The following is a 56,358-nucleotide window of genomic DNA, read 5'->3' as shown; positions in this document are numbered from 1 at the left end:
GTGCGGAGGCTCTACGCGTTGTGGCGTACGGGGGCGTCTGGGCGGCCGGCGGTTTCGGAGACCGTACGGGGGTTGCGGCGGCACTGGGTCTGAGCGCTCGGTTCCTCTTTGCTCCGCAAGGAGCTTTCCCACCCACCCACCCACCCACCCGTTACCCCGCGTCCGCCCCTGAGCGCAGAGCCCGCCCGTTGCCCCGCGTCCAGCCCTTCGTCCTTGACCGGCGCGAAACCCCGGGATATCCGTGGTTCCTGGAAGTTTTCCTCGGCCCGCAGGAGCACCCGTGTCCCACCCCCACGACGACCGACTCCGCGAGCTCATCGCCGGGATGACCCTGGAGGAGAAGGTCGGCCAGCTCTTCGTGATGCACGTGTACGGGCATACCGCCACCGACCCCGACCCGGACGACATCGCCGCCAACACCGAGGAACTCGGCGTGCGCGACGCCGCCGAGCTGGTCGCCCGTTACCACCTCGGCGGTGTCATCTACTTCGGCTGGGCCCACAACGCCCGCGACCCGCACCAGATCGCCGCCCTCTCCGCCGGCATCCAGCGCGCGGCAGCGGCGGCCCTCCCGTCGGGCGTCCCCGTGCTGATCTCCGTGGACCAGGAGCACGGCATCGTCGCCCGCGTCGGCGCCCCCGCGACCCTGCTGCCCGGCGCGATGGCCCTCGGCGCCGCCGGCTCGCCCGCGCACGCCCGCGAGGCGGCCCGCATCGCCGGCACCGAGCTGCGCGCCCTCGGCATCCGCCAGGACCACGCCCCGGACGCCGACGTGAACAGCAACCCCGGCAACCCGGTCATCGGCGTACGCTCCTTCGGCGCCGACCCCGAGACGGTCGCGGGCCTCGTGGCCGCGCAGATCGAGGGCTACCGGAGCGCGGGCGTCGCCACCGCCGCCAAGCACTTCCCCGGCCACGGCGACACGACGGACGACAGCCACACCGAGCTGCCGCACATCCGCCACACCCGCGAGGAGTGGGAGCGCCACGACGCCCCGCCCTTCCGGGCGGCGATCGCCGCGGGCGTCGACTCCGTGATGACCGCCCACATCGTGGTGCCGGCGCTGGACCCGTCGGGCGACCCGGCGACCCTCTCCCGGCCGATCCTGACGGGCATCCTGCGCGAGGAACTCGGCTTCGACGGCGTGATCGTCACGGACTCGCTGGCGATGCGCGGGGTCCGCACGAAGTACGGGGACGACCGCGTGGCCGTGCTCGCGCTGAAGGCGGGCGTGGACCAGCTCCTCAACCCGCCGCGCCCCCGCGCCGCCTGGGAGGCGGTGCTTCGGGCCGTCAGGGACGGCGAGCTGACGGAGGCCCGCATCGAGGAGTCCGTCCTGCGCGTGCTGCGCATGAAGGCCGACGTGGGCCTTCTGGACGCGGAAGGGAAGCCGCCCGCCGACCTCGTGCCTTCGGCGGACACCGTGACCGCCGCCGTCGGCACCGCCGACCATCTCGCCGCCGCCGACCGCATCGCGGAGGCCACGACGACCCTGCTGCGCGACGACGCCGGCCTGCTGCCGCTCTCCCCGGACGCCCACCGCGACCTCCTGGTCGTCGGCGCCGACCCGCGTTCGCCGTCCGGTACGACGGGCCCGCCGACGTCGGTCCTCGCCGAGGCTCTGACCGGCCTCGGTTTCCGCGCCGCCGCGCTGTCGACGGGCACGGACCCCGACGCCACGGCCGTCGAGAAGGCGGTGGCGGCGGCGCGGGGCATGGCGGCGGTCCTCGTGACGACGTACAACGTCTCGACGCACGCGGCCACCGCGCGCGACCACACCCAGGCCGCCAACGCCGCCCTGGACGAGGCCGCCGCCCCCGACAAGGCGACGGCGACGGTGGCGGCGACGGCCGAGGACGGCCAACGGGCCCTGGTGGCCGCGCTCAAGGCCACCGGTGTCCCCGTCGTCACCCTCGCGATCCGCAACCCGTACGACGTCGCCCACCTGCCCCCGGTCGACGCCGCGCTCGCCACGTACTCCTGGACGGACGTCGAACTGCGCGCCGCGGCACGGGTGATCGCGGGCCGCGCCGCGCCCCGAGGGCGCCTCCCGGTGCCGGTGCGGCGGGCCGACGACCCGGCCCGGGTGCTGTACCCGATCGGCCACGGACTGACGTGGTGACACGGTGACGTACTGAGGCGTGCGCGCTCCTCGGGTGCCCGAGGAGCCGCCGTCACGGCCTCAGCGTCTGCTCCCCCCGCACGCCGCGCCGGTCCAGCTTCGCGTCGTACGCCGCCAGCGGCCTGCCCGACGCCGACGGGACCCCGGCCCAGCGCTGGATGCGCTCCGTGGCCTTCGCCTTCTCGTCCGGGACGAGCTGCGAGACGGTCGCCCCGTGGTTGGCGCGGGGCGCCGTGAAGACGTACGAGTCGTGCCCGCCGCCCCGCGCGGGGCGGAACTTCTCGGCGCCGTACGGGTCGTACTCGCCGTACACGTACATCATCCGGTGCGCGTGGTGGCGTACCCAGGTGTCGACGTCCCGCATGACGTGCGGCCGGAAGCGCATGGGGATCTCGCGCGGCACGAAGGTGCGGGGCGGCTGGTAGCCGTAGCGGCTCAGGGCGCCGAGCCAGGGCTGGCGGATGGTGGGCGCGCCCAGTTCGGTGCCCGCCTGGTAGTAGTACGGCGTGTAGGGCGCGAGTCCCTGGTCGGTGTAGGACGACCAGCCGCCCACCGAGTCCACGAAGTCGAAGAGGGCCTGGTCGCTCATGGTGGCCGCGTCGGGGACCTCGGCGCAGGCGGTGCCGGCGGGCTGGTACTGCCAAAAGCCCCACACGAGGTCCATCACGACGGCCTCGAAGGCCTTGTCGAGCGTGCCGACGGTCCGGAAGGTCTCACCGTGGTCCGCGGCGTACGCGGCGAGCATCTTCGACAGGGGCTCCCTGCGCACCAGCGCCTCGCGCTGCACGGCCTGGACGCGCTCGCGGCACTCCTTGGTGCCCACGGAGGCGAGGAACTCGTCGTACGCCGAGTCCTCCTTGTCCACGACGTCGTTGGGCGCCACGTAGGAGACGACGCCGGCCATGTCACGCGGGTAGAAGCGCTCGTAGTACGTGGCGGTCATGCCGCCCTTGGAGACGCCGGTGGCCAGCCACTTCTCGCCGTAGACCGGCTTGAGCGCGCGGTAGAGGCGGTGCTGGTCGGTGGCGGCCTGCCAGATGTCGAGCTTGGTCCAGTCGGCGGGGTCGGGGCGGGAGGGGGTGAAGAAGCGGTATTCCATGGAGATCTGGTTGCCGTCGACGATCTGCGTGGGCTCGCGGCGGCTGGGGTTCGTGGAGACGCTGTAGCCGCTGGTGTAGAAGACCGTGGGACGGGCGGTGTCCTTGTGCAGCACCGTCAGGCGCTGCTTGAAGGTGCCCTTGGCGGGGTGCCGGTGGTCCACCGGCTGCGTGTAGGCGAGGACGAAGAAGCGGTAGCCGGGATAGGGCTTCTCCTCGACGAGGCTCATGCCGGGAATGGCGAGCAGCCTGTCCTTGATGTCGGTGCCGCCGGTCCTTTTCTCCGTCCCCGCGGCGGCGGCCGTCCCGGCCGTGCTCACCGCGCCCATGAGCACCACGAGCGCCAACAGCCATCTGAGCGCCTTGCGCATGCACCCTCCCCTGCCGAACAACAGTGCTCCGGAACCTAACGGAGCAACTGGGTCCGCACCAGAGGGTGTTGCGAGCCGCCCGCGGGTCTCAGCACAGGATCCAGCCGGTGCTGACCCCGTGCCCGCCGACCTTCCCCGACACGCGCACGCAGCGGTGGCCGGCGTGCACCACGACCGGGCCGGCGCGGCGGGTGTAGCGCCCCTTGTCCCGCGCGGCGCGGCTGCCGCGCGCCTGGACGCTGACGGACATGGCCTTGCGGGCGCCGGGGCGCTTGGCGGTCGTGATCGCGCAGACGAAGCCGCGGGTCTTGAAGACGTCGACCCGGCCGGTGTGGAAGGACAGGGTGCGGACCTTGTGCCCGGCGCACGGTCCGGCGGCGGCCTGGGCGATGCCCGCGCCGGGGCCCGCGAGGGCGAGCAGCAGCGCGGCGACGAGCCCGGCGGCACCGAGCGTCAGCCGCTGTCGTATGCGACCACGGCCGCCACCCCTGCTCACGCCTGTCTCTCCCGCCTCTGTGCCCTCAGCGTACTGGTGTACGGACGCGGCTCACCGCCCACACGGTTGCGTGCGGCCCTCGGCTTTTGCGTTCCGGGCGCTCTCGTACCCCGGGCCGGTGCGGGCGATCCCCCTCGGGCTCGGCGGGCCCGGGCGGGCTCAGGCGGTCTCCACCGGCTCCCCCACGAAGGTCCGCCACAGCCGCGCGTACCGCCCCTCCCGGGCCAGCAGCTCCTCGTGCGTGCCGTCCTCGGCGACGCGCCCGTGGTCCATCACGACGACGCGGTCCGCGCGGGCGGCCGTGGTGAGGCGGTGGGCGACCACCAGCGTGGTGCGCTTGCCGGCGATGCGGTCGGTGGCCTGGTTGACCTGCGCCTCCGTGGCGAGGTCGAGGGCGGCGGTGGCCTCGTCGAGGAGCAGGATGTCGGGGTCGACCAGCTCGGCGCGGGCCAGCGCGATCAGCTGGCGCTGCCCGGCGGAGAGGTTGCGGCCCCGCTCGGTGACCTCGTGGAGGTAGCCGCCGTCGAGGGTGGCGATCATGTCGTGCGCGCCGACCGCGCGGGCGGCGGCCTCGACCTGGGCGTCCGTGGCGTCGGGGCGGCCGTAGGCGATGGCGTCCCTGACCGTGCCCGCGAAGAGGTAGGCCTCCTGCGGGACGACGCCGAGGCGGTGGCGGTAGGCGGTGAGGTCCAGGGAGCGCAGGTCGGTGCCGTCCACCGTCACCCGCCCGCTCGTCGGGTCGTAGAAGCGGGCGACGAGCTTCACGAGCGTCGACTTGCCCGCGCCGGTCTCGCCGACGAAGGCGACGGTCTGGCCGGCGGGTATCCGCAGCCGCACGTCGGTGAGGGCCGCCTCCTCGCCGTTGTAGGCGAACCGCACGTCCTCGAAGGCGATCTCGCCGCGCAGCGAGAGGACGTCCAGGGGCTCGTCGGCGGCCTGGGTGGAGGTCGGCTCCTGGAGCAGCTCCTGGATGCGGCCGAGCGAGACGGTGGCCTGCTGGTAGCCGTCGAAGACCTGGGAGAGCTGCTGCACGGGCGCGAAGAACAGGTCGATGTAGAGCAGGTAGGCGACCAGCGCGCCGGTGGTCAGGGTGCCCGCCTGGACCCGGCCCGCGCCCACGATCAGCACGGCGACGACGGCGGCGGAGGAGAGGAACTGCACGAACGGGAAGTACACGGAGATCAGCCACTGGCCGCGGATGCGGGCCTGGCGGTAGCTGTCGCTGTTGCGGGCGAACCGCTCGGCGCCCGAGCGCTCGCGCCCGAAGGCCTGCACGATGCGCAGCCCGGCGACGGACTCCTGGAGGTCGGCGTTGACGGCGGAGACGCGCTCGCGGGCCAGTTCGTAGGCCTTCACGCTGGACTTGCGGAAGAAGTACGTGCCGACGACCAGCAGCGGCAGCGTCGCGAAGACGACCAGGGCGAGCTGTACGTCGATGACGAGCAGGGCGGCCATGATGCCGAAGAAGGTGACGACGGAGACGAAGGCGGTGACCAGGCCCGTCTGGAGGAACGAGGACAGGGCGTCCACGTCCGTGGTCATCCGGGTCATGATCCGCCCGGTCAGCTCCCGCTCGTAGTAGTCGAGCCCGAGCCGCTGGAGCTGCGCGAAGATCTTCAGCCGCAGCGAGTACAGGACCCGCTCGCCGGTGCGTCCCGTCATCCGCACCTCGCCGGTCTGCGCCGCCCACTGCACGGCGACGGCGGCGAGGGCCAGCCCCGAGGCGGCCCAGACGGCGCCGAGCGCGAGCTGGTTGACGCCCTCGTCGATGCCGTGCCGGATCAGGACGGGCAGCAGCAGGCCCATGCCCGCGTCGACGGCGACGAGCAGCAGGCTCACCAGCAGCGGCAGCCCGAACCCGGCGAGCAGCCTGCGCAGGTTGTACGACTCCTCGGGGGTGACGGCCCGCGCCTCGTCGATGCCGGGCCGGTCGTCGGCCGGGGGCAGCGCGTCGACCTGGGCGAGCAGCTCGGGCGTGGACGGCATCCCGGACAGCGCGGTGTCCTTGGGCTCGCGGTCGCCGGTCCACAGGGCGGGCGTGATGCCGCGCTCCGCGTCGAACTCGGCGTCCAGCTCGGCGCGTACGGAGGTGTCCTCGGGCAGGTCGGCGGGGAGCGCGTGGCCGGGCGAGACGCCGCCCAGCTCGTCGGGGTCGGTGAGCAGGCGCCGGTAGAGGGGCGAGCGCTCCACCAGCTCCTCGTGGGTGCCGACGTCGGCGAGGCGGCCGCCGTCCAGGACCGCGATGCGGTCGGCGAGGTTCAGGGTGGAGCGGCGGTGGGCGATGAGCAGCGTCGTGCGGCCCGCCATGACGGCGCGCAGCGCCTCGTGGATCTCGTGCTCCACGCGCGCGTCCACCGCCGAGGTCGCGTCGTCCAGGACGAGCAGGCGGGGGTCGGTGAGGATGGCGCGGGCGAGCGCGATGCGCTGGCGCTGGCCGCCGGAGAGGGTGAGGCCGTGCTCGCCGACGGTGGTGTCGTAGCCGTCGGGCAGCTCGGATATGAACCCGTGGGCCTGGGCGGCGCGCGCGGCGGCCTCGATCTGCTCCTGGCCGGCCTCGGGACGGCCGTACGCGATGTTCGCGCGGACCGTGTCGGAGAAGAGGAAGGAGTCCTCGGGCACGAGGCCGATGGCGGAGCGCAGGGAGTCGAGCGTCAGCTCGCGCACGTCGTGCCCGCCGATGAGGACGGCGCCGTGCGTCACGTCGTAGAAGCGGGGCAGCAGCAGCGAGACGGTCGACTTGCCGCTGCCGGAGGAGCCGACGACGGCGAGGGTCTCGCCGGGGGCTATCTGGAAGGACAGTCCGTCCAGGACGGGGCGGTCGTCCTCGTAGGCGAAGGCGACGTCGTCGAACTCGACGGTGGCGGGGGCGTCGGCGGGCAGTTCCTTGGTGCCGTCGCTCATGCTCGGCTCGGTGTCGATCAATTCGAGCACCCGTTCGACACCGGCGCGGGCCTGCTGTCCCACGGTGAGGACCATGGCGAGCATCCGCACCGGGCCGACGAGCTGCGCGAGGTAGGTGGAGAAGGCGACGAACGTGCCCAGGGTGATCTGGCCGCGCACGGCCAGCCAGCCGCCGAGGGCCAGCATGGCGACCTGCCCCAGCATGGGGACGGCCTGGAGGGCGGGGGTGTAGCGGGAGTTGAGGCGGATGGTCCGCATCCGCCCGGCGAACAGCTTGCGCCCGACCTCGCGGAGCTTGCCGGTCTCCTGGTCCTCCTGCCCGAAGCCCTTCACCACGCGTACGCCGCTGACGGCGCCGTCCACCACACCGGCGACGGCGGCGGCCTGGGCCTGCGCGTACCAGGTCGCGGGGTGCAGCCGGGAGCGGGAGCGGCGGGCGATGAACCACAGGGCGGGGGCGACGGCGAGCGCGACGAGGGTCAGCGGCAGGGAGAGCCACGCCATGATCACCAGGGAGATCACGAAGAGCAGGATGTTGCCGATGGTCATCGGCAGCATGAAGAGCAGGCCCTGGATGAGCTGGAGGTCGCTGGTGGCGCGGCCGACGACCTGGCCGGTGGACAGCTCGTCCTGGCGCCGCCCGTCGAGCCGGGTGATCGTCCCGTACATCTCGGTGCGCAGGTCGTGCTGGACGTCCAGGGCGAGCCGGCCGCCGTAGTAGCGGCGGATGTAGGTGAAGACGTAGACGAGGACGGCCGCGCCGATCAGCGCGCCCGCCCAGGGGCCCATGGACCGGCCGCCGCCCCGCCCGTCCTCCCCGATGACGTCGTCGATGATCACCTTGGTGATCAGCGGCACGAGGGCCATCACGGCCATGCCGGCGAGCGAGGAGCCGAGCGCGAGCACGACGTCCTTCGGGTACCGCCACGCGTATCCGGTGAGCCGCTTGGCCCAGCCGGCCTGCTGCCGCCCGGACCCGCCCCGTTCGTCCGCCACCAGTTGCCTCCCGTCGACCTGACCTGCCGAGAGGCCCAACGCGGCGGGACGCGGATTTCATCCCGCCGCAACGAACCGCGCCCCCGAGGGGGCGCCGGGGCTCAGTTGCCGGGCACGGCCACGAACGCCTCACGCGGGGTGTCCGTGGGGGTGTAGCGGCCGGCCGCCGAGGCGCGGGGCGCCAGGTCCTTGTGGATGGCCTTGGCCACGCCCTGGATGGTGGCGACGCCGTAGTTCATGCTGCTGTTGCCGTGGGTGAGCACGGAGATCGTGTAGTCGTGGCCGCCGCCGTTGAAGGCGCCGATGCTGTGCACCCGCCAGCCGTGCGTCGAACGCTGGAGCCAGCCGTTCTTGACGTGGATCTCGACACCGGCGGGCGCGCCCGCGGGGGTGCCCCAGCGCTGGGAGGTGATGACCTTGCCCATCAGCTTGAGCATGTAGGCGCGCGCGTTGTCGCTCAGGACGTCGTTCTTGGCGGTGATCAGCGCGAGGAGCTTCTGCTCGTCGGCCGCGTTGATCCGGGTCAGGCCCCAGTAGCCGTCGGCGCCCGGCACGGTCTTCGTCATCTTGGCGGCCTTCAGGAAAGCGTTGATCTTTCCCGTGCCGAGCTGGCGCCAGAGGGTGCTGGTGGCCGCGTTGTCCGAGCTGGTGATCATGGCGTACGCGAGGTCCGACTCGCGCTCCGTGAGCTTCCGCTCGGTCTTCTTCGCGTCCCACAGGAGCGTCGCGAGGACGGTCGCCTTGACGACGCTGGCCGAGTCGAACGAGGTGCCCGCGCGCAGGGTGCAGGTGGTGTTCGTGGTGCGGTCGCGCAGAGCGACCGCGATGGTGCCCTTGCGGTCCTTCAGGGCCGCGGTGATGTCCTTGGTGAGCTTGGCGGCGAGGCCGGCCTGCCCGGAGGTGCAGCTGACCGTCGGCGCGGGCGCGGCGACGGCGGGCGTGGCGGTCGCGGACACGGCGAGCGGCGCGAGCACCCCGGCGGCGAGGCCCGCCGCGAGCGTGCGGGCGCGCCGGGATGTCCCGGATACCGGGTGAGTCATGGAGTCTTTCCCCCTTGGGTCCGTACAGAACCCCCCGTGGGCCCGTACAAGCGGGCACTCGGCCACGCTCGTCCCACATGACTCGCCGGAGCCCGGGATGGTTGTACGAAAAATCCCGCTGATCAGCCAAGACGGTCACCCCGCCGGGCAGTTTTCCTCCCCCTCGCCCTCCCCCTCCCCTTCCTCGGGGCCGCCGTCGTACGCGCCTACGGGCAGCCGGGCCCCGCGACTGCGGGCGACCCGGATCACGTCCCGCAGGGACTCGGTGCCCCACCGGCGTGCCCGTCCGCGACTCCAAGGCGCCGCACGGCCCCGCGTTGCTGTTCGCGGCGAATGGTCGGGCCACGTTCATCACCGCCGTCAAGGCCGGACAGCTCACCGGCTGAGTGTGGCGGGCGCCGCGTCACACTCGGCGCGCCGGTCTCAGCCCCCTGCAAGGTGCGTCGGCGCGAACATCTTCAGCACCGCCGGGAACACCACCACCGACGGTCCCGGCTCGGCCAGCGCCTTCGACAGGTCGGCGCGGAGAGTTTCCGGGGTCGTACGGACCCCGGGGACGCCGAAGGACTCCGCGAGGGCCACGAAGTCCGGGCGGGCCAGTTCCGTCGCGGTCGCCTCGCCGAAGGCGTCGGACATGTACTCGCGCAGGATGCCGTAGCCACCGTCGTCCACGATCAGCCAGGTCACCGGCAGGTCGTACTGCCGAGCCGTCGCCAGCTCGGCGATCGAGTACATCGCGCCGCCGTCGCCGGAGACCGCGAGGACCGGCTGGGACGGGTCGGCGACCGCCGCGCCCAGCGCCGCCGGGAAGCCGTAGCCGAGGCCGCCCGCGCCCTGCGCCGAGTGCATGGTGTTGGGGCGCCTGGCGTCGAACGCCGACCAGGCCCAGTACGCGAGGATCGTCATGTCCCAGAAGGACGGCGCCGCGTCCGGCAGCGCCTCGCGCACGGCGGCCAGCACCCGCTGCTCCAGCGTGCGGTCCTGGGCCGCGATCCGCTCGCGGACCCTGCCCAGGAGGGCCGCCACCCGCTCGGGGGCCCCGGGGTCCTCGCGGGGCGCGTCGATCGTCTCCAGGAGGGCCGACAGCGCGAGCCGCGCGTCCGCGTGGATGCCGAGCCCGGGGTGGTTGGACTCCAGCTTCCCGGCGTCGGCCTCGATCTGGACGACCCGGCCGCGCGGCCGGAACGTGTGGTAGTTCGAGGACAGTTCGCCGAGCCCCGAGCCGACCACGAGCAGGACGTCCGCGTCCTCCAGGAAGTCGGTGGTGTGGCGGTCCTCCAGCCACGACTGGAGGGAGAGCGGGTGCTCCCAGGGGAAGGCGCCCTTGCCGCCGAAGGTCGTGACCACGGGGGCGTTCACCAGCTCCGCCAGGGCAAGCAGCTTGCCCGAGGCGTCCGCACGTACGACGCCGCCGCCCGCGACGATCGCCGGCCGCTCCGCCCGCGCGAGCAGGTCGGCGGCGACGGCCGTCAGCTCGGGGCGCGGGACGACCTCGTCCGGGGTCGCGTCCATCGCCGTGACGACCGGCAGCGTCGTCTCGGCGAGGAGCACGTCCTGCGGGATCTCCACCCAGACCGGTCCGTGCGGCGCGGTCAGCGCGGACTGCCAGGCCGCGGCGATCGCCGAGGGGATCTGGGAGGCCGTCCGCACCGTGTGGACGGACTTCACGAGGTCGCGGAAGGACGCCTGCTGGTCGCGCAGCTCGTGCAGATAGCCGTGGCGCCCGCCGCCGAGGCCCGCCACCGGCACCTGGCCGGCGATCGCGAGGACCGGCGAGGAGGCCGCCGCCGCCTCCTGGAGCGCGGCGAGCGAGGTCAGCGCGCCGGGCCCGGCGGACAGCAGCAGCGGGGCCACCTCACCGGTGATGCGGCCGTACGCGTCCGCCGCGAACCCGGTGTTGTTCTCGACGCGCAGACCCACGTACGTCAGACAGGAGCGCCGCAGCGCGTCGAACACGCCCAGCACGTGCTGGCCCGGCAGCCCGAAGACGGTGGTCGCGCCGAGCCCGGCGAGGGTCTCGACGACCAGGTCGCCGCCGGTGCGCCCGGCGGGCGGGTTCAGGGCGGCCTCCGTCTGGCGCGGCGTGGGGCGCAGCAACAGGTCGTGGTCGTGGGTCATGCGGCGTCTTCTCCTTCTCGCCGGGGCGCGGACCCGGCGGGCGTCGGGCCGGGCACTCGGGCCGCCGGTCCGCGCGCGGCCCGGCGGGTCCCGGTGCCCGACGGCCTCACGGCCATGGTCACTTCGCCTGCTGCTCCCCGCCGTCGGCGCGGGCGGCGGCGATCTGCCTGCTCATGATCGTCGTCAGTTCGTACGCCGTGTGGGAGGCGGCGACGGCGGTGATCTCCGCGTGGTCGTAGGCCGGGGCGACCTCCACGACGTCGGCCGAGACGAGGTTGCAGGAGGACAGGCCGCGCAGGATCTCCAGCAGCTCGCGGGAGGTCATGCCGCCCGCCTCGGGCGTGCCGGTGCCGGGGGCGTGGGCCGGGTCGAGGCAGTCGATGTCGATGGAGATGTACAGCGGGCGGTCGCCGATGCGCTGGCGCAGCTGGTCGGCGACCTCGTCGGCGCCGCGGCGGTAGACGTCCGCCGAGGTGACGATGCCGAAGCCCATCTTCTCGTCGTCGGTGAGGTCCTGCTTGCCGTAGAGCGGGCCGCGCGTGCCGACGTGGGAGAGCGCCTCGGTGTCGAGGATGCCCTCCTCGACGGCCCGGCGGAACGGCGTGCCGTGCGTGTACTCGGCGCCGAAGTAGGTGTCCCAGGTGTCCAGGTGGGCGTCGAAGTGCAGCAGGGCGACCGGGCCGTGCTTCTTGGCGACGGAGCGCAGCAGCGGCAGGGCGATGGTGTGGTCGCCGCCGAGGGTCATCATGCGGGCGCCGGTGCCGAGCAGGTCGTCGGCGGCGGCCTCGATGGTCTCCACCGCCTCGTTGATGTTGAACGGGTTCGCGGCGATGTCGCCGGCGTCCGCGACCTGGGCGAGCGCGAAGGGCGAGGCGTCCTGCGCCGGGTTGTAGGGGCGCAGGAGGCGGGAGGCCTCACGGATGGCGTTGCCGCCGAAGCGGGCGCCGGGGCGGTAGGAGACGCCCGAGTCGAAGGGCACGCCGACCACGGCGACGTCCGTCTTCCCGCCGACCTCGTCCAGGCGGGGCAGGCGCGCGTACGTCGCCGGGCCCGCGTACCGGGGGATGCGGGAGGAGTCGACGGGGCCGCGGGGGGTCGTCGGGTTCTCGGCGCTGCTCATGGTCGGTGTGCCTCCTGCTGATGCGAGTACTGCGGTACAAGTGTCGCGCGCCCCACCGACAACAGGCCGCGCGCAAGCCGGACCGCCACCGAAGCGCCCGGTTCCGGCTCTCTGGCGCCGCGACCGGCGAGAGGCCCGTCGGCCATGGCGAGCTTTCCTCGCGCGCACCTCGGCGGCGTGTCGTGCCGATGGGGGGGTGCTGACCGGCCCCGGGGACATCCGCCCGTCCCCACGGCATGCGGTCGGCACGACCCTAAGTGGCCGATAAGCCGCGCTGAAGTGTACGTTTCCTCCACACCGCACGACCGATACGGATGGAACGTCCACCATGGCCGAGCCCACCGGCCCGCCGGGCCCGACGGCACCCCCCACCGAGCCCGTCCCGCTCGCCGCGCTGCTGGCCCGCGCCGACCTCGGCCTGCGGCAGATCGCGGGCCCGGACAGTGCGGACACCGCCGTCCAGTGGGTGCACACCTCGGAGATGGCCGACCCCTACCCGTACCTCCTGGGCGGCGAGCTGCTCCTGACCGCGGGCGTGCACATCACCGACCCCGCGGGCGCCGACGACCACCTCGACGCCTACGTGGCCCGCATCGTCGCGGCGGGCGGCGCGGCCCTCGGCTTCGGTGTCGCCCCCGTGCACGACACGGTGCCGCCCGCCCTGGTGGCGGCCTGCGACCGCCGCGGGCTGCCCCTCCTGGAGGTGCCGCCGCGCACCACCTTCAGCGGCGTCGCCCGCGCGGTGTGGCGGCTGATGGCCGAGGCCCGGCACCGGGAGCTGCGCCGGGTGGCCGAGGCGCAGCAGGCCCTCGCGACGGCCGCGGCACGGCCCGACCCCGTCCCCGCCGTCCTGCGCCGGCTCGCGGCGCGGCTCGGCGGCCTCGCGGCGCTCTACGGGCCCGACGGCACCGAGCTCCAGGTGGAGGGGCAGGCGCGGGTGGCGGCACGGACGGCCCTGCGGGAGCTGACGGGCGTCGTCCGGCGTGCCGCGCCCGCCGCCCCGGCCTCCGCCACCGACACGGCCGGCACCACGCATCTGGCCGCCTACGCGCTCGGCGGCGGCCGCGGCTTCGCGCTCGGCGTCGCCACGGAACGCCGCGAGAGCGGCGACCACACCATCGCGGGAGCGGCGGTCGTCCTGCTCTCCCTGCTCACCGGCGAACACCAGGGCGCCTCCGAAGCGGCCCGCTCGGCGGCGCTCGTACGGCTGCTCCTCGGGGCGCCCCCGGAAGAGACCGGGCCCCTCCTGGGGAGCGAGACGTGGAGCGTGGTCCACGCGCGCGGGGAGCGCACCCCGCTGGCCGCCGCCGCGCTCGCCGCGGCGCTCGGCACCCCCCTGGTCGACCCGCGCGAGGACGTCGTACGCCTGCTCGTCCCCGCCGATCGCGAGGTCGCCCCCGCGCACGGCTGGACCCTCGGCGTCTCCGCGGCCGCCGCCCCCGGCGACCTCGCGGCCGCGGATGCCCAGGCCGCCCGCGCCCTGCGCCGCGCGGAGGCCACCCGGCGGCCCCTGGTGCGCCACCACGCCAACGGCCTCGCCGCGCTGGTCGACCCGGAGGAGGCCGACGCCCACGCGCGCGTGCTGCTCGCCCCGCTCGCCGGGAACGAGGCGCTGACCGTGACCCTGCGGACCTGGCTGTCCCTGCACGGCAGCTGGGACCGCACGGCGGTCGCGCTCACGGTCCACCGCAACACCGTGCGCCAGCGGATCGCGCGCTGTGCCGCACTCCTGGGCAGGGACGTGGACGACCCGGACGTACGGATGGAGCTGTGGTTCGCGCTGAACCGGGAGCGGCCCGGTGTCCGTGCTCCGCAGAGCGCTCGTCCCGCACAATAGGAGCCATGCCGATATCCACCCGTGCCGCGCTCGTCGACCACCTCGTCCGCACCCGCATCGCGGGCGACGTCGCCACTCCCCGCGAGAACAACCTCAGCCACTACAGGAAGCTCGCGAACGGCGACCGTCACTACTGGCTCGGCCTGGAGCTCGGCGACCGCTGGAGCGACGAGCAGGACGTCCTCGCGGTGATGGCCGAGCGCTGCGGCGTCATCGACGACCCCGGGCACCGGCAGGGCCAGGACACCATCGACCCGGAGCTGACGGTCGACGCCCTGGAGCGCATGGCGGGCCGCCTGCGCAAGGCCGCCGCCGGCAAGGAGAGCGTCCTGTTCGCCACCGGGCACCCCGGAGGCCTGCTCGACGTGCACCGCGCGACGGCCGCCGCCCTGCGCGCGGCGGGCTGCGAGATCGTGGTGATCCCCGAGGGCCTGATGGCCGACGAGGGCATGGTCTTCCAGTTCGCGGACGTGGCGGTCCTGGAGCGCGGCGCGACCCTGTGGCACACGCACTCCCCCGAGCCGATGAACGCCGTCCTGGACGGCCTGGAGCGCGCCGGCCGCCCCCGGCCCGACCTGGTGGTCGCCGACCACGGCTGGGCCGGGCGCGCGGGCCAGCGCGGCCTGGACTCGGTGGGCTACGCGGACTGCAACGACCCGGCGCTGTTCATCGGGGAGGCGGAGGGCACGGTGCAGGTGACCGTCCCCCTGGACGACCACGTCACGAGCCCCCGCCACTACGACCCGATGACCGCCTACCTGCTGGACGCGGCAGGGCTGACCCCTCAGTCCTAGACCCCTCAGCCCTGGACCCCTCAGTCCCAGACCTCTCAGTCCTGACCCGGGCCCCCGGCCGGCTCCTCCCCCGTGCCCGGGGTCGGGTCCAGGTAGACGCGCCTGATCGAGGGGAAGCGCTCCTGGATGCGGCGCGCCATGCGGTCACAGGCCCGCTCGATGTCCGCGGCGCTCGACATGTCCCGGAAGTCGACCTTCGCGGCGACCAGCGCCTCCTTGGGGCCCTGGAGCAGCGTGGTCAGCTCCAGTACGGCCACCACGTGCGGGTCGGCGAGCAGCTCGGCCCGCACCGTGTCCCGCATCTCGCGCGGCAGCGGACGGCCGATCAGCAGCTCGGCGTTGGCGTGCCCGAGGACCCAGGCGACGTACACGAGCAGCACGCCGATGCACAGCGAGGCGACGCCGTCCCAGACACCGGAGCCGGTGAGCTGCCCGCCCAGCAGTCCGGCCGCGGCGAGCAGGAGGCCCGCGAGGGCCGCCGAGTCCTCCATGACGACGGCCTTGACCGCCGTGTCGGGGGTGTGCCGCAGATAGCGCTTGAGGCGCACCCCGTAGCGGTCGGCCTCGCCGCGTGCCTGCTTGAGGCCGGTCCGCAGCGAGTAGCCCTCCAGGAGGAAGGCGACGCCGAGCACGATGTACGAGATGAGCGGGTCGCCCGGCGCCTCGCCGTGGGTGAGGGTGTGGAGGCCGTCGTAGATCGCGAAGATGCCGCCGCCGACGAAGGTGGCGACGGAGGCGAGCAGTGCCCAGATGTACCGGGCCCCTCCGTAGCCGAGCGGGTGTTCCTCGTCGGCGGCTTTGTCGCCGGCCTTGAGGGAGACGAGCAGCATCAGCTCGGTGACGGTGTCCGCCACGGAGTGCGCCGCTTCGGAGAGCATCGCGCTGGAGCCGCTGATGACACCGGCGACGGCCTTGGCCAGGGCGATCCCGAGGTTGGCCACGGCGGCGACGACGACCGTGGCCGTGCTCTCGCCGCCGCCCTGCGACTTCTCTGACGGTTGCTCACTCATGTACCGGACGGTATGTCCGATCAGCGGGGAACGCGAACCCCGCCCCCGGGCTCAGCGCGGGACGCGCACGACGCCTTCCTGGATGACGGTCACCGCGAGGCGCCCGTCGCGCGTCCAGATCCGCGCCTGGCCGAGGCCGCGGCCGCCCGAGGCGGACGGCGACTCCTGGTCGTAGAGCAGCCACTCGTCGGCGCGGAAGGGGCGGTGGAACCACATGGCGTGGTCCAGGGAGGCCCCGACGACGTCGCCGACCGCCCAGCCGCCCCGGCCGTGCGCGAGCAGCACCGAGTCGAGCAGGGTCATGTCCGAGACGTACGTGGCGAGGCAGACGTGCAGCAGGGAGCCGCAGGCGTCGTCGGCGAGCTTGCCGTTGGTCCGGAACCACACCTGGGAGCGCGGCTCGCGGGGCTGGCCGACGGTGCCCCAGGGCGGCACGTCGACGTAGCGCAGGTCGACCGCCGCGCGCGCCTCGATCAGCCGCCGGGCGACCGGCGCGGGCAGCTGGCGGGGCAGCGTCTCGGCGGCCGTGGGCAGCGTCTCGGGGTCGGGCGCGGCCGGCATCGCCGCCTGGTGCTCCAGGCCCTCCTCGTACGTCTGGAAGGACGCGGAGAGGTGGAAGATCGGCTGCCCGTGCTGGACGGCGACGACGCGCCGCGTGGTGAAGGAGCGGCCGTCGCGGATGCGGTCGACGGTGTAGACGATCGGCGCGCCCGGATCGCCCGGCCGCAGGAAGTACGCGTGCAGGGAGTGCGCGGGCCGGTCGCCGGGGACGGTGCGCCCTGCGGCGACGAGGGCCTGCGCGGCGACCTGGCCGCCGAAGACGCGGGGCACGAGCGCCGAGCGGCTCACGCCCCGGAAGATGTCCTCCTCGATCTGCTCCAGGTCGAGCAGGTCGAGGAGGGCGTCAAGTGCCTGGTTCATGGGGGTAGTTCTACCGCGCGGTTGGGGCAGCGGCTCTCAGAGGCCCATGTTCTTCGCGATGATCATCTTCATGACCTCGCTGGTGCCGCCGTAGATGCGGTTGACGCGGTTGTCCGCGTACAGGCGGGCGATGGGGTACTCGTTCATGAAGCCGTAGCCGCCGTGCAGCTGGAGGCAGCGGTCGATGACGCGGTGCGCGACCTCGGTGCAGAACAGCTTGGCGGAGGCGGCCTCGGCGGCGGTCAGCTCGCCCGCGTCCAGGGCCTCCAGGGCGCGGTCGGCGACGGCCTCGGCGGCGTCCACCTCGGCCTGGCAGGCGGCCAGTTCGAACTTGGTGTTCTGGAAGGACGCGACCGGCTTGCCGAAGACCGTGCGGTCCTGGACGTACTCCTTGGCGAACCGGACGGCGGCCTTGGCCTGCGCGTACGCCCCGAAGGCGATGCCCCAGCGCTCGGAGGGGAGGTTGCTGCCGAGGTAGTAGAAGCCCTTGTTCTCCTCGCCGAGGAGGTCCTCCACGGGGACCTTGACGTCGACGAACGCCAGCTCGGCGGTGTCGGAGGTCTTCAGGCCGAGCTTGTCCAGCTTGCGGCCGACGGAGTAGCCCTCGGACTTGGTGTCGACGGCGAACAGGGAGATGCCGAAGCGGCGGTCCTCGGCGGTGGGCGCGGAGGTGCGGGCGCAGACGATCACGCGGTCGGCGTGCACACCGCCGGTGATGAAGGTCTTGGCGCCGTTGAGGACGTAGTGCGTGCCGTCCGCGGAGAGCTTGGCGGTGGTCTTCATGCCCGCGACGTCGGAGCCGGTGCCCGGCTCGGTCATCGCGAGGGCCCACATCTCCTCGGCGGAGACGAACTTCTCCAGGTAGCGCTTCTTCTGCTCGTCGGTGGCGAGCATCTTGATGTAGGGCAGGGCGAGCAGGACGTGCACGCCGGAGCCGCCGAAGGTGACGCCCGCGCGGGCCGTCTCCTCGTACTGGATGGCCTCGAACTTGTGCGTGTCCAGGCCGGCGCCGCCGAACTCCTCGGGGACGTTGATCCCGAACAGGCCCAGCTCGGCGAGCTTGGAGTAGAACTCGCGCGGCACCTGGCCGGCGGCGAACCACTCGTCGTACACCGGGACGACCTCGGCCTCGATGAAGGCGCGCAGGGTCTGCCGGAATGCCTCGTGGTCCTCATCGAAAACGGTACGGCGCACGGAGTACTCCCTCTGCCCACATCGACTAAGCGCTTGCTCAGAGGAAGGTTACCCGGCGGTCACCAGAGCGTCCAGAGACGCAGGTCACTCCGCGGCCGCCGCCGCGAACGCCCCGCGCGCCAGGCGGTGCAGCAGCCGCGCCATGGCCGCCCGGCTGGGCAGCGCGTCGCGGCGGCTCAGGTGCGGCGTGGAGTTCAGCAGCCCGAAGACGGCGTGCACCGACACCCGCGCCGCGTTCTCGGCGAGGCCGGGGTAGACCTCGCGCACCACCTCGACCCAGATCTCCACGTACTGCCGCTGGAGCTGGCGGACCAGCTTGCGGTCGCTGTCGCGCAGGCGGTCCAGCTCGCGGTCGTGCAGGGTGATCAGGGAGCGGTCGTCGAGGGCGAAGTCGATGTGCCCCTCGATGAGCGAGTCGAGGACCTGGTCCGGCGAGCCGTCCGTCTCGCCCACGCGCCGCTTGCCGCCCGTCAGGAGCTGCCCGCTGATGCCGACGAGCAGCTCCGCGAGCATCGCGTCCTTGCCCGCGAAGTGCCGGTACAGACCGGGGCCGCTGATGCCGACGGCGGCACCTATCTCGTCCACGCCGACGCCGTGGAAGCCGCGCTCGGCGAAGAGCCGGGCGGCCTCCTTGAGGATCTGCTCGCGGCGGGTGGGGGCGTCGGTTCTGGTGGCCATGGAATCAATTCTAGACAGTCCGGTTAGCGGTCGTTAACCTGAGGGAAACACGTTAACGCTCATTAACCGATCCGGGCGTGACGGGTGGACCGAGCAAGGGGGCTCGACTGATGCGGCAGGCACCAGTGCTGACGAGCGCGGCAGATCCCGCGTCCGAGGCATGGCGGGAGAACGAGGCGGGGCACACCGCCCTCGTGGAGGAGCTGCGGGCCAGGCTCGCCGCGGCCCGGCTCGGCGGCGGGGAGCGGGCGCGGGCCCGCCATGTGGCGCGCGGCAAGCTGCTGCCCCGGGACCGCGTGGACACGCTCCTGGACCCGGGCTCGCCCTTCTTGGAGCTGGCGCCCCTCGCGGCCGAGGGGCTGTACGGCGGGCAGGCGCCGGCGGCCGGCGTCATCGCCGGGATCGGCCGGGTCGCGGGACGCGAGTGCGTCGTCGTGGCCAACGACGCCACCGTCAAGGGCGGCACGTACTACCCCATGACGGTGAAGAAGCACCTGCGCGCCCAGGAGGTGGCCCTGGAGAACCGCCTCCCGTGCCTGTACCTGGTCGACTCGGGCGGCGCCTTCCTGCCGATGCAGGACGAGGTCTTCCCCGACCGCGAGCACTTCGGGCGGATCTTCTACAACCAGGCGCGGATGTCGGGCGCCGGCATCCCCCAGATCGCGGCGGTCCTCGGCTCCTGCACGGCCGGCGGGGCGTACGTCCCCGCGATGAGCGACGAGGCGGTGATCGTGCGGAACCAGGGCACGATCTTCCTCGGCGGCCCGCCCCTGGTGAAGGCGGCGACCGGCGAGGTCGTCACCGCCGAGGAACTGGGCGGCGGCGAGGTCCACTCGCGGATCTCCGGGGTGACCGACCACCTCGCCGAGGACGACGCGCACGCCCTGCGCATCGTGCGCACCATCGTCTCCACCCTCCCCGGGCGCACCGCCCCGCCCTGGCCCGTCCAGCCCGTGGAGGAGCCCAAGGTCGACCCCCTCGGGCTGTACGGCGCGGTGCCGACGGACTCCCGCACCCCCTATGACGTACGGGAAGTCATCGCGCGCGTGGTCGACGGCTCCCGCTTCGCCGAGTTCAAGGCGGAGTACGGCACGACGCTGGTGACGGGCTTCGCCCACCTGCACGGCCACCCGGTGGGGATCGTCGCGAACAACGGCATCCTGTTCGCCGAATCCGCCCAGAAGGGCGCCCACTTCATCGAGCTGTGCGACCAGCGCGGCATCCCCCTGGTCTTCCTGCAGAACATCTCCGGCTTCATGGTCGGGCGCGCCTACGAGGCGGGCGGCATCGCCAAGCACGGCGCGAAGATGGTCACGGCCGTGGCGTGCACGCGCGTGCCCAAGCTGACGGTCGTGGTCGGCGGTTCGTACGGCGCGGGCAACTACTCCATGTGCGGCCGGGCCTACAGCCCCCGCTTCCTGTGGATGTGGCCGAACGCCAAGATCTCCGTGATGGGCGGCGAGCAGGCCGCCTCCGTCCTCGCCACCGTCAAGCGCGACCAGGTGGAGGCGCGCGGCGAGCAGTGGGCCCCCGAGGACGAGGAGGCCTTCAAGGACCCCATCCGCGCGCAGTACGAAGAGCAGGGCAACGCCTACTACGCCACGGCCCGCCTCTGGGACGACGGCGTCATCGACCCCTTGGAGACCCGGCAGGTCCTCGGCCTCGCCCTGACCGCGTGCGCCGGGGCACCGCTGGGCGAGCCCGGCTTCGGCGTCTTCCGGATGTGAGGAACGAATGACGATGTTCGACACGGTCCTGGTCGCCAACCGGGGCGAGATCGCGGTCCGCGTCATCCGCACGCTGCGCGCGCTGGGCATCCGCTCGGTCGCGGTGTTCAGCGACGCGGACGCGGACGCCCGCCATGTGCGCGAGGCCGACACCGCCGTACGGATCGGTCCGCCGCCGGCCGCCGAGAGCTATCTGTCCGTGGAGCGGATCCTCGGGGCGGCGGCCGCCTCCGGCGCCCAGGCGGTCCACCCCGGCTACGGATTCCTCGCGGAGAACGCCGCGTTCGCGCAGGCCTGCGCCGACGCCGGCCTCGCCTTCATCGGGCCCCCCGCCCCCGCGATCGACCTGATGGGCGACAAGATCCGCGCCAAGGAGACCGTGCGGGCGGCCGGCGTCCCGGTCGTCCCCGGCTCCAGCGGAAGCGGCCTGAGCGACGCCGAACTGGCCGCCGCGGCCCGCGAGATCGGCACGCCCGTCCTCCTCAAGCCGAGCGCGGGCGGTGGCGGCAAGGGCATGCGCCTGGTGCGGGACGAGGCCCTCCTCGCCGAGGAGATCGCGGCGGCCCGGCGCGAGGCCCGCGCCTCCTTCGGTGACGACACCCTCCTCGTCGAGCGGTGGGTCGACCGCCCCCGGCACATCGAGATCCAGGTCCTCGCGGACGGCCACGGGAACGTGGTCCACCTCGGCGAGCGCGAATGCTCCCTCCAGCGCCGCCACCAGAAGCTCATCGAGGAGGCGCCCAGCGTCCTGCTGGACGAGGCCACCCGCGCCGCGATGGGCGAGGCGGCGGTCCAGGCGGCCCGCTCCTGCGGCTACACCGGCGCGGGGACGGTGGAGTTCATCGTCCCCGGCAAGGACCCCTCCTCGTACTACTTCATGGAGATGAACACCCGCCTCCAGGTGGAGCACCCCGTCACGGAGCTGGTCGTCTCCCTCGGGCAGGCCGCCTCCCGGCGCGGTCTCGACCTGGTCGAGTGGCAGCTGCGGGTGGCCGCCGGGGAGCCCCTGCCCTTCACGCAGGACGACATCACCCTGACCGGGCACGCCGTGGAGGCCCGGATCTGCGCCGAGACCGTGTCCGTCAAGGCCGGCGCGCGCGGGTTCCTGCCCTCGGGCGGCACGGTCCTCTCCCTGCGCGAGCCGCAGGGCGACGGCGTGCGCACCGACTCGGGCCTCAGCGAGGGCACGGAGGTCGGCAGCCTCTACGACCCGATGCTCTCCAAGGTCATCGCCTACGGCCCCGACCGGGCCACGGCCCTGCGCCGGCTGCGGGCCGCCCTCGCCGAGACGGTCACCCTGGGCGTGCCGACCAACGCGGGCTTCCTGCGCAGACTCCTCGCCCACCCGGCGGTGGTGGCGGGCGAGCTCGACACCGGCCTCGTGGAGCGCGAGGTGGACACCCTGGTCCCGGACGGCGTGCCCGACGAGGTGTACGAGGCGGCGGCAGCGGTGCGCGAAGCCGCCCTCGCCCCCGCGCCGGACGGCTGGACGGACCCGTTCTCCGTGCCGAGCGGCTGGCGGCTCGGCGGCACCCCGGCGCCCGTGACGCACTGGCTCCAGGCCGCGGGACTCGAACCCGTCACGCACCGGTTGCGCGGCAGCGGCCACACCGTCACCCCGGACCGGGTGCACGTCACGGTGGACGGCGTCCGGCACACCTTCCACCGCGCGGGCGACTGGCTGGGCCGCGACGGCGACGCCTGGCACGTGCGGGACCACGACCCGGTGGAGGCGAGCCTGACCGGCGCCGCGCACGCCGGGGCCGACGCGCTGACCGCCCCCATGCCGGGCACCGTCACGGTCGTGAAGGTCTCCCCCGGGGACCGGGTGAGCGCCGGTCAGAGCCTGCTCGTGGTCGAGGCGATGAAGATGGAGCACGTCATCTCCGCCCCGCACGCCGGTACGGTCACCGAGCTGGACGTCACCCCGGGCTCGACGGTCGCCATGGACCAACTGCTCGCCGTGGTGACCCCGGCCGACGAGACGACCGAGGAGGGCCGGGCATGACCACCGCGAGCGCACCCGGCGGGCTGCCCATGAGGGTGCCGGGCGAGGGCCTGCCCGCCCGCGTCCGCATCCACGAGGTCGGCGCCCGCGACGGCCTGCAGAACGAGAAGTCGGTGGTCCCCACCGAGATCAAGGCGGAGTTCGTCCACCGCCTGGCCGACGCGGGCCTGACCACCATCGAGGCGACCAGCTTCGTGCACCCCAAGTGGGTGCCCCAACTGGCCGACGCCGAGCGGCTCTTCCCGCTCCTCGGCGACCTGCGGGGCGTGTACCTGCCGGTCCTCGTGCCGAACGAGCGCGGCCTGGACCGCGCCCTGGCGCTCGGCGCCCACCGCGTCGCCGTCTTCGCCAGCGCCACCGAGTCCTTCGCCAAGGCCAACCTCAACCGCACGGTGGACGAGGCCCTCGCCATGTTCGACCCGGTGGTCTCCCGCGCGCGGGAGCAGCGGATGCACGTGCGCGGCTATCTGTCGATGTGCTTCGGGGACCCCTGGGAGGGCCCGGTGCCCGTCGACCAGGTCGTGCGCGTCTGCCGCGCCCTGCTCGACATGGGGTGCGACGAGCTGAGCCTCGGCGACACCATCGGCGTGGCCACACCCGGCCATGTGGGCGCCCTGCTCACCGCGCTGGGCGAGGCGGGCGTGCCGGTCGAGCGCGTCGGCGTGCACTTCCACGACACGTACGGCCAGGCGCTCGCCAACACCCTGGCCGCCCTCCAGCGGGGCGTGACGACGGTGGACGCCTCCGCGGGCGGCCTCGGCGGCTGCCCGTACGCCAGGAGCGCCACCGGGAACCTCGCCACCGAGGACCTCGTGTGGATGCTGCACGGCCTCGGCATCGACACCGGCGTCGACCTCGGCCGCCTCAGCGCCACCAGCGCCTGGATGGCCGGCCGCCTCGGCCGGCCCAGCCCGTCCCGCACCGTCCGCGCCCTGACCCACCAGGAGCAGTGAGAATACGATGGACCACCGTCTGAGCCCCGAGCACGAGGAACTGCGCCGCACCGTCGAGGCGTTCGCGCACGACGTCGTCGCCCCGAAGATCGGCGACTTCTACGAACGCCACGAGTTCCCCTACGAGATCGTCCGCGAGATGGGCCGCATGGGCCTGTTCGGCCTGCCCTTCCCGGAGGAGTACGGCGGGATGGGCGGCGACTACTTCGCGCTCGGCATCGCCCTGGAGGAGCTGGCCCGCGTCGACTCCTCGGTGGCGATCACCCTGGAGGCGGGCGTCTCGCTCGGCGCGATGCCGCTGCACCTGTTCGGCACCGAGGAGCAGAAGCGGCAGTGGCTGCCCCGGCTGTGCGCCGGTGAGGTGCTCGGCGCGTTCGGGCTGACCGAGCCGGACGGCGGTTCGGACGCGGGCGGCACCCGCACCACGGCGGTGCGGGACGGCGACGAGTGGGTGATCAACGGCTCGAAGTGCTTCATCACCAACTCCGGTACGGACATCACCGGTCTGGTCACGGTCACCGCCGTCACCGGTCGCAAGCCGGACGGACGGCCGCTGATCTCCTCGATCATCGTGCCCTCGGGCACCCCGGGCTTCACGGTCGCGGCCCCGTACTCGAAGGTCGGCTGGAACGCCTCGGACACCCGTGAGCTGTCCTTCTCCGACGTCCGCGTGCCGCTCGCCAACCTCCTGGGCGAGGAGGGCCGCGGCTACGCGCAGTTCCTGCGCATCCTGGACGAGGGCCGGGTGGCGATCTCCGCGCTGGCCACCGGGCTCGCCCAGGGCTGCGTGGACGAGTCGGTGAAGTACGCCAAGGAGCGGCACGCGTTCGGCAGGCCGATCGGGGCGAACCAGGCCATCCAGTTCAAGCTCGCCGACATGGAGACGCGGGCGCACATGGCCCGGGTCGGCTGGCGGGACGCGGCCTCGCGCCTTGTGGCCGGGGAGCCGTTCAAGAAGGAGGCGGCCATCGCCAAGCTGTACTCCTCCACGGTCGCCGTGGACAACGCCCGCGAGGCCACCCAGATCCACGGCGGGTACGGCTTCATGAACGAGTACCCGGTGGCCCGCATGTGGCGGGACTCCAAGATCCTGGAGATCGGCGAGGGCACCAGCGAGGTGCAGCGCATGCTCATCGCGCGGGAGCTGGGGTTCGCGGGCTGACCACCGGCGAGGCAAACAGGGCGCCCGGCCTCTTCGGGCGGTGCGGCGGGGAGGGACCCCCGGACTCGAAGTGAGCTTAGGCTAGCCTAAGCTCTACTTCCGGCCAGTGGCCCCGAGCCGCCGCACCGTCACGAAAGCAGAGAACCCACATGTCCCAGCCCCGTCCGACCCAGCTCTCCCGCCGCGGCATCCTCGCCGCCGGCGGCGCCCTCGGCCTCACCGCCGTCCTGGCGGCCTGCGGCAACGACAAAAAGGACGGGGACACCAAGGCCGACGGCGGCGCGGCCAAGTCCGGCCCCTGGAGCTTCAAGGACGACCGCGGCAAGACCGCCGAGCGCGACAAGACGCCGAAGAACATCGTCGCCTTCACCGGCGTCGCCGCCGCCCTCTTCGACTACGGCATCGAGTGCAAGGGCGTCTTCGGCCCGACGAAGACCGGGGACGGCAAGCCCGACGTCCAGGCCGGCGACATGGACATCAGCAAGCTGACGATCATCGGCAACGAATGGGGCCAGTTCAGCGTCGAGAAGTACGCCTCCCTCGCGCCCGATGTGCTGATCTCCACGATGTTCGACGCCAAGGGCACCCTCTGGTACGTGCCGGAGGAGAACGCGGGCAAGGTCGACAAGCTCGCCCCCAGCGTCGGCATCAGCGTCTACGACCGCCAGATGACCCAGCCCCTCCAGCGCATCCTCGCGCTCGCGGAGTCGCTCGGCGCGGACGTGAAGGCGGACAAGGTCGCCAAGGCGAAGAAGCGCTTCGAGGACGCCTCCGAGCGGCTGCGCAAGGTGGCCAAGGCCCACAAGGACATCAAGGTGCTCGTGGGCTCCGCGAGCCAGGAGCTGTTCTACGTCTCCGGTTCGGACCTCTCGGCGGACCTGGAGTACTTCAAGGCGCTCGGCGTGAACCTCGTCGAGCCGCCGGAGAAGGCCAAGAAGGCCTCCGGCGGCTGGTTCGAGAACCTGAGCTGGGAGAACGTCGACCAGTACCACGCGGACATCATCATGATGGACAACCGCACCTCCGCCCTCCAGCCGGACGTCCTGGACAAGTCCAAGCCGACCTGGAAGAAGCTGCCCGCCGTCAAGGCCGGACAGGTCATCCCGCGCGTCACGGAGCCGATCTTCTCGTACGACAAGTGCGCCCCGATCCTGGAGGACCTCGCGGACGCGATCGAGAAGGCGAAGAAGCTCAAGAAGACCGCCTGAGCCGGCCGGGCGCCCGTCCCGACCCCCGCGTCATCAGCCGCCCCTTCCGCCTTCGGAGGGGGCGGCTCCGCTTTTGTGACACATGGGGACCCCTGGGGTTCAAGGGGTAACCAACTTAGGTTAGGCTACCCTTAGTTCCACGCCGGGTCCCCGCTCCCCACGCTCCTGTCCCCGAGGGCCCGGCCAAGTCCCCTCACCTGGAGGACAGTTCATGCGCTCGCACCTGCTCAACGACACCACCGCGGAGCGGTACCGCAGCTCCGTGACCGAAGGGGTCGAGCGGGTGGCGGCCCGACTCGCCACCACCTCCCGTCCGTTCAGCGGCATCTCCGTCGACGAGCTCGCCCCCCGCGTGGCGGCCGTCGACCTGGACGAGCCCCTGCACGACACCATCGCCGCGCTCGACGAACTCGACGAGCTGTACCTGCGCGACGCGGTCTACTTCCACCACCCGCGCTATCTCGCCCACCTCAACTGCCCGGTCGTCATCCCCGCCCTCCTGGGCGAGGCGGTGCTCTCCGCCGTCAACTCCTCGCTCGACACCTGGGACCAGTCCGCGGGCGGCACCCTCATCGAGCGCCGCCTGATCGACTGGACCTGCGAGCGCATCGGCCTCGGCCCGGCCGCCGACGGGGTGTTCACCAGCGGCGGCACCCAGTCCAACCTCCACGCCCTGCTGCTCGCCCGCGAGGAGACCAAGGAGCGGGACCCCGCCCGCGTACGCATCCTCGCCTCCGAGGTCGGCCACTTCAGCGTCCAGAAGGCGGCCCGGCTGCTCGGCCTCGGCGAGGACGCCGTCGTGGTGATCCCCACCGACCGGACCAAGCGCATGCGGACCGTGGCGCTCGCCCGCGAGCTGGAGCGCTGCCGGCGCGAGGGCCTCTCCCCCATGGCCGTCGTCGCCACCGCGGGCACCACCGACTTCGGCTCCATCGACCCGCTGCCCGAGATCGCCGAGCTGTGCGCCCAGTACGGCACCTGGCTGCACGTGGACGCGGCGTACGGCTGCGGACTGCTCGCCTCCCGCAAGAACCGGCACCTCCTCGACGGCATCGAGCACGCCGACTCCGTCACCGTGGACTACCACAAGTCCTTCTTCCAGCCGGTGAGTTCCTCGGCGGTGCTGGTGCGCGACCGGGCGACGCTGTCCCACGCGACGTACCACGCGGAGTACCTCAACCCGCGCCGCATGGTGCAGGAGCGCATCCCCAACCAGGTCGACAAGTCCCTCCAGACGACCCGCCGCTTCGACGCCCTGAAGCTGTGGATGACGCTGCGCGTGATGGGCGCCGACGGCATCGGCGACCTCTTCGACGAGGTCTGCGACCTGGCCACCGAGGGCTGGAAGCTGCTCGCCGCCGACCCCCGCTTCGACGTCGTGGTCGAGCCGCAGCTCTCCACGCTCGTCTTCCGCTACATCCCCGCCGCGATCTGCGACCCCTCCGCGATCGACCGCGCCAACCTCTACGCCCGCAAGGCGCTGTTCGCCTCCGGCGACGCGGTCGTCGCGGGCACCAAGGTGGGCGACCGCCAGTACCTGAAGTTCACCCTGCTCAACCCCGAGACCACCACCGCCGACATCACGGCTGTCCTCGATCTCATCGCCGGCCACGCCGAGCAGTACCTGGGAGAGAACCTTGACCGCGCCTGCTGACCCCCACCAGCCGCCCGCGACGCACGACTTCATCGGCATCGGCCTCGGCCCCTTCAACCTCGGCCTCGCCTGCCTGACCGAACCGCTGGACGAGCTGAACGGCCTGTTCCTGGAGTCCAAGCCGGACTTCGAGTGGCACTCCGGGATGTTCCTGGAGGGCGCCCACCTCCAGACGCCGTTCATGTCGGACCTGGTCACCCTGGCCGACCCGACATCGCCGTACTCCTTCCTCAACTACCTGAAGGAATCGGGGCGGCTGTACTCCTTCTACATCCGCGAGAACTTCTACCCGCTGCGCACCGAGTACAACGACTACTGCCGCTGGGCCGCGGCCCGGCTCTCCTCGATCCGCTTCAGCACGACGGTCGAGGAGGTCACCCACGAGGACGGCCTGTACGTCGTGCAGACCACGGCCGGTGACCTGTTCCGCGCCCGCCGCCTCGTCCTCGGCACCGGCACACCGCCGCACCTGCCCGAGGCCTGCGACGGCCTGGGCGGCGACGCCATCCACAACTCGCGCTACCTCCAGAGCAGGGCGCAGCTCCAGAAGAAGGAGTCGATCACGCTCGTCGGCAGCGGCCAGTCCGCCGCCGAGATCTACTACGACCTGCTGAGCGAGATCGACGTCCACGGCTACCGGCTGAACTGGGTCACCCGCTCGCCCCGCTTCTTCCCCCTCGAATACACCAAGCTGACGCTGGAGATGACCTCTCCGGAGTACATCGACTACTTCCACGCGCTGCCCGAGGCGACCCGCTACCGCCTGGAGACCCAGCACAAGGGCCTGTTCAAGGGCATCGACGGCGAGCTGATCAACGCCATCTTCGACCTGCTCTACCAGAAGAGCCTCACCGGGCCCGTCCCGACCCGGCTGCTGACCAACACCGCGCTGACAGAAGCGAGTTACGACAGCACGGACCGCACGTACACGCTGGGGCTGCGCCAGGAGGAGCAGGGCAAGGAGTTCCGGCTGCGCACCCAGGGCCTGATCCTCGCCACCGGCTACCGCTACCAGGTGCCCGACTTCCTCGCGCCGGTCCACGACCGCATCCGCTGGGACGGCCGAGGCCGCTACGACGTGGCGCGCAACTACAGCATCGACACCACCGGGCACGGCATCTTCGTGCAGAACGCCTCCGTCCACACCCACTCGATCACCAGCCCCGACCTCGGCATGGGCGCGTACCGCAACGCGTCCATCATCCGCGAGCTGACCGGCCGCGAGGTGTACCCGGTCGAGAAGTCCATCGCGTTCCAGGAGTTCGCGGCACCCGAGGGAGTCCTGATATGACCGCCGACCGCCACGCGAGCGGCGACTTCACGTTCCGCCCGCTCGACCCCCTGTCCGACGCCGAGCTGCTGCACGGCTGGGTCACGCACCCCAAGGCCTCGTTCTGGATGATGCAGGACGCGTCCCTGCCCGACGTCGAGCGCGAGTACATGGCCATCGCCGCCGCCGAGCACCACGACGCCTTCCTCGGCCTGCACAAGGGGGTGCCGTCGTTCCTGATGGAGCGTTACGACCCCCGGTACGTCGAACTCGTCGGCCTCTACGAGCCGCTGCCCGGTGACGTCGGCATGCACTTCCTCACCGCGCCCTCCGCCGTCCGCATCCCCGGCTTCACCCGCGGTGTGATCACCGCCGTGATGCGGGAGCTGTTCGCCGACCCGGCGACGCGGCGGGTCGTGGTCGAACCGGACGTGCGCAACACGGCCGTGCACGCCCTCAACGAAACCGTCGGGTTCCGGCCCGAGGCGGTCATCCAAAAGCCGGAGAAGGAAGCCCTGCTGAGCTTCTGCACCCGCGAGCAGTTCGAAGCAGCAGTACGTGAAAGGGAACTGGCGATATGACCCTGTCCGACGCCGTGGCGCACCTGACCCCGGAGCGCTGGGCCACAGCCAACCGTCTGCTCGTGCGCAAGGCGCTCGCCGAGTTCGCCCACGAACGCCTGCTCACCCCCGAGCCGCTGGGCGAGGGCGCGTACGTGGTCCGCTCCGACGACGGCCTGACCCGCTACCGCTTCACCGCCCGGGTGCTGCGCCTGGACCACTGGCAGATCGACGCCGAGTCGATCACCCGCCACCGCGACGGCACCGAACTCCCGCTGGACATGCTGGAGTTCTGCACCGAGCTGCGCGGCGCGCTGGGTCTGAGCGACGCCATCCTGCCGGTGTACCTGGAGGAGATCTCCTCCACCCTCTCCGGCACCTGCTACAAGCTCACCAAGCCCGCCCTGTCCGCCGCCGAGTTGTCCCGCGCCGGCTTCCAGGAGATCGAGACGGGCATGACCGAGGGCCACCCCTGCTTCGTCGCGAACAACGGACGGCTCGGCTTCGGTGTGCACGAGTACCTCTCGTACGCTCCCGAGACCGCGAGCCCCGTACGCCTGATCTGGCTGGCGGCGCGCAAGGACCGGGCGGCGTTCACGGCGGGCGCCGGCCTCGACCACGAGTCGTTCTTCCGCGCCGAGCTGGGCGAGGAGACCCTGGCCCGCTTCGGGCGCGTCCTCACCGACCAGGGGCTCGACCCCGAGGAGTACCTGCTCATCCCCGTCCACCCCTGGCAGTGGTGGAACAAGCTGTCGGTGACCTTCGCCGCCGAGGTCGCCCGGCAGCGCCTCGTCTGCCTCGGCGAGGGCGACGACGAGTACCTCGCACAGCAGTCGATCCGCACCTTCTTCAACCGGACCTCCCCCGAGAAGCACTACGTGAAGACGGCCCTGTCCGTCATCAACATGGGCTTCATGCGCGGCCTCTCGGCGGCGTACATGGAGGCGACCCCGGCGATCAACGACTGGCTGGCGCAGCTCGTCGAGACCGACGAGACGCTGCGCGGGACGGGCCTGACGATCATCCGCGAGCGCGCCGCCGTCGGCTACCGCCACCTGGAGTACGAGGCCGCCACCGACCGCTACTCCCCCTACCGCAAGATGCTCGCCGCGCTGTGGCGCGAGAGCCCGGTGGCGTCCCTCGGCGAGGGCGAGCAGCTGGCCACGATGGCCTCGCTGCTGCACGTCGACCGCGACGGCGCGAGCTTCGCGGGGGCGCTCGTCGCACGCTCGGGCCTTACCCCGACCGAGTGGCTGCGCCGCTATCTGCACGCGTACCTCACGCCGCTGCTGCACAGCTTCTACGCCTACGACCTGGTCTTCATGCCGCACGGCGAGAACGTGATCCTCGTCCTGAAGGACGGCGTCGTCCAGCGCGCGATCTTCAAGGACATCGCCGAGGAGATCGCGGTGATGGACCCGGACGCGGTCCTTCCGCCGGTCGTGGAGCGCATCCGCGTGGAGGTCCCCGAGGACAAGAAGCTCCTGTCGATCTTCACGGACGTCTTCGACTGCTTCTTCCGCTTCCTGTCGGCGAACCTCGTCACCGAGGGCCTCATCGACGAGGACGCGTTCTGGACAGCCGTCGCGGAGTGCGTCACCGCCTACCAGGAGGCGACGCCGCACCTGGCGGACAAGTTCCGGCGGTACGACCTGTTCGCCCCGGAGTTCGCGCTGTCCTGCCTGAACCGCCTCCAGCTGCGCGACAACGAGCAGATGGTGGACCTCGCGGACCCCTCGGGCGCCCTCCAGCTGATCGGGACGCTGAAGAACCCGATCGCCTGACCCGGACGGGGTCGCCGGGACGGTCCCCGGCGACCCCGTCCGCTCTCCTAGCGGGCGGGCCAGGGCACCTGCGGCGACCGGTGGTAGCCGATGCCGAGCGCGTCCCAGCGCGGGGCCTGCGCGGCGAGTCGCGTCCGGTACGCCTCCCAGTCGTGCGTGGCCGCGGGCGACCAGCCGAGTTCGGCGATCCCGGGCAGGCGCGGGAACGCCATGTGCTCCAGGTGCGCGGAGGTCGAGAGGGTCTCCGTCCACAGCGGCGCCTCGACGCCCATGACCGCGTCGGCGGGCACGCCCGGCAGGTAGGTCGCCGGGTCCCAGTCGTAGGAGCGGCGCACCTCCACGAACCCCGCCCAGTCCAGGCCGAGCGGGGTGTCCTTGGTGTACTTCATGTCGAGGTAGGAGCGGTCGGCGGGCGACAGGACCAGCCGGGTGCCGTTCTTCGCGGCGTTCACGACCCGCTCGCGCTCGGCGGCGCCCGTCCGGTCGTAGCCCCAGTACTGCGCGACGGCGCCCTCGGCGGGTTTCGCGCCCGTGAGCTGGTGCCAGCCCAGCACCGTCTTGCCGTACTCGGCGACCAGCGGCTGCACCCTGGCCATGAAGGCCGTGAAGTCCTCGTGGCTGGTGGAGTGCGCCTCGTCGCCGCCGATGTGGAGGTACTCACCGGGCGTCATCGCGGCCAGCTCGCGGATCACGTCGTCCACGAAGTCGTACGTGACGTCCTTCTTCACGCACAGCGAGCTGAAGCCGACGGCGGTGCCGGTGTAGAGCGGCGGGGCGACGCCGTCGCAGTTCAGCTCCGCGTACGAGGCGAGGGCCGCGTTGGTGTGCCCCGGCATGTCGATCTCGGGGACGACCTCCATGTGCCGCGCGGCGGCGTACGCGACGATCTCCTTGTACTGCGCCTTCGTGTAGTGGCCGCCCGCGCCACCGCCGACCTGCGTGGAGCCGCCGTACGTGGCCAGGCGCGGCCAGGAGTCGACGGCGATGCGCCAGCCCTGGTCGTCGCTCAGATGCAGGTGCAGCTTGTTCATCTTGTACAGCGCGGCCTGGTCGATGTAGCGCTTGACCTGGTCGACGGTGAAGAAGTGCCGGGCGACGTCGAGCATCGTGGAGCGGTAGCCGTAGCGCGGCATGTCGGTGATGGTGCCGCCCGCGATCCGCCACGGGCCGCGCTGCCCCGTCCTCTTCTCGACGGCGGCGGGCAGCTGCTGGCGCACCGTCTGCACGCCGTGGAAGAGCCCGGCGCCCGTCCAGGAGGTGATCGTGAGGGAGCCGCGCGTGGACAGGACCCGGTAGCCCTCGGCGCCGAGGGCCTTGTTCCGCGGTTCGGCGCTGATGCGCAGCCGGATGCCGTCGCCGCCCGCCCGGTCGGTGAGCGGCAGCCGGTAGCCGGTGGAGGGGCGCAGCACCTTCGCCAGGTACTCGCCGGCGCGCCGCTCCTCGGGGGTGGCGGCGCGGATGCGGGTCCGGGCGGTGATCTCGTACCCCTCGCCGCCCGCCTCGACCCGCATCGGCGCGGGGACGATCCGGCCGAGCGGGGTGAGAGGCGGCTCCGCCCGGCCCGAGGGGGCGGGGGCCGCGGCGAAGGAGGAGACGCCGGCGGCCGCCACCAGCAGCAGCGAGCCGAGCAGGCGCGAGGTCCGGGTCGTTCCGGGATGCGTTCTCACGAGCGGGTCCCTTCGACGGGGGCGCAGCTGTGGTCCATACCATTCGAACGGTTCCCATTGGTAACCCCGCCCCCACAAGGGGTCAAGGGGAGGGGAGGAGCTGTTCCGGGAGTCCGTGTCCGCCGGGATAGTCCACCCGGACCCCATTCCGGCGCGCCTCTGCCCGATTCCGGGCAGGATTCTTGCGAAAGCGGCGAAGATCCCCCAGGATCATCGAATGCACGACGACCTGGTGGACCACCTCACCCGCAGCACCCCGCTCCAGCGGGGCGAAGCGCTGCGGGTCGTCCAGGACGTGCTCGCCTACTTCGACGAGACGACCGAGCAGTTCGTCCGTCGCCGCCACCGCGAGCTGCAGGGTCAGGGCCTGCTGAACGCGGCGATCTTCGAACAGATCTCGGCGGATCTCGCATACCGCGCGGTCGCGCCACCGGAGCTGAGCCTCCGGCAGCTGCGCCGCATCATCTACGGCTAGGACACCCTCCATGTGCGGAATCGTCGGTTACATCGGCAAGCGTGACGTCGCCCCCCTGCTCCTCGAAGGCCTCCAGCGCCTGGAGTACCGCGGCTACGACTCGGCGGGCATCGCCGTCACCGGCCCCAAGGCCACCGGCCTGAAGACGGTCAAGGCCAAGGGGCGCGTACGCGACCTCGAGGCCAAGGTGCCCGCCCGCTTCAAGGGCACCACCGGCATCGCCCACACCCGCTGGGCCACCCACGGCGCCCCCTCCGACGAGAACGCCCACCCCCACCTCTCGCAGGACGAGAAGGTCGCCGTCGTCCACAACGGCATCATCGACAACGCCTCGGAGCTGCGCGCCAAGCTCACCGCCGACGGCGTCGAGTTCCTCTCCGAGACGGACACCGAGGTCCTCACCCACCTCATCGCCCGCTCCCAGGCGGACACCCTGGAGGAGAAGGTCCGCGAGGCCCTGCGCCACATCGAGGGCACGTACGGCATCGCCGTCCTGCACGCCGACTTCAACGACCGCATCGTCGTCGCCCGCAACGGCTCCCCGGTGGTCCTCGGCATCGGCGAGAAGGAGATGTTCGTCGCCTCGGACGTCGCCGCGCTCGTCTCGCACACCCGCCAGGTCGTCACCCTGGACGACGGCGAGATGGCCACCATCAAGGCCGACGACTACCGCACCTACACCACCGAGGGCTCCCGCACCACCGCCTCGCCGACCACCGTGGAGTGGGAGGCCGAGTCGTACGACATGGGCGGCCACGACACGTACATGCACAAGGAGATCTTCGAGCAGCCCGACGCGGTCGACCGCGTCCTGCGCGGCCGCATCGACGACCGCTTCTCCACCGTGCACCTCGGCGGCCTCAACCTCGACGCGCACGACGCCCGCAAGGTGCGCCGCGTCAAGATCCTCGGCTGCGGCACCTCGTACCACGCGGGCATGATCGGCGCCCAGATGATCGAGGAGCTGGCCCGCATCCCCGCCGACGCGGAGCCGGCGTCCGAGTTCCGCTACCGCAACCCGGTCGTGGACCCCGACACCCTCTACATCGCGGTCTCCCAGTCCGGCGAGACGTACGACGTGCTCGCCGCCGTCCAGGAGCTCAAGCGCAAGGGCGCCCGCGTCCTCGGCGTGGTCAACGTCGTCGGCTCGGCGATCGCCCGGGAGGCCGACGCGGGCGTGTACGTCCACGCGGGCCCCGAGGTCTGCGTCGTCTCCACCAAGTGCTTCACGAACACCACGGTGGCCTTCGCCCTGCTCGCCCTGCACCTGGGCCGCATCCGCGACCTGTCGGTCTCCGACGGCAAGCGGATCATCGAGGGCCTGCGCAAGCTGCCCGGCCAGATCTCGGAGATCCTCAAGCAGGAGGACGAGATCAAGAAGATCGCCAAGAGCTACGCGGACGCCCGCTCGATGCTCTTCATCGGCCGCGTCCGGGGCTACCCCGTCGCCCGCGAGGCCTCCCTCAAGCTCAAGGAGGTCTCCTACATCCACGCCGAGGCCTACCCCGCCTCCGAGCTGAAGCACGGCCCGCTCGCCCTCATCGAGCCCGCGCTCCCCACGGTCGCGATCGTCCCGGACGACGACCTCCTGGAGAAGAACCGCGCCGCCCTGGAGGAGATCAAGGCCCGCAGCGGCAAGATCCTCGCCGTCGCGCACCAGGAGCAGGAGAAGGCCGACCAGACGATCCTCGTCCCGAAGAACGAGAACGAGCTGGACCCGATCCTGATGGGCATCCCGCTGCAACTCCTCGCCTACCACACGGCGTTGGCGCTCGGCCGGGACATCGACAAGCCGCGCAACCTGGCGAAGTCCGTGACCGTCGAATAGCCGGACCGGCGGGTCGAGCGGTCCGCCCCGGCAGGAGAAGTGAAGCGGCTCCCCGCGGGTGCCACCGGCGCCCGGGGAGCCGCTCCCTCAAGGGCCGCGGCCGCCGCCCGGTTGACGAAGCGTCACGGAATGACGATGACGGGCCGCTGCGCCCGGCGCGCCAACCGCCCGGCGACGGAGCCGAAGATGCGCCCGACGATGCCGTGCGTGGAGCCGACGACGATCGCGTCCGCGCTGTACTCGCGACCGACCTCCTCCAGCTCGTGGCAGATGTCGCCGCCGCGCTCGACGAGGATCCAGGGCACCTCGGCGAGATAGTCCGCGCAGGCCAGTTCGAGGCCGAGCACCTCGGTGCGGTGGTCCGGGACGTCGACGAAGACCGGCGGCTCGCACCCCGCCCACACCGTGGTGGGCAGCCGGTTGGCGACATGCACGATGATCAGGCCCGAGCCCGAGCGGTGGGCCATGCCGATGGCATAGGCGAGGGCGCGCTCACTGGAGGTCGAGCCGTCGAAGCCGACGACGACACCGTGCCGGAAGGCCGGATCGCAGGCATGACGTGGTTCTTCCGCCGCTCGGGGGGTCGCTGTCGGATCGGCGACCTGCCGCTTGCGGTCCGCGGGTTCGAAGAATTCGTGACCGGCCATGGGTGTCTCGGCGAAGGAGTCCTCTGTGGGAGGGTCGGCTGTTCGGATGCTGCGGCAGTGCAAGGACGCGGTGCAAGGACCTGGAAGGTAGTCCGGGAATCACCTTCCCAACTCCATACCCCCAAGGGTACGGCGCCACTCCCCTCCTGCCCAGAGCCCGCGTAGAGCCCGCACGGGCTCGCGCCGGACCGCGCACAGGGCCTCCCGGCGTTCACCGGAGCATGCATGAGCCGCGCCCGGATGGCAATGGTTGCTGCCACGTACAGGCGGTTTGCGCACCCGTCCGGAGCCCGGTGCGCGCCGCACCAGTGACCGCCCGCCCGGCCGTGCGTTGAACCCCGTACGCCACCGCCGAGGGAGCACGCCGTGCCTGGAACCTCCACCACGTCCCCGCCCGCCCCCAAGGACCGCCCCGATCCCGCCCCGCGCCCCGGAAAGCCGCGGCGCGGCCCGGGAGCGGACCCGGCGGGCGACGTCGTCCGCTGGGCGGCCTTCAGCTGCGTACTGGTTCCCGTCGTCCTGGTGGGATACGGGATCTCGCTGGCCGGAGCCGGCGGGGCGGCCCTCGGTCTGGCGGCCGTCACCGGGGTCTGCCGGGTGCTGCTGCGGCAGTCCGAGCGGGGCGCCGCGCGGCAGCTGGCGGAGCAGCGCTGCGGGCACCGCGGACGGCACGGCAGAACGGGTACGGGAGGACACCGCGGAACCCGGCACAGCCCGGGCGGTGCGCCGGTCGACTGACCGATTCGCACACACGATCCCGTAGCTTTTCAGCCAACTTCCCCGGACGCCGATCTCCCCGGCCGAACGGGCCCTCCAGCCTCGTCCGGCCTGGGCTGAAAGGGGCCCGGAGGGCAAGCGCACCCTACGGGGACCGGCCACGGAGCGAAGGCGCACTTCCCTGTGCGGCCCACGAGTGCAACGCTTCGTGATCGAATGCTTCACGCCAAGTTGCCATGTCGACAATCTGCCGGGTGCTGAACTGGTCACCCCGGCAGCACGGGACACAGTAGATTCGATCTTGACTGTATTACGGCGGGGGACTGGTGGAGGACCGAGGGGAAACGTGCAGGAGCGACAAGCCAGGCAAGCGCGTCAAGCACGTCGAGCAGGTCAGGAACAGGGAGCCGCTACGACCGAGGGGGGTTTAGCGCCATGACTCACGACTCCATCGCAGCGCCGGAGACCACGGCCCGGAAGCTCTCCGGGCGCCGACGCCGGGAGATCGTATCGGTGCTGCTCTTCAGCGGTGGTCCCATTTTCGAGAGTTCCATACCGCTCTCCGTGTTCGGCATCGACCGGCAGGACGCGGGAGTGCCCCGTTACCGGCTGCTCGTGTGCGCCGGCGAAGAGGGCCCGCTGCGGACCACCGGCGGACTGGAACTCACCGCACCACACGGCCTGGAGGCCATCGGCAGGGCGGGCACGGTCGTCGTACCGGCCTGGCGGTCGATCACGTCTCCGCCGCCGCCGGAGGCACTCGACGCGCTGCGCCGCGCGCACGAGGAGGGTGCCCGCATCGTCGGGCTCTGCACCGGCGCGTTCGTGCTCGCCGCCGCCGGCCTGCTCGACGGCCGGCCCGCGACCACCCACTGGATGTACGCGCCGACGCTCGCGAAGCGCTACCCGTCCGTGCACGTGGACCCGCGCGAGCTGTTCGTCGACGACGGGGACGTCCTGACGAGCGCCGGCACCGCGGCCGGAATCGATCTCTGTCTGCACATCGTGCGCACGGACCACGGCAACGAGGCGGCGGGCGCGCTCGCCCGCAGGCTCGTGGTGCCGCCGCGCCGGGCCGGCGGCCAGGAGCGCTACCTCGACAGGTCTTTACCCGAGGAGATCGGCGCCGACCCGCTCGCCGAGGTCGTCGCCTGGGCCCTGGAGCACCTCCACGAGCAGTTCGACGTGGAGACGCTGGCCGCGCGCGCCTACATGAGCAGGCGGACCTTCGACCGCAGGTTCCGCTCGCTCACCGGGAGCGCTCCCCTGCAGTGGCTGATCACCCAGCGGGTGCTCCAGGCGCAGCGGCTCCTGGAGACCTCCGACTACTCCGTCGACGAGGTCGCGGGCCGCTGCGGCTTCCGCTCGCCGGTCGCCCTGCGAGGCCACTTCCGGCGCCAGCTGGGCTCCTCCCCCGCCGCCTACCGGGCCGCCTACCGCGCCCGCAGGCCGCAGGGCGAGCGCGCGCTGGAGTCCGTCCCCACGGGCTCGCAGGCCATGCCCGCGCTGGTGGAAGCGGGTCCGGTGCCGACCCAGACCCGGCGCACCGCGGCCGCGAGCGCGCTCGGGGCGACGGCCTCGGTGCCCGCCGAGCCCGGCAAACCGCACGCGGACGCGTACGCGTCGGGCCGCACTGCCCTGCCCGGCCAGAGGAGTGCGCCGTAGGGTAAGACGCATGAACGATCGCATGGTGTGGATCGACTGCGAGATGACCGGGCTCTCGTTGACGGATGACGCACTTATCGAGGTGGCCGCACTGGTCACCGACTCGGAACTGAACGTGCTCGGCGAAGGTGTGGACATCGTGATCCGCCCGCCGGACGCGGCGCTGGAGACCATGCCCGAGGTGGTGCGCGCGATGCACACCGCCTCGGGGCTCCTCGACGAGCTGGCCGGCGGCACCACGCTGGCGGACGCCGAGGAGCAGGTCCTGGCGTACGTACGTGAGCACGTCAAGGAGCCGCGGAAGGCTCCGCTGTGCGGAAACTCGGTCGGCACCGACCGCGGTTTCCTGCTGCGGGACATGGCGACGCTGGAGGAGTACCTCCACTACCGGATCGTCGACGTCTCCTCCATCAAGGAGCTGGCCCGGCGCTGGTACCCCCGGGCGTACTTCAACAGCCCGGACAAGAGCGGCAACCACCGGGCGCTCGCCGACATCCGCGAGTCCATCGCCGAGCTGCGCTACTACCGCGAGGCGATCTTCGTCCCGCAGCCCGGCCCGGACTCGGACACCGCGAAGACGATCGCGGCCAAGCACGTCCTGCCCTCGCCCTGACCCCGCGAGGCCCCCCTGTACGGGGTCCGGAAAAAGGCGTGCGCGAGCACCCCTTCGGACCCTGTACACTTTTTCTCGGCCGGTCGGAAGGAAACGAAGACCGGACATGGTGGGTGTAGCTCAGTTGGTAGAGCACCTGGTTGTGGTCCAGGTGGCCGCGGGTTCAAGTCCCGTCACTCACCCTGAAGGATCAAGGGCTGACCTGTGAAAACGGGTCAGCCCTTGATCGCGTTCCAGGCCATGGCCAAACCGTGGCCAACCCGTACCCCCGAAACCGCCCCCTCCGGTCATGGCAACGATCAGGAAGCGCGAGTTCAAGGACGGACCCGCGACGACCTACCAAGTCCGGTGGCTCCAAGGCGGCCGCGGCGAGCCCGGTCAAGCCCGGCGCGAACGGGGAGAACGGCGTGGCCAGGGACGACAGCGCTGCTGGTCATCGGCGCCGCTGTGCGACGGCTTCCGTGTACGTCTCGCGCGTCAAGTCGCCCTCGTTGATGCCCAGGTCCGCCAAGACACCGCGGATACTGTCCAAGGCCGCATCGACTTCGCCCTCGCCGACAAGCGTCTCTACTTCCAAGAACGTCCCGTCGATCTCGGGGACACGCACGAGCGTCGCAAGCATCGTCCGGCCACTCGCCTCGAAGTCGTAGTTTCGGCATCGCTTCTCGAACGCGATGACCTCGGCATACCCGAGCCCTCGCAGAATGGCATGCGTCGCCTCCGCGTCATCGACGGCTGTCTCGTGCTCCGGCTTGGATCCGGACGCGGGATCAACCACAGCCCCCTTGAAGGTGAGCACAGTGCGGGTGCTGCCCTCGCCGTGAATAGTCCGCACGCGCAGCTCTTCGTCTGCTGCGGCAAGGGAGCCCACTGGACGGTCGTAGTACGTGTCCTGGTACACCTCGCTCCGCGCCCGAGCGCGCTCGTCCAGCTGCGCCATCACCTGCTCCGGCTCCTGCACCCGCGCCTTCAGCTCGGCCTCGATCACCTGTCGCTCCCCTCACACCGTCTGCTGCGCCTCTGCCAAGGTCGCCTCGAACATCCGCCGGAAACCGCGAAAGAGCGGACCGTGCGGTGTCGCCATCACTTTGTACGTGGCCGACTCGTGCCCTTCCCAGCCTGCGTCGAATGCCCCCACAAAGAGCGTGTGGTCGGCCCGAATCAAACGCCAGGTCGGGAGCATCCTGTACCGGAAAACAGCCACATCGCACCCTTCCACCCGCAACTCCCGGAGCCGAGCCTCCGTCAGCCGTACTCCGCCGGCCAGAGAGTCAGCGGACTCGCCGATCTCGGCCGCACGCTGCTTCAAGGTTTCGCCGTCAGGGTCGAGCAGTGCAACACGCACGCGAAGCCCTGGACCGCCATGCCCCCTCGGCATGCAAGCGGAACGCAGCAGGCTGTCGTTCAGGCCGATCAGGCCCAGGCCGCGCACGGCGAGGATGTCTAGTTCTTCGGCACAACGCGCGTTTTCCTGGATTTCCTCAGCCGCAGATGCCTGCGCCTCGTACACGCGCACCACTTCGGGGAATGCCGCCAGGTCGAACGCCGCGCCACCGCGGCTCCGCTCACGGCTGGCGGCCAGTCCGAGCAAATGGCGCGCATCGTCTGGCATGAGCAGTCCTTCGGCGATGCGCTCGTACACCGACAGGCGCGTCACTTCGCGGCGGCCGTTGATGACTTCATTGACGCGAGCCTGAGTCATGCCGGTCGCTGTGGCGATACGGGCCTGGCTGGCCCCGGAGTACTGCTGTACGTGCCGGAACACGGCGCCCATATCCCGTGCGCGGAGCGCTTCACGGACCTCTGCCCTCTCCCATGCCCAATCAGGCAGATCGACAGGGCCTCTTGCAGTCGACATAGCGCAGCCCCCGGTATCCAGAACTGGTTGGGAAGTCATCTCACCGTGAGATTACCGTCAGGGGATCGCAGCGACACCGGCTGTTACCGGACGCTGTCCAGGTGACCCCGGCGACCGCGCGAACGGCCCCGGGGCGTGGCCGACCAGCGAGGAATCGACATGAGCGAGAGTACGGACAAAGAGCCCGGCACGGGAAGCGGCACATTCCCCACACCGGTCAGCGCCGCCGTCGAATGGCTGGCGCACGCCCAGCAGGAGCCGCGCCAAGCGCACCGCGAATGGGCGGACACCGGCGTTGCCCTGCTGCCGCTCGGCCGGCACTTCGAGGCCGCGCGCCTGCCCGCGCGGCTCGTCCTCGCAGCGGTGGACACGTACGACCCGCCTGAGATCACCGAACGCCTCACTCGGTTCCTCAACGGTCCCGCCTTCTTCGACGGCCGGGCGATGGGCGGCACCTTCGACATCCTGATGCGGACCCATCGGACCGGGCACGTCTGGAAGTACCAGGACGTCGCCCCCCGACTGGGGGTGGGCAACTATCTCGCCGTACCGAGGATGGACCGCACGAAACCGCCGGGCGCCCACTGGGTGGTGCCCCCACGGTTCCCGGGCGACCTGTGCGAGCCCGCCACCGTCGAGGCCCTCATCGGCTTCGGGCTCAGCATCACCCTGGAGACAGACCAGTGACACCGCAGGCCAGAGTCCCGGAGTTGAGCCCGGTGGAGATCGGCCAGGCAGTGGTCAAGCACACCTACGACTGCCCCACGTGCAAGTCCATCGGCCGCATCTGCGCGAAGGGCCGCCGCCTGCGCCGCACCCTGAAAGCCGGCGGCGAGCCCGCCATGCGACGCGTGAACGGCGGCCCGGGATGAGTGAGGGCATCCGGTACTGCATGCCCGCAGGCGCCCAGCGGTAAGGGCCGTCTGCACTCACTCGCACATCTGCATGGGCGATCTTGGCCGGGGGAGTGTTCCCACGGGAACACTGCGCGGGTTTTGGTGACGCTTGGTGGTTCGCACTGGCATCGAAATTGCCTGGTTCGGCGCGGTTTTCAACATCGCCACAGTTCACAGATGGGTCAAGAATCAGGTTCAAGTCCCGTCACTCACCCTGAAGGATCAAGGGCGGTCAGCCCTTCTCCCCCATGGCGGCACGCAGCCACTCCAAGGGAGACTGTCTGAGCAGTTCATCGGCCAACCGCTGCCCGGACTCCGTAACGATGCGCGCTCGGCTGTTGTCGATCCACCGTTGAGCGCCGGCATACCCCTGGGACCTGTACTCCAGACCCTGAAGCATGCACTCCAGCTTGTCGGCGTCCCGGGCGCAGATGGCCTCGGGCGATTCCTTGGCCTCGTACTCGGCGACCAGGGCACGTACGGCGGTGCGCAGCACCTCGGGCATGCCGGCCGTCTGGTCGGCGGTCACCGCCTCGGGGTCACCGGGCGCGGCGTACTTCTTGCCCAGGTGATTGACGTCGCCCGTGCGCGTCTCCTGGGAGTCGTGCCACACCGCCAGGTGCGCGGCGCGAGCGGCGTCGGCGCCCTCCAGCGTGGCGATGACCGAGGCGATCACCGACGTGCGCCATGCGTGCTCCGCCACGCTCTCCGGGTCTCGGACTCCCGCCATCCACCAACCGGTTCGGCGCGCGGCCTTCAGTGTGCCCGCCTCCCACAGGAAGTGGGCCACCTCTGTGAGTTCCTGATCAGCCACGGTGTCCCCTTTCACGCCTCGGCGAGGCGGATTGCGTACCGAATGCCCTCCAGCTCCCGCCTGGCCTGCGCGGAGAGCTCCACGTCATCCAACATCACGGGGAGCCGGGTGCGTAGGGCCGTACTCGCGGGGGAGGCGGTGTGGAGCAACTTGGGGCGCGCGACCAGCAGGGCCCACAGGGTGTGGACGTTGAGATCGAAGAATCCATGCTGGGGCGTGAGCCCCCGGACGAGGTGGTCCAGCAAGCGGCCGCCGTACCAGGCGCCTGGCACGGGCGAGGCGATGAAGTCGTCCGACAGCTGAATGTGGGGTGTCTCGCCGAGCCAGTACGCCCAGTAGTTGAGGTTGGCGGCCTCGGCCGCGTCGTCGTCACCAAGTGTGCGCGTGATGAAGTGCGCCATCCGGTCCCGGTCACCTTGCCGCGCTGCGACAGCGGCGGCCGAACGGGAGTTGAGCCAGCGAGTGAGCCAGTCATCAGGGCGCACGAGCCTCTGCTGGTGGGCCAGCCAGTCGGACGTGTCGCTCTCCTTGTCGAACCCTGCCAGATACAGGGCTTGACGCCGCAGCAGGAAGTTGCCGTCGCCCCGGGCCTGTTCCGCCGTTTCCCGCATCCGCGTGAAGAACCGCGCGCGGTCGGTGGCGGGAAGATCGGGCGCCGTGGGCACGGGGCCGCGTCGCGGTCGCGGCGGTGGGGAGAGATTCCTGACCGGTGTCGGAGCCATCTTGGTCAGGGGCCAGGTCAGAACTTCGACGAGGTCGCGCCGCAAGACCCAGGCTCCGAGCGGGCTGGTGTCGGCGGGCGCGGCCTCGTCGAGGGCGCTCGCGAGCAGGACATCGGCTTCCACTGCCCGCTCCAAAACAGCCAGGAGTTCGGGGCCGCTTCCCAGGCGCATGAGACGGTGGCGGTGGACGAGCATCTGCCCGGCTGGCACCGATGTGAGTGGTCGACGGCCCGACTCCCAGCCGGAGATGGTGTCCGGCGAGACGCCGAAGGCCTCGGCGAAGCCGTCCTGGGTGTGGCCCAGCTGCTCGCGGATCACACGGAAAACGTACCCCGAGATGATGCCCGCTCGGGTGCGCTCAGTCGTTCCCTGACCGCCGGTCAGGGTTGAACGCGCGCGGTGCTCCATCTCGCCCCCTGGCTCGCACTTTGGGCAGGCTCATACCCGTACCTGCGGTCACTTCTGGCGACGATCACCCCTACCTACTGTCAAGGGGTGATGACCGGCTACACAGCGTAGTAGGAGTGGTGCCGCCGTGGACCCCGTACAACGAACCGTCGCCCCGCAAGAGGGAAGAACGCCGCAAGGCCTGCACGCGCAAAAGGAAGCCCGAGCAGTCGCGGACTGGCTCGCGCGAGCGCAGCAGGCCCCCGAGCAGGCCTGGCGGGAATGGGCGGACAGAGGCGTCGCGCTGCTCCCGCTCGGCGGGCGGTTCGAGGCGGTCCGCATCCCTGAGCGCCTCGTGCTCGCGGCAGTGTGCACGACCGACCCGCAGCAGATCGCCCTCCTGCTCGGCCGCGCCCTCAACGGCCCCGTCATCCACGACAACCGGGCCATGGGCGGCACCTACTACGCCCTTACGCGGCTCCGCGCCGGGCGCGCCTGGGCACACGAGGCCATCGCCCCGTGCCTGGGGGCAGGCACCTACCTCGGCGTACCGCGCCTCGACCGCAGGGAGCCACCCGGCACGCACTGGACGGTCCCGCCGAGGTTCGCGGGCGATCGGTGCGAACTCAGCACGGTGGCGGCCCTCATCACCTACGGACTCAGCGTCAGCCGGAGGCAGAGCTATGACCTCGAAGGCCAGGACGGCCCCGGCGCTGACCCAGTTGGAGATCGGCCAGGCGGTGGTCAAGCACACCTACGACTGCCCCACGTGCAAGTCCATCGGCCGCATCTGCGCGAAGGGCCGCCGCCTGCGCCGAACCCTGAAGGCCGGCGGCGAGCCCGCCATGCGACGCGTGAACGGCGGCCCGGGATGAGCGAGGGCATCCGGTACTGCTGGCGCTGCGACGCGCCGATCACTCAGGAGCATCCCGGCACGTCCGCCGTGAAGGTGTCCATCTCGGCCGGCGGCGCCACCATCTGGCTCCACACCAAGTGCCCGCGACCACCCGCCTTCGTGCGGCGCACGCAGCAGTAGATACCCGGGCCACGACCCCACCCACTACGACCCACCGATCCTCGACCGGACCCGCGAGACCATCGCGGCACTCCACTGGGAAGCGGACCTCGGCGTACCCCGGCTCGGCCGCACGCAGGCACCCGGCACGCACTGGACGGTCCCGCCGAGGTTCGCGGGCGGTCCCGGCGCTGAAGGCGGCTCGGGTGGAGAACCATGGCCTGTCGGCGCCCCTAAACTGACCGAGCCGCCATGAGAGAAATGATCACAAATGTACCCCGCTGCCTTACAGGACTTCGCCGCTGACCTGCTGAAAAATGCCCCCGACGTCCAGCGCGTACAGCCCCTGTCCGAAGCCGGAGACACCAAGCACCCCTACGGCCTGGCCGTCACCGTCGCCGGACGCGAGACCCGGTGGCAGATGATCGGCCAGCTCGCGGAGGGCGCCAAGCACGACACCCCCACGGCCGCTGTCCACGGCGCGCCGGCACCCTTCACGGCAGCCCCGGCCACGGGAGCCCAGGACGCGTGGCTCGCCGCCGTCATCGGCGCGGCCGAGTCGCCTGAGATCGCGTCCCTGGAGGTCTGGTCGGCCCGCGAGGGCGGCGGCGACGACCAGCAGGGCGTGACGATCGTCTGGCACAACGGCGAGAAGACGTTCATCCGCAAGATCTGACTCCTCCTCGCAGGCCTGTCCGCCCCAGCGGCGGAGTGCACCACACCGGTCAGCGCCCTCCCCCGACCACAGGGAGAACTGATCATGTGTGAACACCAGCGGGGAGCGGCACGCCCGCCCAGTAGGGGCACCCCCCGCCCCTCAGGACGACGCCCGCGGGACCAGTTCCGTCGGTAGGACCAGCTGGCGGCGTTCCAGGCGGCGGGATGTGGCGGGGCGGGGGTCCGCGATTTCTGCGAGCAGCAGGTCGATCATCGCGCGGCCCATCTCCTCTATCGGCTGGCGCACGCTGGTGAGCGGGGGATCCATGTGCCGGGCGATAGCCGAGTCGTCGAAACCGACCAGCGCCACGTCGTCCGGTATGCGCCGCCCCGCCTCCCGCAGCGCCTGCCGGGCGCCCGCCGCCATCACGTCGGAGCCCGCGAACACCGCGTCGACCCCGGGGCAGGCCGCCAGCAGCTCCCGCATCGCCCGGTGGCCGCCCTCCTCCGTGAAGTCGCCCTGCGCGATCAGCCGCTCCTCGACCGGCCGGCCCGCGTCCCGCAGCGCGGCGCGGTAGCCGTCCAGGCGGCGCTGGGCCCCGTACACGTCGAGGCGGCCCGTGATGGTGGCTATGGCCGTGCGGCCGCGCGCCAGGAGGTGGTCGACGGCCGAGCAGGCCCCGGCGAAGTTGTCGGAGTCGACCGAGGGCAGCGCCTCGTCGGCGGAGCGGCGGCCGCTGATCACCGCGGGGATCTCCAGCTGGGTCAGCAGGTCGGGCAGCGGGTCGTCGGCGTGCACCGAGACGAGCAGGACGCCGTCGACGCGGTGGGCCGCGAGGTACTGGGCCAGGCGCTGGCGCCGCTGGTCGCTGCCCGCGAAGATCAGCAGCAGCTGCAGCTCGGTCTCGCTCAGCTGGGCGCCCACGCCGCGCAGCACGTCGGAGAAGTACGGCTCGGCGAAGAAGCGGGTCTCGGGCTCGGGCACCACGAGGGCGATCGCGTCGGTGCGGTTGGCGGCCAGGGCGCGGGCCGCCGTGTTGGGGACGTAGCCCAGTTCCGCCACGGCGGCCTCGACGGCGGAGCGGGTCGCCGCGCTCACCCGCGGCGAGCCGTTGATCACGCGGGAGACCGTGCCCCGCCCCACGCCCGCGCGTGCGGCGACCTCCTCCAGGGTGGGTCGTCCGCCGCTGCGGCCGCGTGCCCCGTGAGCTGCCATTGTCCGCCTCCCGTCACACTGCCCCGGCGAGGAATGTAACAGCCGGATCTTCGGCGGGCCGAGGGGTCGAGGGGCGGGTGGCCCGTAACAGCCCGATAACCGAAGCCGTAACTCCCTGTCCGGTCCCTTGACACCCCCGCCGTCAGCAACCAGTCTTCAAGCAATCACCTGTGGGAGCGCTCCCACGCTACCTGAACCGTACACATCCCGCACGTTCCCCGCCCGAGCCGCAGAGTGAACCAACGGGCCCAGTAGAGCAGTTGGCCGGGGGGTCGGCACGTCAGGCAACAGGAGGACGTCATGCACACGAGTTCCCGCCGGACCCGCCGGTTGGTGACCTACGCGGCCGTGACCGCGTTGGCCACGAGCCTGCTGGCCGCTTGTTCGAGCGACGACGACAGCGACTCGGGGGGCGACGGCAAGATCACGCTCAATGTGGGCACCTTCGGTGTGCTGGGCCTCAAGCAGGCAGGTCTCTACGACGAGTACGAGAAGGCCCACCCGAACATCAGGATCAAAGAGAACGTCATCGAGCGCAACGACGCCTATTACCCGAAGCTGCTCACCCAGCTGCAGTCCGGCGCCGGGGTCAACGACGTGGCGGCCATCGAGGTCAGCAACATCACGGAGATCGTGCAGACCCAGGGTGCCAAGTTCGAGGACCTGGGCAAGGCCGAGGGCGTGGACAAGTCGGCCTACCTCGACTGGAAGTGGAAGCAGGCGACCACCGAGGACGGCAAGACGGTCGGCCTCGGCCTCGACATCGGCCCGACCGCCCTGTGCTACCGCAAGGACCTCTTCGAGAAGGCCGGGCTGCCCACCGACCGCGAGAAGCTGGCCGAGGCCTGGGCGGGCGACTGGGACAAGTACGTCGCGCTCGGCGAGAAGTACATGAAGAAGGCGCCCAAGGGCACCAGGTTCGTCGACTCCGCCTCCAGCGTGTACAACGCCGTCTTCGCCGGTGCCACCGAGCGGTACTACGACAAGAGCGGCAAGGAGATCTACGACGAGAGCCAGGGCCGCAAGGACGCCTGGGACACGGCGATGAAGGTCGCGAAGGGCGACATGTCCGCCAAGCTCAAGCAGTTCGACCCGACCTGGGACCAGGGCTTCGCCAACGGCAAGTTCGCCACCGTGGCCTGCCCCGCCTGGATGGCCGGCTACATCCAGGAGAAGACGGGCCCGGACGGCAAGGGCAAGTGGGACATGGCCAAGGCGCCCACGGACGGCAACTGGGGCGGCGCGTTCCTCGGCGTGCCGAGCGCCGGCAAGCACAAGAAGGAGGCCACCGAGCTGGCCGTCTGGCTCTCCAAGCCGGAGCAGCTCGCGAAGATCTTCGCCAAGCAGGCCAGCTTCCCCTCCACCCCGGCGGTCTACGACAAGCTGAAGCCCTCGGCGGCGACCAAGGCCTACTTCAGCGACGCGCCCATCACGCGGATCTACGCCGACATCGCGAAGAACATCCCCACGGCCGTCTACGGCCTCAAGGACGCCCAGATCGGCCAGTCCATCACCGACATCGGGGTGCTCCAGGTGGAGCAGCAGGGCAAGTCTCCCGAGGAGGGCTGGGAGGCGGCCCAGAAGGAGATCAAGGATGTTCTGGGACAGTGACGGACATGTCCGAGACCGCTGAGTACGCCGAGACCGCGTCCCCCGGCAAGGGGGACGCGGCCCCGGCCGCGTCGGAGGGCCGCGCCCCCTCCCCCGTGGCGCCCGCCTGGCGGCGCCGCCTGTACCGCTGGGACACCAAGGCGTCGCCGTACGTCTTCGTCGCGCCGTTCTTCCTCTTCTTCGGCGCCTTCGGCCTCTTCCCGCTGCTCTACACCGGCTGGGCGTCGCTGCACCGCCTGGAGCTGACCAACCTCGACGACAGCACCTGGCTCGGCCTGGAGAACTACACCAACCTGCTGGGCAGCGACTACTTCTGGAACGCCCTCGGCAACACGTTCACCATCGGGGTCATCTCCACCGTCCCCCAGCTCGCCATCGCGCTCGGCATCGCCCATCTGCTCAACTACAAACTGCGCGGGTCCACGCTGTGGCGGGTCGCGATGCTCGCCCCGTACGCCACCTCGGTGGCCAGCGCCTCGCTGGTGTTCACGCTGCTGTTCGCGTGGGACGGCGGCATGGTCAACTGGCTGATCGGGTCGGTCGGCTTCGACCCGGTCAACTGGCGGGAGTCCTCCTGGGGTTCGCAGTTCGCGGTGTCGTCGATCGTGATCTGGCGATGGACCGGCTACAACGCGCTGATCTATCTGGCCGCCATGCAGGCCGTGCCGCACGACCTGTACGAGTCGGCCTCGCTGGACGGCGCCTCGCGCTGGCAGCAGTTCCGGCACGTGACCATCCCGATGCTGCGGCCGACGATCCTGTTCACGGTGGTCGTCTCCACCATCGGGGCGACCCAGCTCTTCGGCGAGCCGCTGCTGTTCGGCGGCACGGCCGGGTCCAAGGGCGGCGCCGACCACCAGTTCCAGACGCTCGGCCTGTACCTGTACGACCAGGGGTGGATCAACGGCCACCTGGGCCGGGCCTCGGCCGTCGCCTGGCTGATGCTGCTGATCCTGCTGCTGATCGCCGCGGTCAACCTGCTGATCGCCCGACGCCTGAGGAGGGACCGATGAAGTCCCCCACCCCGGTCCGGACGTCCCCGGCCCCGGTCCCGACGTCCGGCCCCACCGGCCGGTCCCGGACCCTGGGCCAGAAGGCCGGCCGCACCATGCACGCGGGGCCGCTCACCTACGCCGTCCTCGCCCTGTTCACGGCGGTCTCGCTGGCGCCGCTGATCTGGACGGCGATCGCGGCCTCGCGCACGAGCGGGCGGCTCGCCCAGACGCCGCCGCCGCTGTGGTTCGGCGGGAACCTCTTCAAGAACCTCGAACGGGCCTGGACCGAGGCGAGCCTCGGCGACGCGATGCTCAACACCACCATCGTCGCGGGCAGCATCACCATCGGCACCGTCCTGTTCTCCACCATCGCCGGATTCGCCTTCGCCAAGCTGAGGTTCAGGTTCAGCGGGGCGCTGCTGATGCTGACCATCGGCACGATGATGGTGCCGCCGCAGCTGAGCGTCGTACCGCTGTACCTGTGGATCGCCGACCTCCAGTGGACCAACCAGCTCCAGGCGGTGATCCTGCCGACGTTCGTGAGCGCCTTCGGGGTCTTCTTCATGCGGCAGTACCTGCTCCAGGCCCTGCCGGGCGAGCTGATCGAGGCGGCGCGGATGGACGGGGCGAGCAGTCTGCGCATCATCTGGCACGTGGTGTTCCCGGCGGCGCGGCCCGCGATGGCCGTCCTCGGCCTGCTGACGTTCGTCATGGCCTGGAACGACTTCCTGTGGCCGATCATCGCCCTCAACCAGTCGAACCCCACCGTGCAGGTGGCGCTCAACTCGCTGGGCACGGGATACATCCCGGACCGAGCGGTGATCATGGCGGGCGCGCTGCTCGGCACGTTGCCGCTGCTGCTCGCGTTCGTGCTGTTCGGCAAGCAGATCGTGAGCGGCATCATGCAGGGCGCGGTCAAGGGCTGAGCCTCCGGGGGTCGAGCGCCCCCGGACCTCCCCGCGCCTCCCCGCACACCCGTTCTCCCGTTTCCCCTCTCCTCTCTCCCCTCTCCTCTCCGTACCCTTCCCCCTTCCATGGGAGCGCTTCCATGCCTGAATCCCTGACCTTTCCGGCCGGTTTCCTCTGGGGCGCCGCCACCTCCGCGTACCAGATCGAGGGTGCCGTGCGCGAGGACGGCCGCACCCCCTCCATCTGGGACACCTTCAGTCACACGCCGGGCCGCACGGTCGGCGGCGACACCGGCGACGTCGCCGTCGAGCACTACCACCGCTACCGCGACGACGTGGCGCTCATGGCGGACCTCGGCCTGAACGCCTACCGGTTCTCCGTCTCCTGGTCGCGGGTGCAGCCCACCGGGCGCGGTCCCGCCGTCCAGCGCGGCCTGGACTTCTACCGGCGCCTGGTCGACGAGCTGCTCGCCCGGGGCATCGAGCCCACCCTGACCCTCTACCACTGGGATCTGCCGCAGGAGCTGGAGGACGCGGGCGGCTGGCCGGCGCGCGAGACCGCGTACCGCTTCGCCGAGTACGCGGGGCTCGTCGCCGAGGCGCTGGGCGACCGCGTCCACTCCTGGATCACGCTCAACGAGCCGTGGTGCAGCGCCTTCCTGGGCTACGGCTCCGGCGTGCACGCCCCCGGCCGCACCGATCCGGCGGCCGCCCTGCGGGCCGCGCACCACCTCAACCTCGCGCACGGCCTCGGCACCCAGGCGCTGCGCGCGGCGCTGCCGGCCCGCGCCCGCGTCGCGGTGAGCCTCAACTCCGCGGTGGTGCGCCCGCTCTCGTCCTCCCCCCGGGACATGGACGCCCGGCGGCGCATCGACAACCTCGCCAACGGGATCTTCCACGGGCCGATGCTGGACGGCGCCTACCCGGCGGACCTGTTGACGGACACCGCCGCCGTCACCGACTGGTCCTTCGTCCACGACGGTGACCTGGCCGCCGTCCACCAGCCACTGGACGCGCTCGGCCTCAACTACTACACGCCCACGCTGGTCTCGGCCGCCCCGCGGGGCACCGAGGCGGCGCGCGCGGACGGGCACGGCGCCAGTGAGCACTCCCCCTGGCCCGGCTCCGAGGACGTCGCCTTCCACCAGACGCCGGGCGAGCGCACGGAGATGGGCTGGACCATCGACCCGACGGGGCTGCACGAGCTGATCATGCGGTACTCCCGCCAGGCCCCGGGGCTGGCGCTGTACATCACGGAGAACGGCGCGGCCTGCGACGACAAGCCCGACGCGGAGGGCCGCGTCCACGACCCGCAGCGCATCGCCTACCTCCAGGGCCATCTGGCCGCCGTCCGCCGCGCCCTCGCCGAGGGTGCCGACGTCCGCGGCTACTACCTCTGGTCGCTCCTGGACAACTTCGAATGGGCGTACGGCTACAGCAAGCGCTTCGGCGCGGTGTACGTGGACTACGAGACGCAGGCCCGCATCCCGAAGTCCAGTGCGCACTGGTACGCGGCCGTCGCCAGGGCGGGGGAGCTGGTCGTCGACTGACCCCGCGGGCGGCGGGGGCCGGCGGCGCGCGAGGTCAGCGGAACACCGAGGGCGGTGGCGGCGGCGAGGCGACCGCCCGGGCGTCCGTGACGGCACTCGCGCCGCCGCTGAAGTCCCGCAGCCCGCGCCCGTGTTCGACGCGGGCGGGGTGGGGGTCGCTCGCGCTGCGCCGGGTCAGCTCGGCGACGGGCAGGGCGTGGTGGCCGGCGAGCAGGACGGCGTTGCCGAAGCGCTTGCCGCGCAGCACGGCGGGGTCGGCGACGAGCGCCAGTTCGGGGAAGAGGGCGGCGGCGGTGGCGAGCTGGCCGCGCAGATGTGCGAGCGGCGGCCCGTCGGCGAGGTTGGCGGCGTAGCACCCGCCGGGCGCCAGGACCCTGGCCACGTCGGTCAGGAATTCCGTGCTGGTGAGGTGGGCGGGCGTGCGGGCCCCGCTGAAGACGTCGGCGATGACGAGGTCCGCCCAGCCGTCGGCGATCTTCGCGAGGCCCTCGCGGGCGTCGGCGGCGCGCACCCGGACGCGGGCCTGCGGGTCCAGTGGCAGCGCGCGGCGGACGAGTCGGATGAGCGCGCTGTCGCGCTCCACTATCTGCTGGGTGGAGCGGGGGCGGGTCGCCGCTATGTAGCGGGCGAGGGTGAAGGCGCCGCCGCCGAGGTGCACGGCGCGTATCGGCTTCCCGGCGGGCGCGAGGAGGTCGGCGATGTGACCGATCCTGCGCTGGTACTCGAAGTCGAGGTACGTGGGGTCGTCGAGGTCCACATGGGACTGCGGGGCGCCGTCCAGGAGCAGCGTCCAGGCGCGCGGCCGGTCCCGGTCCGGCAGCAGCTCGGCGAGCCCGCCGTCCACCTGCTCGACGACGGCTTCGGACGCCGCTTCCCGGGATCGCCTGTTCCTTGCCATCGGACCATTATCGGCGTCCGTGGCGGGCGCGGCCCGGCGGCGGTGCCCGGAGCGGTCAGCGGCAGTTGTCGGCGGCCTCGATGGTGCGGGCCGCCTGGCCGAGCGCGGCCCGCAGCACGTCGGGGTCCGTGACGGGGTCGGTCTCACGGCCGGGCGGCAGCAGCCAGCCGGTGCCCTCGACCGGCGGCTCGGGGACGCGGGGGTGCGGGGCCGGCTCCCCGGACAGGCGCAGGCCGCGCCCGGAGGTCTGCGTACAGGCGCTGCCCGGCAGGTCCCAGCCGTCGGCGGTGCCGGGCGGCACGAGGAAGCCGAGGGTGTCGCAGCTCCCGTCGTGCAGGACGGGCCCGATGGTGTCGCCCGCGCCGCGCCGCAGGATGTCGACGGCCTCGAAGCCCTGCCGCGCCGGGACGGTGACCAGATCGCAGGACTCGTCGTCGCAAGGTGCCGCGCCGCCGGGTGGAGCGCTGCCGTTCGGACCGGAGTCGCTGTTCTGCATGCCGAGCTCCAACAAGGGACCCTCCTCGCGAGTGCGGGAGCTGTTTCCGGGCTCCCGCTCCGCATGGTTCAACGCGAACCGGCGTCAACAGGCACTGCGGCACGCCGCCGCAAAGGATGGCAGTTCATGGCAGATCGTGGGTGAGATATCCGGTTTGTAGCCAAACACCGTGTGTCGGACCCGTCACAGCGGGTACGTTCGTGCTCCGCCGGAACAGGGGCCGCCCCGCGAGATCCCGTGCGCGGGCGCGGCGTCCAGTGCGCCAGCGTGTGCGCGCTCCGGCACGCTCCGCACGAGAGGGTCCGGCCATGGCGTCCTCACCGATGACATCGTCCACTCAGTCCCCGCGACCGAACCTCGCCTTCCGGCAGTTGCGCGGGCAGCGCTCGCCGGGCGAGTTCGCCGCCGCCGTCCGCCGGGCCGCCCGCGAGATCGGCGAGCGGGTCAGCTGCGACGCCCGCTACGTCGGGCGCGTGGAGGCCGGGGAGATCCGCTGCCCCAACTACGCCTACGAGCGGGTGTTCCTGCACATGTTCCCCGGCCGGACGCTGGCCGACCTGGGATTCGCACCGCGCGCGCAGGTGCGGGGCAGGGCGGCCCGCCCGGAGCCCGAGGCACCCTCCGCCCCCGCCGTGATCCGCCCCCGCGGAACCCGGCGGGCCGCCACCACGAACCACCCGCACACCACGATCCAGCTGTACGAGTCCCATCCGTCCGGGTCCGACCCCCGCGCCTGCGATCCGTACGCGATCCAGACTCCCGAGGAGAGCGACGTGCAACGTCGCGCATTCATGACCGGCTCCACCGCCACCGTGGTCACCGCGTCCCTGGCACCCATCGGGCTCGCCCCGGCCGCCCGCGCCGAGGCGCCGGCCCGGCCCGGGCACCGGGCGGGCGAGGCCGAGGCCTGCGCGGTCGAGGAGGCCGTGCGCCGGATCAGACTGCTCGACGACCGGCACGGCGCCGACGGCCTCTACCGGCGCGCGGCCGCTCCCCTGCGCACCGCCTACGCCCTGCTCGACGCGGGCACCACCCGGCAGTCCGTCTCGGACCGGTTGTACGCGGGCGCCGGGGAGCTCGCCATCTCGGTCGGCTGGCTCGCGCACGACTCGGGCCGCTTCGACGACGCCCGCTCCTACTACGCCGAGGCCCTCGCGACGGCCCGGGTCGCCGACGACCCGGACCTGGAGGCGCACGCCTTCTGCAACACCGCCTTCCTCGCGCGCGACGCCGGGCGCCCCCGGGAAGCGGTGCGGGCCGCGCAGGCGGCCGGCCGGGCGGCCCGGCACCGCGGCTCCCACCGGCTGCTCTCCCTCATCGCGCTGCGCGAGGCCGGGGGCTGGGCGGGGCTCGGCGACCGCGCCGGCTGCGAGCAGTCCCTCACCCGGGCGCACGCCCTCTTCGAGCGCGGCGGCTCCGAGGCCGACCCGGAGTGGATGAGCTTCTACGGCCGGGCCGAACTGGAGGGCCTGGAGGCGCAGTGCTGGTCCGCCCTCGGCGACTGGGCGCGGGCGGCCCGGCACGCGCGGCACGCGGCGGCCACCGCCACCGCGCAGACCCCGCACTTCACCCGGAACATCGCGCTCTACACCGCCGAGCTGGCCGACGACCTGGCCCGCGCCGGACGCCCCGACGAGGCGGCGACGGCGGGCCTGCGCGTGCTCGGCCTCCTGGACGAGGTGCAGTCCTCCCGCATCCAGTCGATGCTCGCCACGACGGCCCGGGTGCTGCTGCCGCACCGCGGGGCCCACGGGGTGGGCGGCTTCCTGGAGCGCCACGCCGCGCTGCCCCGGGCCGTGTAGACGTACGTACGTACGTACGGGCGAGGGGGCCGGGGGGTCAGGCCAGGTGGCCCGTCTCGTTCCACGACTCGATGGCGGGCTCCCCGTAGGCCCAGCCGAGGACCGAGAGGGACGTCGGGTTGAGGCGGATGCGGGACGCGAAGGCGATGTCCAGGCCCAGCCAGCGGGCGCCGATGACCCGCAGGATGTGGCCGTGCGCGAAGATCAGCACATCGCGCTCGGCGCCGCGCGCCCACGCCACGACCTCGTCCGCGCGGGCGGAGACCTCCGCGAGCGTCTCACCGCCCGGGACGCCGTCCCGCCAGATGAGCCAGCCCGGGCGGGCCGCCTGGATGTCGGCCGGGGTCAGACCGTCGTAGTCGCCGTAGTCGAACTCCATGAGCGCGTCCCACGGACGGGCGCGCTCCCCGAACCCGGCGATCTCACAGGTCTCCCTCGCGCGGGAGAGCGGGCTGGTGCGCACCTCGACGTCCGGCAGACCGTCGTAGGGCGCGCGGTGCAGCCGCTCCCCCAGGAGCTTCGCGCCGCGGCGGCCCTCGTCCAGGAGCGGGACGTCCGTCCTGCCGGTGTGCTTCCCGGACAGTGACCATGCGGTCTGTCCATGCCGGGCCAGCAGGATGCGGGGTGCCATGCGGGGACCTCTCCACGTGCTTTTCGCTGCTCATTCACTGCTTCGCGCGGGCAGCGCGTGCCCGCCCCTCCATCATCACCCACCCCGGATCGGACGCTCACCCGGCATCGCAACCCCCCGGCCGATCTCTGCGTCCCCTACCACCGGGAGCGTCCGGGGGCGCCACGGCGGTGTGCGCGCACGCCGTAAAGTGACCCGGCGGCCTGCACCGCGTGAACACAGATGATGGGGGACCGACCGGATGCCGAAGACCTACGCACCGGGCACCGGCCGCATACCCGAGCACCGGCTCCGCTGGTGGACGGAGCTGCCGTTGCTCGTGCTCGTGTACGCCGCGTACTCGGCGGGACGGCTGCTCGCCCGGGGCGATGTCGCCGGCGCCGTCGACCACGGCATCGGGATCCTCAGAGCGGAGCAGTTCCTGCGGCTGGACGCGGAGAGCCCCTTGAACCGGCTGTTCACCGCGCACGCCTGGATCGGCGTGCCCGCGGACTTCTGGTACGCCTCGCTGCACTACCTGGTGACGCCCGCCGTCCTGATCTGGCTCTTCCGCAGCCACGCCGTGCGCTACCGCGCGGCACGCGCGTGGCTGATGCTCTCCACCATGATCGGCCTGATCGGCTTCACGCTCCTGCCGACCTGCCCGCCGCGGCTGCTCAGCGCGGGCCACGGCTTCGTCGACACCATGGCGCAGTACAGCGACTACGGCTGGTGGGGCGCCCAGGCGAGCGCGCCGCGCGGGCTGGGCGGCATGACCAACCAGTACGCGGCGATGCCCAGCCTGCACGTGGGCTGGGCGCTGTGGTGCGGCGTGATGCTGTGGCGGCACGGGCGCTCCCCGCTGACGCGGGTCGCCGCGGTCGCCTACCCGCTCATCACCACCCTCGTCGTGATGGGCACCGCCAACCACTACTTCTTCGACGCGCTCGCGGGCGCCGGCGTGATGGGCGTCGGGCTGCTGCTCGTACGCCCCTTCCAGCGGCTCACGGACCCCGTGACGGCCCGGCTGCGGGAGCGTTTCACGCGGGGCCCGGGCGTCTCGTCCGCCACGGAGTCCTCGATTGTCGGTGGCGAGTGCCAGACTTCGACGCGTGAGCGACTTCCCCGACAGCGCACGCACAGTGCCCTCCCAGGCGTCGAGCCGAGCGTCCAGCCCGCCGAAGCGGGGGACGGCGCTGCGGCAGCGGCTCGCTGAGCTGCGCGGCACCGACGTCCCCGCGCAACCGCTGGACGCCCGGGCGCTGGCCGCCCTGGCGGCCAACCCCGGTT

Annotated in this window: 50 protein-coding genes, 1 tRNA gene and 1 pseudogene (2 of these 52 cut by a window edge); 32 read left to right on the top strand and 20 right to left on the bottom strand. The window is 71.9% G+C overall.

Annotated features, from left to right (window positions below; genetic code table 11):
- Positions 1 to 93, top strand: the end of a protein-coding gene (locus ABZ385_RS10450; RefSeq protein WP_358910839.1) for a LysR family transcriptional regulator. The gene continues 801 nt to the left of window position 1, outside the view; 93 of the gene's 894 nt are visible here — the last part of the coding sequence; the start codon falls outside the window, past its left edge; it ends in the stop codon at positions 91 to 93.
- A 232-nt stretch (positions 94 to 325) separates the two neighbouring features.
- Positions 326 to 2,122 (top strand): glycoside hydrolase family 3 N-terminal domain-containing protein, encoded by a 1,797-nt coding sequence (locus tag ABZ385_RS10445; RefSeq protein WP_358585288.1) that lies wholly within the window; start codon positions 326 to 328, stop codon positions 2,120 to 2,122.
- Between the two features lie 52 nt (positions 2,123 to 2,174).
- On the opposite strand, the gene ABZ385_RS10440 is transcribed toward ABZ385_RS10445, so the two are convergent.
- The 4 genes from ABZ385_RS10440 to ABZ385_RS10425 form a co-directional block, all read right to left on the bottom strand.
- Complete coding sequence (locus ABZ385_RS10440; RefSeq protein WP_358910838.1) at positions 2,175 to 3,590, bottom strand: aminopeptidase; 1,416 nt, start codon at positions 3,588 to 3,590, stop codon at positions 2,175 to 2,177.
- Between the two features lie 88 nt (positions 3,591 to 3,678).
- Positions 3,679 to 4,086, bottom strand: a complete 408-nt coding sequence (locus ABZ385_RS10435) for a hypothetical protein (RefSeq protein WP_358585276.1) — start codon at positions 4,084 to 4,086, stop codon at positions 3,679 to 3,681.
- A gap of 159 nt (positions 4,087 to 4,245) precedes the next feature.
- Positions 4,246 to 7,983: an ABC transporter ATP-binding protein gene (locus tag ABZ385_RS10430; protein ID WP_358910836.1), complete on the bottom strand. Its 3,738-nt coding sequence runs from the start codon at positions 7,981 to 7,983 to the stop codon at positions 4,246 to 4,248.
- Positions 7,984 to 8,084: 101 nt separating this feature from the next.
- Positions 8,085 to 9,023 (bottom strand): serine hydrolase, encoded by a 939-nt coding sequence (locus ABZ385_RS10425; protein ID WP_358698712.1) that lies wholly within the window; start codon positions 9,021 to 9,023, stop codon positions 8,085 to 8,087.
- Positions 9,024 to 9,301: 278 nt separating this feature from the next.
- Here ABZ385_RS10425 and ABZ385_RS10420 point away from each other — a divergent pair.
- Positions 9,302 to 9,409: pseudogene (locus ABZ385_RS10420) on the top strand (DUF397 domain-containing protein); the annotation flags it as partial.
- 37 nt (positions 9,410 to 9,446) lie between these two features.
- Here the strand turns inward: ABZ385_RS10420 and ABZ385_RS10415 are convergent.
- Together ABZ385_RS10415 and speB are read right to left on the bottom strand one after the other, a co-directional pair.
- The gene (locus tag ABZ385_RS10415; protein WP_358910835.1) at positions 9,447 to 11,141 is read right to left on the bottom strand and encodes a thiamine pyrophosphate-binding protein; all 1,695 of its coding nucleotides are present in this window, start codon (positions 11,139 to 11,141) and stop codon (positions 9,447 to 9,449) included.
- 118 nt (positions 11,142 to 11,259) lie between these two features.
- Positions 11,260 to 12,261 (bottom strand): agmatinase, encoded by a 1,002-nt coding sequence (gene speB / locus ABZ385_RS10410; RefSeq protein WP_358585284.1) that lies wholly within the window; start codon positions 12,259 to 12,261, stop codon positions 11,260 to 11,262.
- Positions 12,262 to 12,589: 328 nt separating this feature from the next.
- Between speB and ABZ385_RS10405 the strand changes: the two genes are divergently transcribed.
- Positions 12,590 to 14,098 (top strand): PucR family transcriptional regulator, encoded by a 1,509-nt coding sequence (locus ABZ385_RS10405; protein ID WP_358910833.1) that lies wholly within the window; start codon positions 12,590 to 12,592, stop codon positions 14,096 to 14,098.
- A gap of 5 nt (positions 14,099 to 14,103) precedes the next feature.
- Positions 14,104 to 14,892 (top strand): phosphatase, encoded by a 789-nt coding sequence (locus ABZ385_RS10400; protein WP_358910831.1) that lies wholly within the window; start codon positions 14,104 to 14,106, stop codon positions 14,890 to 14,892.
- 35 nt (positions 14,893 to 14,927) lie between these two features.
- Here ABZ385_RS10400 and ABZ385_RS10395 read toward each other — a convergent pair whose 3' ends face one another.
- From ABZ385_RS10395 to ABZ385_RS10380, 4 genes are all read right to left on the bottom strand, one after another.
- Entirely contained in the window at positions 14,928 to 15,902 is a 975-nt protein-coding gene (locus ABZ385_RS10395) for a cation diffusion facilitator family transporter (RefSeq protein ID WP_358910830.1), read from the bottom strand.
- A 51-nt stretch (positions 15,903 to 15,953) separates the two neighbouring features.
- Entirely contained in the window at positions 15,954 to 16,823 is an 870-nt protein-coding gene (locus tag ABZ385_RS10390) for an acyl-CoA thioesterase II (protein ID WP_358587814.1), read from the bottom strand.
- 36 nt (positions 16,824 to 16,859) lie between these two features.
- Positions 16,860 to 18,017: an acyl-CoA dehydrogenase family protein gene (locus ABZ385_RS10385; protein ID WP_358587817.1), complete on the bottom strand. Its 1,158-nt coding sequence runs from the start codon at positions 18,015 to 18,017 to the stop codon at positions 16,860 to 16,862.
- An 84-nt stretch (positions 18,018 to 18,101) separates the two neighbouring features.
- A complete protein-coding gene (locus tag ABZ385_RS10380) occupies positions 18,102 to 18,695 on the bottom strand; it encodes a TetR/AcrR family transcriptional regulator (RefSeq protein WP_358587819.1) in 594 nt (197 codons plus the stop codon).
- A gap of 110 nt (positions 18,696 to 18,805) precedes the next feature.
- Here ABZ385_RS10380 and ABZ385_RS10375 point away from each other — a divergent pair, with 110 nt between their 5' ends.
- The 9 genes from ABZ385_RS10375 (at position 18,806) to ABZ385_RS10335 (ending at position 31,021) form a co-directional block, all read left to right on the top strand.
- Positions 18,806 to 20,422, top strand: a complete 1,617-nt coding sequence (locus ABZ385_RS10375) for a carboxyl transferase domain-containing protein (protein ID WP_358587821.1) — start codon at positions 18,806 to 18,808, stop codon at positions 20,420 to 20,422.
- Positions 20,423 to 20,435: 13 nt separating this feature from the next.
- The gene (locus ABZ385_RS10370) at positions 20,436 to 22,430 is read left to right on the top strand and encodes a biotin carboxylase N-terminal domain-containing protein (protein WP_358910886.1); all 1,995 of its coding nucleotides are present in this window, start codon (positions 20,436 to 20,438) and stop codon (positions 22,428 to 22,430) included.
- On the top strand, positions 22,427 to 23,383 hold the full coding sequence (locus ABZ385_RS10365) for a hydroxymethylglutaryl-CoA lyase (RefSeq protein WP_358910828.1): 957 nt from the start codon (positions 22,427 to 22,429) through the stop codon (positions 23,381 to 23,383). The genes ABZ385_RS10370 and ABZ385_RS10365 overlap by 4 nt, the downstream gene beginning before the upstream one ends.
- Positions 23,384 to 23,390: 7 nt before the next feature.
- A complete protein-coding gene (locus ABZ385_RS10360) occupies positions 23,391 to 24,545 on the top strand; it encodes an acyl-CoA dehydrogenase family protein (protein WP_358587827.1) in 1,155 nt (384 codons plus the stop codon).
- A gap of 149 nt (positions 24,546 to 24,694) precedes the next feature.
- Complete coding sequence (locus ABZ385_RS10355) at positions 24,695 to 25,753, top strand: ABC transporter substrate-binding protein (protein WP_358587829.1); 1,059 nt, start codon at positions 24,695 to 24,697, stop codon at positions 25,751 to 25,753.
- Positions 25,754 to 25,964: 211 nt separating this feature from the next.
- Positions 25,965 to 27,407, top strand: coding sequence for an aspartate aminotransferase family protein (locus ABZ385_RS10350; RefSeq protein WP_358587830.1), 1,443 nt, complete (start codon positions 25,965 to 25,967; stop codon positions 27,405 to 27,407).
- Positions 27,391 to 28,698: a lysine N(6)-hydroxylase/L-ornithine N(5)-oxygenase family protein gene (locus tag ABZ385_RS10345; protein WP_358587832.1), complete on the top strand. Its 1,308-nt coding sequence runs from the start codon at positions 27,391 to 27,393 to the stop codon at positions 28,696 to 28,698. Before ABZ385_RS10350 ends, ABZ385_RS10345 begins: the two co-directional genes overlap by 17 nt.
- On the top strand, positions 28,695 to 29,258 hold the full coding sequence (locus tag ABZ385_RS10340; RefSeq protein WP_358910826.1) for a GNAT family N-acetyltransferase: 564 nt from the start codon (positions 28,695 to 28,697) through the stop codon (positions 29,256 to 29,258). Before ABZ385_RS10345 ends, ABZ385_RS10340 begins: the two co-directional genes overlap by 4 nt.
- Entirely contained in the window at positions 29,255 to 31,021 is a 1,767-nt protein-coding gene (locus tag ABZ385_RS10335; protein WP_358910824.1) for an IucA/IucC family siderophore biosynthesis protein, read from the top strand. Before ABZ385_RS10340 ends, ABZ385_RS10335 begins: the two co-directional genes overlap by 4 nt.
- Positions 31,022 to 31,068: 47 nt before the next feature.
- On the opposite strand, the gene ABZ385_RS10330 is transcribed toward ABZ385_RS10335, so the two are convergent.
- Positions 31,069 to 32,688, bottom strand: coding sequence for a beta-N-acetylhexosaminidase (locus ABZ385_RS10330; protein WP_358910823.1), 1,620 nt, complete (start codon positions 32,686 to 32,688; stop codon positions 31,069 to 31,071).
- Between the two features lie 217 nt (positions 32,689 to 32,905).
- On the opposite strand from ABZ385_RS10330, the gene ABZ385_RS10325 reads away from it, so the two are divergent.
- Positions 32,906 to 33,163 carry a hypothetical protein gene (locus tag ABZ385_RS10325; protein WP_358586805.1) on the top strand — a complete coding sequence of 86 codons (258 nt, stop codon included), beginning with the start codon at positions 32,906 to 32,908 and terminating at the stop codon, positions 33,161 to 33,163.
- Between the two features lie 10 nt (positions 33,164 to 33,173).
- The gene (gene glmS / locus ABZ385_RS10320) at positions 33,174 to 34,991 is read left to right on the top strand and encodes a glutamine--fructose-6-phosphate transaminase (isomerizing) (protein ID WP_358696695.1); all 1,818 of its coding nucleotides are present in this window, start codon (positions 33,174 to 33,176) and stop codon (positions 34,989 to 34,991) included.
- 122 nt (positions 34,992 to 35,113) lie between these two features.
- On the opposite strand, the gene ABZ385_RS10315 is transcribed toward glmS, so the two are convergent.
- Positions 35,114 to 35,638, bottom strand: a complete 525-nt coding sequence (locus ABZ385_RS10315) for a universal stress protein (RefSeq protein ID WP_358586801.1) — start codon at positions 35,636 to 35,638, stop codon at positions 35,114 to 35,116.
- Between the two features lie 366 nt (positions 35,639 to 36,004).
- On the opposite strand from ABZ385_RS10315, the gene ABZ385_RS10310 reads away from it, so the two are divergent.
- The 4 genes from ABZ385_RS10310 (at position 36,005) to ABZ385_RS10295 (ending at position 38,815) form a co-directional block, all read left to right on the top strand.
- Positions 36,005 to 36,376, top strand: a complete 372-nt coding sequence (locus ABZ385_RS10310) for a hypothetical protein (RefSeq protein ID WP_358586799.1) — start codon at positions 36,005 to 36,007, stop codon at positions 36,374 to 36,376.
- 414 nt (positions 36,377 to 36,790) lie between these two features.
- A complete protein-coding gene (locus ABZ385_RS10305; RefSeq protein ID WP_358586797.1) occupies positions 36,791 to 38,020 on the top strand; it encodes a helix-turn-helix domain-containing protein in 1,230 nt (409 codons plus the stop codon).
- A gap of 10 nt (positions 38,021 to 38,030) precedes the next feature.
- Positions 38,031 to 38,633, top strand: coding sequence for an oligoribonuclease (orn, locus tag ABZ385_RS10300; RefSeq protein WP_358586795.1), 603 nt, complete (start codon positions 38,031 to 38,033; stop codon positions 38,631 to 38,633).
- A 109-nt stretch (positions 38,634 to 38,742) separates the two neighbouring features.
- Positions 38,743 to 38,815, top strand: a tRNA-His gene (locus tag ABZ385_RS10295).
- A 251-nt stretch (positions 38,816 to 39,066) separates the two neighbouring features.
- On the opposite strand, the gene cyaB is transcribed toward ABZ385_RS10295, so the two are convergent.
- Positions 39,067 to 39,621: a class IV adenylate cyclase gene (cyaB, locus tag ABZ385_RS10290; protein WP_358910821.1), complete on the bottom strand. Its 555-nt coding sequence runs from the start codon at positions 39,619 to 39,621 to the stop codon at positions 39,067 to 39,069.
- 12 nt (positions 39,622 to 39,633) lie between these two features.
- Complete coding sequence (locus ABZ385_RS10285; RefSeq protein ID WP_358910819.1) at positions 39,634 to 40,491, bottom strand: helix-turn-helix domain-containing protein; 858 nt, start codon at positions 40,489 to 40,491, stop codon at positions 39,634 to 39,636.
- Between the two features lie 159 nt (positions 40,492 to 40,650).
- Here ABZ385_RS10285 and ABZ385_RS10280 point away from each other — a divergent pair, with 159 nt between their 5' ends.
- Positions 40,651 to 41,178: a hypothetical protein gene (locus ABZ385_RS10280; protein ID WP_358910817.1), complete on the top strand. Its 528-nt coding sequence runs from the start codon at positions 40,651 to 40,653 to the stop codon at positions 41,176 to 41,178.
- 23 nt (positions 41,179 to 41,201) lie between these two features.
- Positions 41,202 to 41,363 (top strand): hypothetical protein, encoded by a 162-nt coding sequence (locus ABZ385_RS10275; RefSeq protein ID WP_358910815.1) that lies wholly within the window; start codon positions 41,202 to 41,204, stop codon positions 41,361 to 41,363.
- A 256-nt stretch (positions 41,364 to 41,619) separates the two neighbouring features.
- Here ABZ385_RS10275 and ABZ385_RS10270 read toward each other — a convergent pair whose 3' ends face one another.
- Together ABZ385_RS10270 and ABZ385_RS10265 are read right to left on the bottom strand one after the other, a co-directional pair.
- Positions 41,620 to 42,201 (bottom strand): HD domain-containing protein, encoded by a 582-nt coding sequence (locus tag ABZ385_RS10270; protein WP_358910813.1) that lies wholly within the window; start codon positions 42,199 to 42,201, stop codon positions 41,620 to 41,622.
- Between the two features lie 11 nt (positions 42,202 to 42,212).
- Positions 42,213 to 43,331, bottom strand: a complete 1,119-nt coding sequence (locus ABZ385_RS10265; RefSeq protein WP_358910811.1) for a helix-turn-helix domain-containing protein — start codon at positions 43,329 to 43,331, stop codon at positions 42,213 to 42,215.
- 662 nt (positions 43,332 to 43,993) lie between these two features.
- Between ABZ385_RS10265 and ABZ385_RS10260 the strand changes: the two genes are divergently transcribed.
- The 3 genes from ABZ385_RS10260 (at position 43,994) to ABZ385_RS10250 (ending at position 45,001) form a co-directional block, all read left to right on the top strand.
- Positions 43,994 to 44,185, top strand: a complete 192-nt coding sequence (locus tag ABZ385_RS10260) for a hypothetical protein (protein WP_358910809.1) — start codon at positions 43,994 to 43,996, stop codon at positions 44,183 to 44,185.
- A complete protein-coding gene (locus ABZ385_RS10255) occupies positions 44,182 to 44,346 on the top strand; it encodes a hypothetical protein (protein WP_358910807.1) in 165 nt (54 codons plus the stop codon). Before ABZ385_RS10260 ends, ABZ385_RS10255 begins: the two co-directional genes overlap by 4 nt.
- 250 nt (positions 44,347 to 44,596) lie before the next feature.
- A complete protein-coding gene (locus tag ABZ385_RS10250; RefSeq protein ID WP_358910806.1) occupies positions 44,597 to 45,001 on the top strand; it encodes a hypothetical protein in 405 nt (134 codons plus the stop codon).
- A 141-nt stretch (positions 45,002 to 45,142) separates the two neighbouring features.
- Here the strand turns inward: ABZ385_RS10250 and ABZ385_RS10245 are convergent, their stop codons facing one another.
- Positions 45,143 to 46,198, bottom strand: coding sequence for a LacI family DNA-binding transcriptional regulator (locus ABZ385_RS10245; RefSeq protein ID WP_358586791.1), 1,056 nt, complete (start codon positions 46,196 to 46,198; stop codon positions 45,143 to 45,145).
- 300 nt (positions 46,199 to 46,498) lie between these two features.
- Here ABZ385_RS10245 and ABZ385_RS10240 point away from each other — a divergent pair, with 300 nt between their 5' ends.
- The 4 genes from ABZ385_RS10240 to ABZ385_RS10225 all read left to right on the top strand — a co-directional run bounded on the left by ABZ385_RS10240 (position 46,499) and on the right by ABZ385_RS10225 (position 51,262).
- Positions 46,499 to 47,809: an extracellular solute-binding protein gene (locus ABZ385_RS10240; protein ID WP_358586789.1), complete on the top strand. Its 1,311-nt coding sequence runs from the start codon at positions 46,499 to 46,501 to the stop codon at positions 47,807 to 47,809.
- A gap of 5 nt (positions 47,810 to 47,814) precedes the next feature.
- Positions 47,815 to 48,822 carry a sugar ABC transporter permease gene (locus ABZ385_RS10235; protein ID WP_358586787.1) on the top strand — a complete coding sequence of 336 codons (1,008 nt, stop codon included), beginning with the start codon at positions 47,815 to 47,817 and terminating at the stop codon, positions 48,820 to 48,822.
- Positions 48,823 to 48,917: 95 nt separating this feature from the next.
- On the top strand, positions 48,918 to 49,730 hold the full coding sequence (locus ABZ385_RS10230; RefSeq protein WP_358586813.1) for a carbohydrate ABC transporter permease: 813 nt from the start codon (positions 48,918 to 48,920) through the stop codon (positions 49,728 to 49,730).
- 122 nt (positions 49,731 to 49,852) lie between these two features.
- Complete coding sequence (locus ABZ385_RS10225; protein ID WP_358910804.1) at positions 49,853 to 51,262, top strand: GH1 family beta-glucosidase; 1,410 nt, start codon at positions 49,853 to 49,855, stop codon at positions 51,260 to 51,262.
- Between the two features lie 34 nt (positions 51,263 to 51,296).
- On the opposite strand, the gene ABZ385_RS10220 is transcribed toward ABZ385_RS10225, so the two are convergent.
- Both ABZ385_RS10220 and ABZ385_RS10215 read right to left on the bottom strand, forming a co-directional pair.
- Positions 51,297 to 52,160 (bottom strand): fused MFS/spermidine synthase, encoded by an 864-nt coding sequence (locus ABZ385_RS10220; RefSeq protein WP_358910802.1) that lies wholly within the window; start codon positions 52,158 to 52,160, stop codon positions 51,297 to 51,299.
- 55 nt (positions 52,161 to 52,215) lie between these two features.
- On the bottom strand, positions 52,216 to 52,656 hold the full coding sequence (locus ABZ385_RS10215; protein ID WP_358910884.1) for a hypothetical protein: 441 nt from the start codon (positions 52,654 to 52,656) through the stop codon (positions 52,216 to 52,218).
- Between the two features lie 308 nt (positions 52,657 to 52,964).
- Between ABZ385_RS10215 and ABZ385_RS10210 the strand changes: the two genes are divergently transcribed.
- Positions 52,965 to 54,458: a tetratricopeptide repeat protein gene (locus ABZ385_RS10210; protein ID WP_358910800.1), complete on the top strand. Its 1,494-nt coding sequence runs from the start codon at positions 52,965 to 52,967 to the stop codon at positions 54,456 to 54,458.
- Between the two features lie 37 nt (positions 54,459 to 54,495).
- On the opposite strand, the gene ABZ385_RS10205 is transcribed toward ABZ385_RS10210, so the two are convergent.
- Positions 54,496 to 55,089, bottom strand: a complete 594-nt coding sequence (locus tag ABZ385_RS10205) for a histidine phosphatase family protein (protein WP_358586779.1) — start codon at positions 55,087 to 55,089, stop codon at positions 54,496 to 54,498.
- A gap of 241 nt (positions 55,090 to 55,330) precedes the next feature.
- On the opposite strand from ABZ385_RS10205, the gene ABZ385_RS10200 reads away from it, so the two are divergent.
- Positions 55,331 to 56,284, top strand: coding sequence for a phosphatase PAP2 family protein (locus tag ABZ385_RS10200; protein WP_358910798.1), 954 nt, complete (start codon positions 55,331 to 55,333; stop codon positions 56,282 to 56,284).
- Positions 56,211 to 56,358, top strand: partial view of a hypothetical protein gene (locus ABZ385_RS10195; RefSeq protein ID WP_358910882.1) — the beginning only. 1,001 nt of this gene lie beyond the right edge of the window; the window shows 148 of its 1,149 coding nt (coding positions 1–148); the start codon lies at positions 56,211 to 56,213; the stop codon falls past the right edge of the window. Before ABZ385_RS10200 ends, ABZ385_RS10195 begins: the two co-directional genes overlap by 74 nt.

The sequence above is a fragment of the Streptomyces sp. NPDC005898 genome (assembly GCF_040629635.1).
Lineage (GTDB): Bacteria > Actinomycetota > Actinomycetes > Streptomycetales > Streptomycetaceae > Streptomyces.
This window is presented reverse-complemented; position numbering and strand designations above follow the sequence as displayed.

Bases quoted from the DNA above. Each gene is read 5' to 3' on its own strand.
- ABZ385_RS10230 (WP_358586813.1), top strand. From the start codon at position 48,918: ATGCACGCGGGGCCGCTCACCTACGCCGTCCTCGCCCTGTTCACGGCG.
- ABZ385_RS10255 (WP_358910807.1), top strand. From the start codon at position 44,182: ATGAGCGAGGGCATCCGGTACTGCTGGCGCTGCGACGCGCCGATCACT.
- ABZ385_RS10325 (WP_358586805.1), top strand. From the start codon at position 32,906: ATGCACGACGACCTGGTGGACCACCTCACCCGCAGCACCCCGCTCCAG.
- ABZ385_RS10305 (WP_358586797.1), top strand. From the start codon at position 36,791: ATGACTCACGACTCCATCGCAGCGCCGGAGACCACGGCCCGGAAGCTC.
- glmS (WP_358696695.1), top strand. From the start codon at position 33,174: ATGTGCGGAATCGTCGGTTACATCGGCAAGCGTGACGTCGCCCCCCTG.
- ABZ385_RS10355 (WP_358587829.1), top strand. From the start codon at position 24,695: ATGTCCCAGCCCCGTCCGACCCAGCTCTCCCGCCGCGGCATCCTCGCC.
- ABZ385_RS10215 (WP_358910884.1), bottom strand. From the start codon at position 52,656: ATGCAGAACAGCGACTCCGGTCCGAACGGCAGCGCTCCACCCGGCGGC.
- ABZ385_RS10240 (WP_358586789.1), top strand. From the start codon at position 46,499: ATGCACACGAGTTCCCGCCGGACCCGCCGGTTGGTGACCTACGCGGCC.
- ABZ385_RS10340 (WP_358910826.1), top strand. From the start codon at position 28,695: ATGACCGCCGACCGCCACGCGAGCGGCGACTTCACGTTCCGCCCGCTC.
- ABZ385_RS10235 (WP_358586787.1), top strand. From the start codon at position 47,815: ATGTCCGAGACCGCTGAGTACGCCGAGACCGCGTCCCCCGGCAAGGGG.
- ABZ385_RS10250 (WP_358910806.1), top strand. From the start codon at position 44,597: ATGTACCCCGCTGCCTTACAGGACTTCGCCGCTGACCTGCTGAAAAAT.
- ABZ385_RS10225 (WP_358910804.1), top strand. From the start codon at position 49,853: ATGCCTGAATCCCTGACCTTTCCGGCCGGTTTCCTCTGGGGCGCCGCC.
- ABZ385_RS10405 (WP_358910833.1), top strand. From the start codon at position 12,590: ATGGCCGAGCCCACCGGCCCGCCGGGCCCGACGGCACCCCCCACCGAG.
- orn (WP_358586795.1), top strand. From the start codon at position 38,031: ATGAACGATCGCATGGTGTGGATCGACTGCGAGATGACCGGGCTCTCG.
- ABZ385_RS10400 (WP_358910831.1), top strand. From the start codon at position 14,104: ATGCCGATATCCACCCGTGCCGCGCTCGTCGACCACCTCGTCCGCACC.
- ABZ385_RS10380 (WP_358587819.1), bottom strand. From the start codon at position 18,695: ATGGCCACCAGAACCGACGCCCCCACCCGCCGCGAGCAGATCCTCAAG.
- ABZ385_RS10245 (WP_358586791.1), bottom strand. From the start codon at position 46,198: ATGGCAGCTCACGGGGCACGCGGCCGCAGCGGCGGACGACCCACCCTG.
- ABZ385_RS10200 (WP_358910798.1), top strand. From the start codon at position 55,331: ATGCCGAAGACCTACGCACCGGGCACCGGCCGCATACCCGAGCACCGG.
- ABZ385_RS10370 (WP_358910886.1), top strand. From the start codon at position 20,436: ATGTTCGACACGGTCCTGGTCGCCAACCGGGGCGAGATCGCGGTCCGC.
- ABZ385_RS10375 (WP_358587821.1), top strand. From the start codon at position 18,806: ATGCGGCAGGCACCAGTGCTGACGAGCGCGGCAGATCCCGCGTCCGAG.
- speB (WP_358585284.1), bottom strand. From the start codon at position 12,261: ATGAGCAGCGCCGAGAACCCGACGACCCCCCGCGGCCCCGTCGACTCC.
- ABZ385_RS10390 (WP_358587814.1), bottom strand. From the start codon at position 16,823: ATGAACCAGGCACTTGACGCCCTCCTCGACCTGCTCGACCTGGAGCAG.
- ABZ385_RS10315 (WP_358586801.1), bottom strand. From the start codon at position 35,638: ATGGCCGGTCACGAATTCTTCGAACCCGCGGACCGCAAGCGGCAGGTC.
- ABZ385_RS10395 (WP_358910830.1), bottom strand. From the start codon at position 15,902: ATGAGTGAGCAACCGTCAGAGAAGTCGCAGGGCGGCGGCGAGAGCACG.
- ABZ385_RS10350 (WP_358587830.1), top strand. From the start codon at position 25,965: ATGCGCTCGCACCTGCTCAACGACACCACCGCGGAGCGGTACCGCAGC.
- ABZ385_RS10415 (WP_358910835.1), bottom strand. From the start codon at position 11,141: ATGACCCACGACCACGACCTGTTGCTGCGCCCCACGCCGCGCCAGACG.
- ABZ385_RS10285 (WP_358910819.1), bottom strand. From the start codon at position 40,491: ATGTCGACTGCAAGAGGCCCTGTCGATCTGCCTGATTGGGCATGGGAG.
- ABZ385_RS10265 (WP_358910811.1), bottom strand. From the start codon at position 43,331: ATGGAGCACCGCGCGCGTTCAACCCTGACCGGCGGTCAGGGAACGACT.
- ABZ385_RS10425 (WP_358698712.1), bottom strand. From the start codon at position 9,023: ATGACTCACCCGGTATCCGGGACATCCCGGCGCGCCCGCACGCTCGCG.
- ABZ385_RS10440 (WP_358910838.1), bottom strand. From the start codon at position 3,590: ATGCGCAAGGCGCTCAGATGGCTGTTGGCGCTCGTGGTGCTCATGGGC.
- ABZ385_RS10205 (WP_358586779.1), bottom strand. From the start codon at position 55,089: ATGGCACCCCGCATCCTGCTGGCCCGGCATGGACAGACCGCATGGTCA.
- ABZ385_RS10220 (WP_358910802.1), bottom strand. From the start codon at position 52,160: ATGGCAAGGAACAGGCGATCCCGGGAAGCGGCGTCCGAAGCCGTCGTC.
- ABZ385_RS10210 (WP_358910800.1), top strand. From the start codon at position 52,965: ATGGCGTCCTCACCGATGACATCGTCCACTCAGTCCCCGCGACCGAAC.
- ABZ385_RS10335 (WP_358910824.1), top strand. From the start codon at position 29,255: ATGACCCTGTCCGACGCCGTGGCGCACCTGACCCCGGAGCGCTGGGCC.
- ABZ385_RS10260 (WP_358910809.1), top strand. From the start codon at position 43,994: ATGACCTCGAAGGCCAGGACGGCCCCGGCGCTGACCCAGTTGGAGATC.
- ABZ385_RS10445 (WP_358585288.1), top strand. From the start codon at position 326: ATGACCCTGGAGGAGAAGGTCGGCCAGCTCTTCGTGATGCACGTGTAC.
- ABZ385_RS10360 (WP_358587827.1), top strand. From the start codon at position 23,391: ATGGACCACCGTCTGAGCCCCGAGCACGAGGAACTGCGCCGCACCGTC.
- ABZ385_RS10365 (WP_358910828.1), top strand. From the start codon at position 22,427: ATGACCACCGCGAGCGCACCCGGCGGGCTGCCCATGAGGGTGCCGGGC.
- ABZ385_RS10280 (WP_358910817.1), top strand. From the start codon at position 40,651: ATGAGCGAGAGTACGGACAAAGAGCCCGGCACGGGAAGCGGCACATTC.